This is a genomic window from Streptomyces venezuelae ATCC 10712 (assembly GCF_008639165.1).
Classification (GTDB): domain Bacteria; phylum Actinomycetota; class Actinomycetes; order Streptomycetales; family Streptomycetaceae; genus Streptomyces; species Streptomyces venezuelae.
Genome location: NZ_CP029197.1, coordinates 574,262 through 631,932, shown reverse-complemented (window position 1 = coordinate 631,932; position 57,671 = coordinate 574,262). Strand labels below are relative to the sequence as shown.

37 protein-coding genes and 1 tRNA gene (2 of these 38 running past the window's edge) are annotated in these 57,671 nt (G+C 74.7%); 25 read left to right on the top strand and 13 right to left on the bottom strand.

From position 1 onward, the window contains the following. Both DEJ43_RS02665 and DEJ43_RS02660 read left to right on the top strand, forming a co-directional pair. Positions 1–198: the 3' end of an alanine--tRNA ligase-related protein gene (locus DEJ43_RS02665; RefSeq protein WP_071891108.1), read on the top strand. The gene continues 969 nt to the left of window position 1, outside the view; only the last 198 of its 1,167 coding nucleotides appear in the window; the start codon falls outside the window, past its left edge; it ends in the stop codon at positions 196–198. Between the two features lie 242 nt (positions 199–440). Beyond that, the gene (locus DEJ43_RS02660; protein WP_145953687.1) at positions 441–989 is read left to right on the top strand and encodes a hypothetical protein; all 549 of its coding nucleotides are present in this window, start codon (positions 441–443) and stop codon (positions 987–989) included. Between the two features lie 65 nt (positions 990–1,054). On the opposite strand, the gene DEJ43_RS02655 is transcribed toward DEJ43_RS02660, so the two are convergent. Further along, a complete protein-coding gene (locus tag DEJ43_RS02655; protein WP_015031755.1) occupies positions 1,055–1,534 on the bottom strand; it encodes a VOC family protein in 480 nt (159 codons plus the stop codon). A 313-nt stretch (positions 1,535–1,847) separates the two neighbouring features. Between DEJ43_RS02655 and DEJ43_RS02650 the strand changes: the two genes are divergently transcribed. The 6 genes from DEJ43_RS02650 to DEJ43_RS02625 all read left to right on the top strand — a co-directional run bounded on the left by DEJ43_RS02650 (position 1,848) and on the right by DEJ43_RS02625 (position 13,887). Further along, complete coding sequence (locus tag DEJ43_RS02650) at positions 1,848–4,046, top strand: SpoIIE family protein phosphatase (protein ID WP_015031754.1); 2,199 nt, start codon at positions 1,848–1,850, stop codon at positions 4,044–4,046. Between the two features lie 49 nt (positions 4,047–4,095). Next, on the top strand, positions 4,096–4,794 hold the full coding sequence (locus DEJ43_RS02645) for a transcriptional regulator (RefSeq protein ID WP_233447913.1): 699 nt from the start codon (positions 4,096–4,098) through the stop codon (positions 4,792–4,794). 131 nt (positions 4,795–4,925) lie between these two features. Further along, the gene (locus DEJ43_RS02640) at positions 4,926–8,264 is read left to right on the top strand and encodes a type 2 lanthipeptide synthetase LanM family protein (RefSeq protein WP_015031752.1); all 3,339 of its coding nucleotides are present in this window, start codon (positions 4,926–4,928) and stop codon (positions 8,262–8,264) included. Between the two features lie 164 nt (positions 8,265–8,428). Continuing rightward, on the top strand, positions 8,429–8,629 hold the full coding sequence (locus DEJ43_RS02635; protein WP_015031751.1) for a hypothetical protein: 201 nt from the start codon (positions 8,429–8,431) through the stop codon (positions 8,627–8,629). A 118-nt stretch (positions 8,630–8,747) separates the two neighbouring features. Beyond that, positions 8,748–11,795: a helix-turn-helix transcriptional regulator gene (locus tag DEJ43_RS02630; protein ID WP_015031750.1), complete on the top strand. Its 3,048-nt coding sequence runs from the start codon at positions 8,748–8,750 to the stop codon at positions 11,793–11,795. Positions 11,796–12,003: 208 nt separating this feature from the next. Then, positions 12,004–13,887 carry an AfsR/SARP family transcriptional regulator gene (locus DEJ43_RS02625; RefSeq protein ID WP_015031749.1) on the top strand — a complete coding sequence of 628 codons (1,884 nt, stop codon included), beginning with the start codon at positions 12,004–12,006 and terminating at the stop codon, positions 13,885–13,887. A 60-nt stretch (positions 13,888–13,947) separates the two neighbouring features. On the opposite strand, the gene DEJ43_RS02620 is transcribed toward DEJ43_RS02625, so the two are convergent. The 6 genes from DEJ43_RS02620 to DEJ43_RS02595 all read right to left on the bottom strand — a co-directional run bounded on the left by DEJ43_RS02620 (position 13,948) and on the right by DEJ43_RS02595 (position 21,970). Next, positions 13,948–16,092, bottom strand: coding sequence for a prolyl oligopeptidase family serine peptidase (locus DEJ43_RS02620; RefSeq protein ID WP_015031748.1), 2,145 nt, complete (start codon positions 16,090–16,092; stop codon positions 13,948–13,950). 63 nt (positions 16,093–16,155) lie between these two features. After that, entirely contained in the window at positions 16,156–17,613 is a 1,458-nt protein-coding gene (locus tag DEJ43_RS02615; RefSeq protein ID WP_015031747.1) for an MFS transporter, read from the bottom strand. Then, positions 17,610–18,572 carry a DUF6895 family protein gene (locus DEJ43_RS02610; protein WP_015031746.1) on the bottom strand — a complete coding sequence of 321 codons (963 nt, stop codon included), beginning with the start codon at positions 18,570–18,572 and terminating at the stop codon, positions 17,610–17,612. Before DEJ43_RS02610 ends, DEJ43_RS02615 begins: the two co-directional genes overlap by 4 nt. 2 nt (positions 18,573–18,574) lie before the next feature. Further along, positions 18,575–19,834, bottom strand: coding sequence for a radical SAM protein (locus DEJ43_RS02605; RefSeq protein ID WP_015031745.1), 1,260 nt, complete (start codon positions 19,832–19,834; stop codon positions 18,575–18,577). Then, a complete protein-coding gene (locus tag DEJ43_RS02600) occupies positions 19,831–20,802 on the bottom strand; it encodes a DUF6895 family protein (protein WP_015031744.1) in 972 nt (323 codons plus the stop codon). Before DEJ43_RS02600 ends, DEJ43_RS02605 begins: the two co-directional genes overlap by 4 nt. Next, positions 20,774–21,970 (bottom strand): glycosyltransferase, encoded by a 1,197-nt coding sequence (locus DEJ43_RS02595; RefSeq protein ID WP_015031743.1) that lies wholly within the window; start codon positions 21,968–21,970, stop codon positions 20,774–20,776. Before DEJ43_RS02595 ends, DEJ43_RS02600 begins: the two co-directional genes overlap by 29 nt. A gap of 599 nt (positions 21,971–22,569) precedes the next feature. On the opposite strand from DEJ43_RS02595, the gene DEJ43_RS02590 reads away from it, so the two are divergent. The 6 genes from DEJ43_RS02590 (at position 22,570) to DEJ43_RS02565 (ending at position 29,462) form a co-directional block, all read left to right on the top strand. Then, positions 22,570–23,751 carry a radical SAM family protein gene (locus DEJ43_RS02590; protein WP_015031741.1) on the top strand — a complete coding sequence of 394 codons (1,182 nt, stop codon included), beginning with the start codon at positions 22,570–22,572 and terminating at the stop codon, positions 23,749–23,751. Then, positions 23,748–24,410: a heme oxygenase-like domain-containing protein gene (locus DEJ43_RS02585; protein WP_015031740.1), complete on the top strand. Its 663-nt coding sequence runs from the start codon at positions 23,748–23,750 to the stop codon at positions 24,408–24,410. The genes DEJ43_RS02590 and DEJ43_RS02585 overlap by 4 nt, the downstream gene beginning before the upstream one ends. Next, a complete protein-coding gene (locus DEJ43_RS37960; RefSeq protein WP_015031739.1) occupies positions 24,407–24,685 on the top strand; it encodes an aroma-sacti cluster domain-containing protein in 279 nt (92 codons plus the stop codon). Before DEJ43_RS02585 ends, DEJ43_RS37960 begins: the two co-directional genes overlap by 4 nt. Before the next feature lie 154 nt (positions 24,686–24,839). Next, positions 24,840–28,013 carry an adenylate/guanylate cyclase domain-containing protein gene (locus DEJ43_RS02575; RefSeq protein ID WP_071891104.1) on the top strand — a complete coding sequence of 1,058 codons (3,174 nt, stop codon included), beginning with the start codon at positions 24,840–24,842 and terminating at the stop codon, positions 28,011–28,013. Next, positions 28,010–28,849 carry a S8 family peptidase gene (locus DEJ43_RS02570; RefSeq protein ID WP_015031737.1) on the top strand — a complete coding sequence of 280 codons (840 nt, stop codon included), beginning with the start codon at positions 28,010–28,012 and terminating at the stop codon, positions 28,847–28,849. Before DEJ43_RS02575 ends, DEJ43_RS02570 begins: the two co-directional genes overlap by 4 nt. Before the next feature lie 25 nt (positions 28,850–28,874). Then, on the top strand, positions 28,875–29,462 hold the full coding sequence (locus DEJ43_RS02565) for a GAF domain-containing protein (RefSeq protein ID WP_015031736.1): 588 nt from the start codon (positions 28,875–28,877) through the stop codon (positions 29,460–29,462). A 45-nt stretch (positions 29,463–29,507) separates the two neighbouring features. Here DEJ43_RS02565 and katG read toward each other — a convergent pair whose 3' ends face one another. From katG to DEJ43_RS02550, 3 genes are all read right to left on the bottom strand, one after another. After that, the gene (katG, locus tag DEJ43_RS02560) at positions 29,508–31,697 is read right to left on the bottom strand and encodes a catalase/peroxidase HPI (RefSeq protein WP_015031735.1); all 2,190 of its coding nucleotides are present in this window, start codon (positions 31,695–31,697) and stop codon (positions 29,508–29,510) included. 296 nt (positions 31,698–31,993) lie between these two features. Further along, positions 31,994–33,616 (bottom strand): mucoidy inhibitor MuiA family protein, encoded by a 1,623-nt coding sequence (locus DEJ43_RS02555; RefSeq protein ID WP_015031734.1) that lies wholly within the window; start codon positions 33,614–33,616, stop codon positions 31,994–31,996. An 8-nt stretch (positions 33,617–33,624) separates the two neighbouring features. Then, entirely contained in the window at positions 33,625–36,033 is a 2,409-nt protein-coding gene (locus DEJ43_RS02550) for a DUF4139 domain-containing protein (protein WP_233447912.1), read from the bottom strand. Between the two features lie 156 nt (positions 36,034–36,189). Here DEJ43_RS02550 and DEJ43_RS02545 point away from each other — a divergent pair, with 156 nt between their 5' ends. Then, positions 36,190–37,671, top strand: coding sequence for a glutamate-cysteine ligase family protein (locus tag DEJ43_RS02545; protein WP_015031732.1), 1,482 nt, complete (start codon positions 36,190–36,192; stop codon positions 37,669–37,671). Between the two features lie 72 nt (positions 37,672–37,743). Further along, entirely contained in the window at positions 37,744–39,027 is a 1,284-nt protein-coding gene (locus DEJ43_RS02540) for an MFS transporter (protein ID WP_015031731.1), read from the top strand. Positions 39,028–39,115: 88 nt separating this feature from the next. On the opposite strand, the gene DEJ43_RS02535 is transcribed toward DEJ43_RS02540, so the two are convergent. Continuing rightward, positions 39,116–40,309 carry an EstA family serine hydrolase gene (locus DEJ43_RS02535; protein ID WP_015031730.1) on the bottom strand — a complete coding sequence of 398 codons (1,194 nt, stop codon included), beginning with the start codon at positions 40,307–40,309 and terminating at the stop codon, positions 39,116–39,118. Positions 40,310–40,501: 192 nt separating this feature from the next. Between DEJ43_RS02535 and DEJ43_RS02530 the strand changes: the two genes are divergently transcribed. The 5 genes from DEJ43_RS02530 to DEJ43_RS02510 all read left to right on the top strand — a co-directional run bounded on the left by DEJ43_RS02530 (position 40,502) and on the right by DEJ43_RS02510 (position 47,734). After that, on the top strand, positions 40,502–42,355 hold the full coding sequence (locus tag DEJ43_RS02530) for a glycoside hydrolase family 15 protein (RefSeq protein WP_015031729.1): 1,854 nt from the start codon (positions 40,502–40,504) through the stop codon (positions 42,353–42,355). 14 nt (positions 42,356–42,369) lie between these two features. After that, positions 42,370–43,452 (top strand): cell division protein ZapE, encoded by a 1,083-nt coding sequence (gene zapE, locus DEJ43_RS02525; RefSeq protein ID WP_233447911.1) that lies wholly within the window; start codon positions 42,370–42,372, stop codon positions 43,450–43,452. 85 nt (positions 43,453–43,537) lie between these two features. Continuing rightward, positions 43,538–44,191 (top strand): PadR family transcriptional regulator, encoded by a 654-nt coding sequence (locus DEJ43_RS02520; RefSeq protein ID WP_041661988.1) that lies wholly within the window; start codon positions 43,538–43,540, stop codon positions 44,189–44,191. A 77-nt stretch (positions 44,192–44,268) separates the two neighbouring features. Then, complete coding sequence (locus tag DEJ43_RS02515; protein ID WP_015031726.1) at positions 44,269–45,993, top strand: acyl-CoA dehydrogenase family protein; 1,725 nt, start codon at positions 44,269–44,271, stop codon at positions 45,991–45,993. A gap of 223 nt (positions 45,994–46,216) precedes the next feature. Next, the gene (locus DEJ43_RS02510; protein WP_015031725.1) at positions 46,217–47,734 is read left to right on the top strand and encodes a SulP family inorganic anion transporter; all 1,518 of its coding nucleotides are present in this window, start codon (positions 46,217–46,219) and stop codon (positions 47,732–47,734) included. A 15-nt stretch (positions 47,735–47,749) separates the two neighbouring features. On the opposite strand, the gene DEJ43_RS02505 is transcribed toward DEJ43_RS02510, so the two are convergent. Then, a complete protein-coding gene (locus tag DEJ43_RS02505; RefSeq protein ID WP_015031724.1) occupies positions 47,750–47,905 on the bottom strand; it encodes a hypothetical protein in 156 nt (51 codons plus the stop codon). Between the two features lie 208 nt (positions 47,906–48,113). Between DEJ43_RS02505 and DEJ43_RS02500 the strand changes: the two genes are divergently transcribed. The 3 genes from DEJ43_RS02500 (at position 48,114) to DEJ43_RS37285 (ending at position 55,152) form a co-directional block, all read left to right on the top strand. Continuing rightward, positions 48,114–48,198 (top strand) — tRNA-Leu (locus DEJ43_RS02500). A gap of 262 nt (positions 48,199–48,460) precedes the next feature. Further along, on the top strand, positions 48,461–53,941 hold the full coding sequence (locus DEJ43_RS02495) for a non-ribosomal peptide synthetase (protein WP_015031723.1): 5,481 nt from the start codon (positions 48,461–48,463) through the stop codon (positions 53,939–53,941). Then, complete coding sequence (locus DEJ43_RS37285) at positions 53,938–55,152, top strand: saccharopine dehydrogenase NADP-binding domain-containing protein (RefSeq protein WP_071891101.1); 1,215 nt, start codon at positions 53,938–53,940, stop codon at positions 55,150–55,152. Before DEJ43_RS02495 ends, DEJ43_RS37285 begins: the two co-directional genes overlap by 4 nt. 85 nt (positions 55,153–55,237) lie before the next feature. On the opposite strand, the gene DEJ43_RS02485 is transcribed toward DEJ43_RS37285, so the two are convergent. Next, positions 55,238–56,842 carry a B12-binding domain-containing radical SAM protein gene (locus DEJ43_RS02485; RefSeq protein ID WP_145953686.1) on the bottom strand — a complete coding sequence of 535 codons (1,605 nt, stop codon included), beginning with the start codon at positions 56,840–56,842 and terminating at the stop codon, positions 55,238–55,240. 315 nt (positions 56,843–57,157) lie between these two features. Here DEJ43_RS02485 and DEJ43_RS02480 point away from each other — a divergent pair, with 315 nt between their 5' ends. Beyond that, a protein-coding gene (locus tag DEJ43_RS02480) for an ABC transporter ATP-binding protein (RefSeq protein WP_015031720.1) crosses the window boundary here: on the top strand, positions 57,158–57,671 show its 5' portion. 1,328 nt of this gene lie beyond the right edge of the window; 514 of the gene's 1,842 nt are visible here — the first part of the coding sequence; the start codon lies at positions 57,158–57,160; the stop codon falls past the right edge of the window.

The window sequence follows — 57,671 nt, the reverse complement described above, 5'->3', positions numbered from 1 at the left end:
CGGCAGGACACCGGCCAGGACGAGGTGCGCCGCGTCCTGCTCGACGAGGAACGGCGCTTCAGGCGCCTCCTGGAGCGCGGCCGACAGGTCCTCGCCCGCCCGCGCTTCCAGCGCCCGCTGGGGGAGGAGGACCTCCACTACCTCCACGACACCCACGGCCTGCCGCGCGACCTGGTGCTGAGCCTGCGGGAGGAATGAGGAAGCGCGGGCGGGGCCGGGGTGCGCGGGCCCAGGGGAGGGCCGGCTCCCGGGTGCGCGGGCCCAGGGGAGGGCCGGCTCCCGGGCTCCCGGGTGCGTGGTCTCAGGGGACGGCTGGCCCCGGGTGCGTGGGCTCGGGGACGGCCCGCCCCCGGCACCCTGTCGTGACCAGGTTCACCCGTGACGGTGGACCCGGTCCGAGCCGTCCCCCCGCCCGGGCCGGATCGGGCAGCGTGATCGCCATGCACCCCCGCCGTACGACGTTCCTCCTGCTGTCCGTACTCCTCACGGCCGGCTGCGTGGCCGTTCCGCACCCGACCGCGCCCCGGCCGCAGCCCGGGCCCCGGGAGCTCGCGCCCGCCGCCGAACGGCCGCCGACGCCCCTCCCCGCACCGCCCGCGCCCACCCCGCCGGTCCCGTACGAGGAACTCGCCGTCACGGACCCCGGTTCGCAGGGGCGGCCCACGCCGGGTCTGAAGCGCGCGGGAGACGACCGACGGACCGGCGGGACCGCCGCCCCGCGTCCGGCGGGGCCCGCGTCACGGCACCGCGGCCCGCAACCCGGGAAGGCGGCGAAGGCGGCGAAGCCGGCCGTACGTGCCGTCCCCCGGCCGCCGGCCGAGCCCCCGAGGCGAGCGGCGCGTCCCCGGACGCGGCCCGTCCCGCAGCCCCCGACGCCTCATCCCACGACCGCGCGGCCCCCGGCCATGCGCCAGCTGTGCCGCCAGGCCCAGGACATCGACGCCCCGATGGGCGCGGCGGAGCTGTGCCGGGGCGTGTACGGCCGCTGACGACCGAGGCGCTCCAGGCCCGGGCACGGACGGACGGAGCCGGCCGCCCACCCGGCCCCAGCGCTTCAGGACTCCTTGGAGGGCGGTTGGTTCAGTGCCTCCTCGGCCCGCTTCGCCATCTCCTCCTCCGGTACGTCCTCGATGTGCGACGCGACGCTCCAGCGGTGGCCGAACGGGTCCTCGAACTGGCCGGTGCGGTCGCCGTAGAACTCGTCCTTGACCGGGGACAGTTGCTTCGCGCCCCGCGCCAGGGCCTCGGCGAAGACGGCGTCGACGTCCGCCACGTACACATGGAGGGTGATCGGCGTCCCGCCGACCGACCTGGGGGAGCGGAAGCCGATGTCGGGGAACTCGTCGGCCAGCATGACGACCGAGTTCCCGAGGGCGAGCTCGGCATGGCCGATCTTGCCGCCGGGGGCGTCCATCCGCACGCGCTCCTCGGCGCCGAGCACGGACGTGTAGAAGTCGATCGCGGCCGCTGCTCCGTCGGTGCAGAGATACGGCGTGACGCGCGGATACCCCTCGGGGATGGGCTGGACGGGCACGGTCTTCCGCCTTCCGGGCAACGACGGCCGCCGTCGACCGCCTCCTCGTCCCACTGTGCCCCCGAAGCCCGCGCCCCGCTCCACGGCCGCGCACCCCCGGGGCAGGACGCGACCAAGCCCCCACCAGGCCCGCACCGGGTCCCCGCCACGTTCCTTGCCGCGCGGGCGCCGGACCGTCGACGTAGGGTCCGAATATGTGTGACGTGTGCCGTCCCCGCCCCCTGGGCGACCGGCCGCCGGGCCCCGGCAGACCGGTCCCCGGGCTCCGCCGCGCCCGCCCCGCCACGGGTGCCGCGGCAGGCGGGTGAGCCGGATGGACGAGCCCGCCGGCCCGGGGCCGGAGGACGTCTTCGCTGACGGCCGGATGGCGGCGGTCCTCAGCGGGCTCATGCGCGACACCACGGCCTCGGTGGGCCTCGTCTACCTCCTGATCCCCGGCGACCGGATGCTGCGCCTGGTGCTGATCTCGGGCGCGTCCCGGGAGATCGCCGCCCCGTGGGTCCGGATCCCGGTCGACGCGCCCGTCCCGGTGGCCGACGCCATCAAGGAACGCCGGCTCGTGTGGCTGGGCGGCCGGGAGGAGGTCGCCCACCGCTACCCCCGGATCGGGATGGTGTTGCCGTACGACTTCATGCTCGCGGCCACCCCGATCGCCGACGCCACGACGGTCTGGGGCGGGGTCGTCATGCTCTGGCCGATGTCGCACCCGCCGCACCTCGACGCGCGCGAACACGAGACGCTCGACGCCCACTGCCGCCTCGCGGCCCGGCTGCTGCGGCGCGCCGCCGACCAGGACCCGCCACCGCCGCATCCCACGTCGCCGATCGTCGTGCACCCGGAGCGCCCCTCGCAGGCCGACCCCGCGCTGGCCGCGGCCGCCCTCGACCTGGCCGAGCGGCTGCCCGTGGGGTGCTGCTCGCTGGACCTCGACGGGAAGATCACGTTCATCAACACGGCCGGGGCCGAGCTGGTGGACGCCGGTGCGGCCGCGCTCCTCGGCAGACGACCTTGGGAGGCGCTGCTGTGGCTGCACGACCCCGCCTTCGAGGACCGCTACCGCGCCGCCGTCGTCACCCGCCGGGCGACCTCGTTCGTCGCCATGAGCCGGCCGTCGAGACCTCTGCTCTTCGAGCTCTACCCGGACGCCACCGGCGTCAGCGTCCTCATCATCCCGCGCAGCGCCGAGGCGACGGGACATCCGGCCCCGGCCGGTGACGGCGCGGCGACCGACGAGGGCCCCGCTCCCGCACCGGACGGCCCCGGCGCCCGCCCGAGCCCCGTGGAGGCCGTGGGCGCGGCCGCGCTGTACCAGCTGATGCACCTGGCGGCCTCCCTGGCGGAGGTCGCCGGCGTCCGCGACGTCGTCGAGCTCGTCGCCGACCAGATCGTGCCCTCCTTCGGCCCGGACGGGCTCGTCCTGATGAGCGTCGACGAGGGCCGGCTGCGGATCGTCGGCCACCGCGGCTACAGCCAGGAGTTCGTCGACCGCTACGACGGCCAGCCGCTCACCGCGCCGGTCGCCGACGCCCAGGTGCTCTCGACCGGCGTCCCCGCCTTCTTCCCCACGTACGAGGACCTCCGCCGCGCCCACCCCGACGCGCCGCGCTACGAGGGCCGCCACGCCTGGGCGTTCCTGCCGCTGGTCGCCTCGGGCCGCCCCGTGGGCTCGCTGATCCTCTCGTACCGGCGGCCCCGCCCCTTCCCGTCGGCCGAACGGGCCCTGCTCACCTCGCTGGCCGGGCTCATCGCCCAGGCCCTGGCGAGGGCCCGGCTGTACGACGCCGAGCACTCGCTGGCACGGAGCCTCCAGACCGCCCTGCTGCCACACGGCCTGACCCCGCTGCCGGGTCTCGACGTCGCCGCCCGCTATCTGCCGGCCGGTCACGGCATGGACATCGGCGGGGACTTCTACGACCTCGTGCCGGCCACGCCCACCTCCGTCGTCGCCGTCATCGGCGACGTCCAGGGGCACAACACGACCGCCGCCGCCCTCATGGGGCAGGTGCGGACCGCCGTCCACGCCCACGCGACGGCCGGTGCCTCACCCGGCGACATCCTCGCCCGGACGAACCGGCTGCTCGGCGATCTGGACGCGGACCGCTTCACCAGCTGCCTGGTCGCCGAGATCGACCTCGTCCGGCATCGCCTCCGGCTGGCCAGTGCCGGGCATCCGCCGCCCCTCCTGCGCCGTGCCGACGGCAGCGCCGAGATCGTGGAGACGGTCCCGCCCGGGCTCCTCCTGGGGATCGCGCCGGACGTCGAGTACCGCACCACCGAACTGCCCTGGGAGCCCGGCTCCGTCCTCGCCCTGTACACCGACGGCCTCGTCGAGGCCCCGGGACTCGACATCGGCACGTCCATGGCGGACCTGGCGGAACGGCTGGGCGTGTCGCGGGCCCGCGACCTGGAAGCGCTCGCGGACGAGCTGACCCTGCACGTCAAGCACGGCGCGCACCGGACGGACGACGTCGCCCTCCTCCTCGTGCGCCGGCCTCGGCAGGGCCCCGGGTGACCCGAGGCCGGCGGGCCGGCGGGCGGCGGCCCGGCCTATGCTCGGGCGGGTGGCGAACCCTACCGATCCCCAGGACACCCCGGCCGGCGCCGGGACCGGCCCGTCCTTCCCTCTCGTCTCCACCCCCGAGCTGCTCGCGCTGCACGCCGTACGGCTGAGGGGCCTGGCCGACGACGAAGCGGCCGCCGCGCGGTACGGGCTCGACCCCGAGGACGTACGGGAGACGCTCCTCGACCACCAGGCGCGGGGGTGGGTGACCCGGCGGGAGTTCGCCGGAACGCGCGGCTGGGCGCTCACCGACGCGGGGCGTGCCGAGGGCGAGCGGCTGCTCGCCGGAGAACTGGCCGGGGCGGGACTCGGCCCCTTCGTACGCGAGCGGTACGAGACCTTCCTCGCCGACAACGCCCGATGCCTCCGGGCCTGCACCGACTGGCAGTTGCGGCCGGACGGCGCGGGGCGGCTCGCCGTCAACGAGCACGGGGACGCGGCCTGGGACGGGCGGGTCCTCGACGAACTCGCCGACCTGGCGCGGGTCATCGCGACGGTGTCGGAGCAACTGGCGTCCCGCATCGGCCGGTTCGGCGGGTACGGCGCCCGGTTCGGCGACGCGCTGGCCCGGGTCCGCCGGGGCGAGCTCTCCTGGGTCGACCGCGTCAGGGCCGACTCCTGCCACACGGTGTGGATGGAACTCCACGAGGACCTGCTGGCCACCCTCGGCATCGCCCGGGGCGAGGAGCCCACCCCGTAACCCCCGGCCGTCCCCGCGCCCGCACAAACATGGGGGGATGTTCCCCATGCCGCGGAGGCGCCCCCCGTACCAGGATCGGACGTGGCCCGGAGCGGTGGGCCGGGTCGGGTACGGAGCGGTGCGAGGGGGCTATGGCGGTGGAGGCCGGACACGGGCGGGGTGGGGCCGCGCTGTCGGCGATCGAGCGGTGGTGGGACGCCGCGCTCGTCCGCGGCGGCGCCGGCGAAGGACGCCCCGACTGGGCCGTACTGGCCGAAGAGGCGGTGGCCGCGGCGCCCAGGGAGGCCGTGGTGCCCGAGGGGGAGTACCAGGGCCTCAGCGGATTCGAGTGGGTCCTGCGGCCGTTCACCCGCCGCGCGGGGGAGCGGCTGGAGCGCCGGGTGGCGGAACGGGACGGGGCCCTCGTGGACCTGGCCGCCGTACGGGCCGACATGGAGCGGCAGTTGAGCGGCAGGCTGGCCCGGGCGGCGGCCCGCACGCTGGTCCGCGAACTGCACGAGGCGCGGACCGCCGGGCGGCTCGAAGGGGACGACGAGCGGGCCCGGTTCAGGGACTTCCTCGGCCGGACCGCGTCCCGGCACGGCCTGACGGAGCTGCTGGCCGGCCGGCCGGTGCTCGCCCGGATCCTGGGCCGGGCGGCGCTCGACGCCGCCGACGCGATGGCGGAGATGATCGGGCGGCTGGCGTCCGACCGCGCCCGGCTGGCCGCCGGACTCCTCGCCGGGCCCGGGCCGCTCGTGGGGGTCGAGCCGGGCGCCGGTGACGGACACCGGGGCGGCCGCAGCGTGATGCTGCTGCGCTTCGCCGACGGCGCGCGACTCGTCTACAAGCCGCGGCCGCTCGCCGTGCACCGCCACTTCAACGACCTCGTCACCTGGTTCAACGGCCTGCCCGGCGCCGTGGAGCTGCGCACGCTGCGCCTCCTCGACCGGGGCGACTACGGCTGGGTGGAGCACGTGACCGCCCGGCCCTGCGCGTCGGCGGTCGAGGTCGAGACGTTCTACCGCCGCCAGGGCGCGCTCCTCGCGCTGCTGCACCTGCTCGACGGGACCGACCTCCACCACGAGAACCTGATCGCCGTCGGCGCCCACCCGGTGCTCGTCGACGTCGAGACGCTGTTCCACCCGCCGCTGCCGGGCTCGGGCACGGAGGACCCGGCGGCCCGGGCGCTGCACGACTCGGTCTACCGGGTCGGGCTGCTGCCGCAGCTCCTGGTGGGCGACGACTGCGCCCTGGACGTGTCCGGGGTCGGCGGCGGCCGCGCGGGCACCTCGCCGGTGGCCCGCGCCGACTGGGCCGACGCCGGGACCGACCGGATGCGCCTGGTGCGCAGGGCCGGACGGTTCGCCGAGTCCGCCAACCGGCCCCGCCTGGCGGACGGCGGGCCCGTCGAGCCGGGCGCCCACATCGAGGCGCTGTGCGCCGGGTTCCGCGCCGGGTACACGACGATCGGCGCGGCCAAGGAGGAACTCCTGCGGGGATCGGGCCTGTTGAAGGCCTTCGCCGAGGACGAGGTGCGGGTGGTGATGCGCCCCACCTGGGTGTACAGCATGCTGCTCGACGAGTCGACCCACCCCGATCTGCTGAAGGACGCCGACGAGCGGCAGGGCGTCCTGGAGGTGCTGCGGACCGACCGGTTCGGCGCGGTGCTCGAACCCGGCCTCGTCGACGAGGAGATCGCACAACTCTGGGCGGGCGACGTGCCGTTGTTCACCGCCCGGCCGGGCAGGAACCACCTCTGGGGCGGTCCCGAGCGGCTCGCCGCCGGCCGCACGGACCTGCCGGGGATCGTCCGCGTCGCCGCCAAGCTCGACGCCCTGGACACGGTCGACCGCCAGGACCAGGAATGGATCGTCCGGGCCGCGATGGCCACGACCTCCCGCGCGCCGGCCCACCGGCCCGCCGGAGGGCGGCGCACCCGCACGGCGGGCCGCGCGCCGGAGCCCGACCGGCTCCTCTCGGCGGCCCGCTCGGTCGGGGACCAGCTGGTCTCCCTCGCGTACCGCAAGGACCGCCGCAGCAACTGGATCGGCCTGGAACTCCTGGACGACCGCTACTGGCGGATCGGCCCGATGCCGGCCGACCTGGCCGGCGGCTACACCGGACCGGCTCTGTTCCTGGCCCAGTTGGCCGACCTCACGGGCGCCGGACACTACGCGGACGCGGCCCGTACGGCCCTGGCGCCGGTCCCCGGACTCCTTGACGCGCTGCGCGGGCGGCCCGAGGACCTCGGCGCCGTGGGCTCGGGCGCCTACTCGGGTCTCGGCGGCATCGCGTACGCGCTCGGCGAGACGGCACGGCTCCTCGACGACCCCGAAGTCGGGTCCTGGGCGAACCAGGCCCTGGGACTGGTCGCCGAGGCCACCAGGACCGAACGGGAGTACGGGATGGGCGCGGGCCTCGCGGGCGGGCTCGTCACGCTGCTCGCCGGCGAGGGGGCGGGTGCCGGGCCCGGGGCGCTGGTCCGCGCCGGTGGCGGGGGCGACGGGGCGCTGCGGGCCGCGCGGGAGTGCGCCGACCGGCTGGCCGCCGCCGACCTCACGGCCCTCGGACGGGGCTTCACGGAGGGGGCGGCCGGGATCGGCTGGTCCCTGCTGCGGTTCGCCGAGGTCGAGGCGGCGGTGGGGGCGGGCAGTTGGGCGGCCGAGCGTTATCGGGCGGCGGGACTGACCGCGCTACGGGCGGCCGTCGACGTCCGGTCGGACGACGGCCCGGGGAGGCGCGGCTCGCACGACCGGGTGGCCGGCTCTCCGGTGCCGGGTGGCCCCTCCGGGCCGTCCGGTTCGGCTGAGCCGGTGCGAGCGGCGGGGCCCGCGGGGACGCGGGGGACGGCGCGACCTGACGGATTCCCGGGGCCGGACGAATCCGGCCGAAGGCCGGGAGCGTACGGGTTTCGGACACCGGTCGCGGGCCCCGGAACGGGCCCGGACGCCGCCACGGGCCGCACGGCGGGCACCCTCGCGGGCCCCGGCCCGGCCCCGGGCGCGGGCGGGGGCCACGGGGGAGCCCCCGGCCGCGCCGGGGAGAGCGCGGCGGCGGGCGGCGCCCGGGAGGGCGAAGTTCCCGGCGGCGACCGGGGATCGGCCTGGTGCCGGGGGGAGGCCGGGATCGCGCTCGCCGTGCTCGACGCGCCGGGCGCCCTCGACGACCCGCACCTCGCGGCCTGGGCGCGAGGGACCGTCGAGGAGCTCGGCCGGGGCGGGCCCGCGCCCGACGACAGCCTGTGCCACGGCGAGGCCGGACTCTGCGAACTCCTGGGCCACGGCGCGCTCCCCGGGGCACGCCCGCACTGGCTCCGCCGGGCCGGGGCGCTCCTCGCCTCGGTCGAGGAGAACGAGGCCCGCAGCGGCGCCCCGGAGGGCGTCCCGCACCCCGGCCTCCTGACCGGACTCTCGGGAATCGGCCACGGTCTCCTCCGGGCCGGGTTCCCCGAGCGCGTACCGTCCCTGCTTCTTCTGCGCACCCTCTGAAGCCGCCCCGCCCCGTCGGCCCTCCGCCCCGCGGATCCCGCGCGGCACGGGCCACCTGACCAGCCACACCGCACCACCGCACCACCGCACCACTCTGCTCCACCCTTCTCCACCCAGCTCAGCCCGACCACCACTCCCGCGGACACGAAGGACGAGTGAGGACCATGCAGATCAGCGACTCGGTCAAGTACGTCAACGGCGGCGCCGGCGCGGAGACCGCGGCCCACGAGGACCCGGTCGGCGAGGTGACGTTCGGGACGGGCGGAAAGCTCGGCCTCCGCAGCCGGCTGCTCAGAGCGGCCGACCTCGACGCGGCCGCCTCGATCGACGTGCCCTACACCACCGGCACCATCACGGTCTGCTGACGGGCGGCGGACACGCCGCGCGTGACGTGTCCGGGATGAGACCTTGACGCGAGGTGCGTGGGCCGGGGGGCTCCCCGGCCCACTGCCGTGCGCGAATCGGTTCAAGTAGCCTGCGCTCATGCGTGCGACGTCGTCGGTCATCGTGGGGCGGGACGCCGAAATCGGGATACTCGACGAGGCGTTGGAGAGCGTCCGGAGGGGCGCCGGACGTGCGGTGTTCCTCGTCGGCGAGGCGGGCATCGGGAAGTCCCGGCTGGCCGGTGAGTGCGCCCTCCGCGCCTACGACCGGGACATGCCGGTGCTGCGCGGCCGGGCCACGTCCACCGGGCTCGTCGTGCCCTTCAGGCCGCTCGTCGAGGCGCTCTCCTCGCGGTTCCGGGCCGCCGGCGCGCCGGACGACCCAGAACTCGACCCCTACCGGCCCGCGTTGGCCGGGCTCGTACCGGAGTGGCGGGCCGCCGCGGCCGCGCCCGGGTACACGATCTCGCTCGTCGAACTGGCCGAGGCGCTGCTCCGACTGCTCGCCGTGCTCGGCCGCGAGCGGGGCTGTGTGATCCTCCTCGAAGACCTCCACGACTCCGACACCGAGACCATCGCGGTCGTCGAGTACGTCGTCGACAACGTGGCCGACCTGCCCGTGCTGCTGGTCGGCACCCTCCGCCCCGACCCCGGTCCCGCCTCGGACCTCGCCCTCGCCGCCGAACTCCGCAACACGGCCACGGTCGCCGAACTGGAGCCGCTGGACGAGGCGGCCGTACGGCGCATGGTGGACGCCTGCCTGGACGCGCGGCCCGGCGAGGTGCCGCCGGCCGCCCATCGGCACCTCTCCGAGCGCGCGGGCGGCAATCCCTACCTCGTGGAGGTGCTGCTCGCCGACCTGCTGGACCTGGGGCGGCTGAGCAGAGCCGACGGCGGGTGGCTCCTCGCCGACCACGGCGAGGCGACGGTGCCCACCGGCGCGGTCCGCAGCTGGGCGCGCCGGCTGGGCCGGCTCGACGAACCGGTGCGCGAACTGCTGCTCCTCGCCGCGACGCTCGGCGGACGGTTCTCCGTGGGCGCGCTGAGGGCGGTCACCGGGCTCGACGACCGGGCGCTCTTCGCCCACCTGCGGTCGGCCTCGGAGGCGGGGATCATCGCCCCCGACGGCGCCGCCCACGACCACTACACCTTCCGGCACGTCCTCACGGCGGACGCCCTCAGGGCCTCGCTGCCGCCCGCAGAGCAGGCCGCGCTCGCCCGGCGCGCGGCCACCGCCATCGAGCGGTCGGCGGCGGAACTCTCGGCCGAGGGGACCGGCGAACTGTCGGGGGAGCAGAGCCAGTTGGTCGCGACCCTGCGGCTCGCGGCGGGCGACAAGGTGGCGGCGTCCCGGCAGTTCGCCCAGGTCGGACGGCAGATGCTGGACGCCGGTGCGTCGGGCTCGGCCGCCGTGCTCCTGGAGCGCGCCCGAGGGCTCGCGGCCGACGGCGAGCGGGACGACGTGACCGTACAACTCGCCATCGCCCAGGCCGAGTCCGGTCGGCTGACCGCCGCGTCGGTGCTTCTCGACGACCTCCCGCCGGTGCTCGCCGGGTCGCGCGCGGCGGAGGAGCGGGCCCAGGCGCACACCCAGGTCGCGTGGGTCGCGACGATGGCGGAGCAGCAGGAGGAGGCGCGCCGCCGGATCAGGGCGGCGCGGGGGCTGCTCGGCTCCTCGCCGCGTCCGGAGCAGGAGGCGGCGCTGGTGGTGGTCGAGGGGCACCTCGCGCTGCTGCCGGAGCAGGAGGACCGGGGCGGTCCCGGACGGCTGGCCGGACGCGAGCGACTGAAGGAGGCGGAACGTTCCGCCAGGCATGCCGCGCTCACCGCGGAGCAGCGCGGCCGCCCCGTCGTGGCCTGTCAGGCCTGGCAGCTGCTCGCCCTGCTCTCCCGCCAGCGCGGCTTCGACGAGGCCGACGCCTGCCTCGTACGGATGCTGGAGGTCGCCGAGAAGCACCGGCTCGCCGTGTCCCGGGCCGAGGCGCTCGTCCGGCTCGGAACCAACGCGTTCATGCGGACCGGCGAGGCGACCCAGCTGGAGACCGCCCGCGCGGCGGCCCATGAACTCGGCTCGCTTGCCGTGCTCCAGACCGTCGACGGACTGCTCGCCATGCAGAGCGTGCTGGGCGGCCGCTGGGACCGGGCCCGGGAGATCGTCGAGCGGTCCGTGGAGGCCAGCGCCCGCCTCCAGAACCTGTCCGCCCACCGCTACCTGCTGCTCGTCGACGCCACCCTCGCCGCGCACCAGGGGCGCGCCCGCGAGCAGGAGCGCGCCCTCGGCCGGTTCCGCCGGGCGGGCGGCGAGGAATCCATGCTCGTCCCCCTCCAGCGCGGCCTGTGCCAGGCCATGGGCGCACTGATGGCCGAGGACCGGCAGCGGGCCACGGCCGAACTCGACGCCGCCCTCGCCTGGGAACGCGAACACCCCAGCTTCTTCTACCTCAGCGGCCGGTACGGGCTCCGCCCGCTTTTACGCATTCTCGAGGGCGGGGACGGCAAGGGGCAGGGCGACGCCGCCGGTCCGGGCGACGGCGGCCGGGCGGCGTACGAGGAGGCGCTCGCCTCACCGGGCGGCCAACTGGCCTGGAACCGCATGTTCCTCGGCATGGCGGACGCGGTGCTGCGCGGCCGCGACGGCGACGCGGAAGGCGCGCGCCGCGCCGTGGAAGAAGCCGGCCGGGCGGCGACGGTGTTCCCGCAGGCATGGCACCTCGCCCTGCGGCTGACCGCCGAGGCGGCGCTCGCCGACTCCTGGGGCGACCCCGTCGCCTGGCTGCGTACGGCGGAGGAGTACTTCCACGAGGCGGGCGTCCAGCCCGTGGCCGGAGCCTGCCGGGCCGTGCTCCGGCAGGCCGGGGTCAGCGTCCCGCAGCGCCGCGGCGGCCGGGAGCGCATCCCCGCCGAGCTGCGCACCGCGGGCGTCACACCGCGCGAGTACGAGGTGTTCGTCCTGCTCATGGAACGGCCCGGGAACCAGCAGATCGCCCAGCGCCTCTGCATCTCGCCCCGCACGGTCGAGAAGCACATGGCGAGCCTGATGACCAAGACGGGCTGCGTGGACCGGGCGGCGCTGTGCGCCCTGTCGGCAGAGCGCGCGGAGGAGGCGCGGGGCGCGCCGCCGGCCGCCGCCCGGGCCGCGGCCACCTGACGGGCCGGCCCGGAACCCTCCGGCGCGATGTCTGGGGGTCCGCCGGCCCCGGCATGGGGGCCGCTCCCGTTTCCCTGGGGGTCCCGACCCCCAGGACGCGGCCGGCGGCGGCGCGACTGTGCGGGTCCGGCACCGATGTGTGCCGGACCACCGCGGCGGATCATGGAACGGACCGACCGACTCCCGTCGCCATACGGAGGTTTGCTCGATGCCGCGTCCGTCCGCGCAGCCCGTAGCGTCACCCGGTGCGCTCCGGTTCTCCCTCCTCGGTCCGCTGGCGGTCCACCGGGACGAACGGGCCCTGCCCCTCGGCCCGTTGAAGCAGCGCGTGGTGCTCGCCACCCTGCTCGGCTCCGCCAACTCACCCGTCTCCGTGGACGCCCTGACCGAGGCGATCTGGCCCGAGGAGCCTCCGCGCACCGCCCGCAAGAACATCCAGGTGTACGTCAGCGCCCTGCGCGCGCTGCTCGCCGACGACGACCTGGAACGGCCCCGGCTGCGACACACCGGCGGCGGATACGTGCTGCGCGTCGCGGAGGACGAGCTCGACCTGCTGACGTTCCGCGCCCTGGTACGCGCCGCCGAAGGGCAGGACCCCCGCTCGGCCGCACCGCTGCTGCGGCAGGCCCTCGACCTCTGGCAGGGCGCGCCGCTCGGCGACGACCTGCGGCAGTCGCCCGCGCTCGCCGAGGAGGCCGAGCGGCTGCAACTGCGCCGCCTGGCCGCGTACGAGAGCTGGGCGGAGGCGGAACTCGAACTGGGCGGCGCGCCGGCCGTCGCCGAGGGGCTGCGCGACCTCGTCGAGCGGCACCCGCTGCGCGAGCGGCTCCGGTGCGCCTGGATGCGGGCGCTGAGCGGGGCCGGACGGCAGCCGGAGGCGCTCGCCGTGTACGACGACTACCGGCAGCTCCTCGCCAGGGAACTGGGCCTGGAACCGAGCGGCGCCATGGCCGCCAGGTACCGGGAGATCCTCGCGGGTGAGGCCGGGACGGCCCCGGCCCCCGCGGCGACCCGGACCGCCCGGGCCGCGTCCACGGCCGGGACCGGTGCGAGCCGTGGCCCGGCGGCCCCCGGGCCCGCCGCCCCGGCGGTGGCCACCGGACTCCCGCCGGACCTCGCCGACTTCACCGGACACGGGGACGAACTGGCCGACGTCCTGGACCTGTTGGAGGACGAGAGCGTGCCGGGGAGCGTCGTGCTGCTGTCCGGGCCGGCCGGAGCGGGGAAGACGGCCCTCGCGGTACGCGCCGCCCATCTGCTCGGCAACCGCTTCACCGAGGGCCGGCTGCGGGTCTCCCTGCGGGACTCCGACGGCGGCACCCGTCCGCCGTCCGCCGTCCTCGCCGAGATCGGCGCACGCACCGGGCAGACGGGACTTTCGGGCCCCGAGGCGTGGCGGGAGTGGCTGGCGGAGCACCGGGTGCTGGTGATCCTGGACGACGTGCCGGAGGAGCGCGCGGTACGGCCGCTGCTGCCCTGCGGCGGGCGGGGCAGGGTCCTGCTGACCGCACGCGGCCAGTTGGGCGGCCTCGCCCCCGTGCACCGGGTCTCCGTACCACCGCTCGGCACCGCGGAGGCCGTGCAGCTGCTCGCCGGACTCGTCGGCCAGCGTCGGGTGCGGGCCGACCGGGATGCCGCGCTGCGGATCGTCCGCGCCTGCGGGGGCTCGCCGCTGGCGGTCAGGGTGAGCGGGATGCGGCTCGCGGTGCTGCGCCACGTACCCCTGCGGGAGTTCGCGGACCGGCTGACCGACCCCGCCGGGGCCCTGGACGAACTGACCTCCGGCGACGTGTCCGTGCGCAGACGGCTGGCCCGGGGCTGGGAGGCGCTGCCGGAGGAATGCGGACGGAACGCGGGCCGGCTGGCCGCCGGTACGGGGGACGGCCCGTTCGGCCTGAGCGAGGCGGCGGAGGCCCTCGGATGCGACGAGCGGCAGGCGGTGCGGGTGGTGGAGGCGCTCATCGACGCCGGAATGGTGACCTCCCCCGGCGGCGAGGTCACCGCGCACGCGGCGCAGTACGAGATGCCCCACCTGATACGTCTGTACGCACGCGGCACGGGCCACGGAGCACCGCTCCTGACCGCCCACTGACCGCCCGGGAGGCGGCCGGGCCCGGCCTCCGGGCCCGCCCCGCCCCGCGCCCCTTCCGGTCTACGTCCCCGGCCGTTCCGGCGCGGGCAGGCCCACCCGCTGGGCCAGGAACGTCAGGCACTCGGCCTGCAGGGCCGCCGCGCGGGAGGCCGCCCGGTCGCTGTGGCCGACGCCGTGTTCGAGGCGCAGCAGGATCGGTCCCGGGCCGGTCGTGGCGTGCTGGAGCGCGGCGCACATCTTGCGGGCGTGCAGCGGATCGGTCCTGGTGTCGCCGTCCGCGGCGGTCAGGAGCACCGCCGGGTACGCGGTGCCCGGTGTGACGCGGTGGTACGGGGAGTAGCCCAGCAGCACCCGCAGCGCGGCCGGGTCCTGCGCACTGCCGTACTCGGGCGTCCAGCTGGGCCCGAGGCCGGACAGTTCGTACCGCACCATGTCCAGGAGCGGGGACATGCACACCACGGCGGCGTAGGCCGCGGGCCGCTGCGTGAGGGCCGCGCCGACGAGGAGGCCGCCGTTGGAGCCGCCCATGATCGCGATCCGGCCGGGCTCGGTCCAGCCCTCGTCGAGCAGCCGGTCGGCCGCGGCGGCGAAGTCGTCGAAGGTGTTCTGCTTGTGCCGCCCGCTGCCGGCCCGGTGCCAGGCCTCGCCCTCCTCGCCGCCGCCGCGCAGCCCCGCCCAGGCGAACACGCCGCCCGCCCTCACCCACGCGAGCACCAGCGCCCGGTAGCGCGGCGACATCGTGCGGCCGAAGCCGCCGTATCCGGTGAGCAGCGCGGGTCGCGGCACGTCCGGGCGTCCGGCGGGGGAGATCACGAACATGCGGACCGTCGTGCCGTCCCGCGAGGGGAAGGCGACCTGGCGGGTCACGGCACCGGCCACGGCGGGCGCCTGCCGGGCGTCGCGCTCCCAGCCCGTCACGCGGAGCGTCCGCGCGTCGAAGCGGAGCACGCGTACCGGCGTGACGAAGTCGGTGTACGCGAACCAGGCCTCGTGACCGCCGGGCGCGCCGGCCGAGAAGTCGCCGACCGCGCCGGTGCCGGGCAGCGGCACCGTGGCCACCTGCCGGCCCTCGACCAGGTCGTGCACGGTCAGCTCGGCCACCGTGTCCCGGGTCCAGGCGGCCAGGCCGAGCGGGTGCTTCAGCTCCGGGCCGGACAGCACGACGAGATGGGTCAGGACCGCGCCGGGCCGCTCCGGGATCACCTCGCGCCAGGCGGCGGGACCCAGGTGGAGCTCGGACGGCCGGCAGGCGACGACGCGGCCGCGCGCCGCGTCGCGGTCGGTCCGCAGCCACACCGGGTCCTGCGGTCCCGTGCCCGGCACCGCGTGCAGCCGGGTGGCGGCGTCCATGCCCTCCTGGACCGGCCGCAGGAGCGGACGGTCGAGCGGCGCGGCGGTCAGGTCCGCGAGGTGGAGGTCGGTGCCGCGCCCGGTGCCGAGCGTGGCCGTGACGCCGAGCCAGCGGCCGTCCGCGGTCACGGAGACGCTGTAGAACTGCGTCTTGTCCCGGCCCTCGCCGAAGACCACCGCGTCCGCGTCGGGCGCCGTGCCCACCCGGTGCAGGCACACCCTCCGGTGGTAGCGCTCCTCGCCGGGGTTCAGCCGGGGGTCAAGGTGCCGGACGTAGTAGAACGCCGCGCCGCCCGGCAGCCAGCCGACCGAGGACTTCCGCACCCGGTCGATCGGCCCGTCGACGGTCTCCCCGGTGGCCACGTCGATCACCCGGAGCAGCGAGTCCTCCGTGCCGTCCCGTGACACCTGGCAGGCCAGCAGACCGCCCTCCACGGACGGCTCCCAGGCGTCGAGCACGGTCCGCCCCGAGGGGTCGAGGACACTGGGGTCGAGCAGCACCCGCGGTGTGGAGTCCGGTGACCCGGCCTCCGCGACGACGAGCACCGGGTGCTCCTGCCCGGCGTCCTGCCGCAGCCAGAAGACCCGGTCGCCGCGGACCTTGGGCGACCAGACGCGGTCCACGGCGCCGAGCGCCGCCACCTCGCTCCGCCACCGCTCCAGGTCGTCCCACGAGGCGCGCTCCGACGCGTAGAGCTCCTGCTGTTCGGCGCTCCAGCGGAGCGTGGCGGCGTCCTCGGCGTCCTCGAGCCAGCGGTAGGGGTCGGGGACGCGCAGCCCGTGGAGTTCCTGGACGACGTCCTGCCGCTCCGCGTGCGGGTACGGGCGCCGGGTCGGTCGGGCGTCGGTGGTCACTCGGGGCTCCCTCGTTCGTGGTGGGGCGGACGGTGGGACGGCTGACGCGCCGGTGGGGGCCCGTCAGTCCGTCGCGGGCGGTTCGGCGCGGTCGCGGACCGGCGGAACGGGAGCCGCGGCCTTCGTCGCCGTCGTCCGGGCGGGCTCGTCGTCCGGCGCCTCGTCACCCGGTGCCTCGTCACCCGGTGCCTCGTCGCCCGGCGCCTCGTCGGGCCGGGTGCCCGGCAGGGCGAGCCAGGCGAAGACGCCGGCCAGCACGACGATCACCCCGGAGGCGGCGAAGATCGTGTCGATGGGTCCGAACCGGACGCCGGCGACCGAGCCCGCCACGTCCGTCAGCACGGAACCGGCCAGCCAGCCGGACAGGACGGCGGCGAGCATCGACGCCAGTTTCGTCACCGGGTAGAACACGGCCATCACCCGGCCCCGGAACTCGGACGGCGCCGCCGCGAGCAGCAGCGGCGCCATCGCGGTGTTGAGGACGGTCAGCGGGACGGTGAAGACGAAGAGCAGGGCGACACCGCCCAGGAAGCCGGTCTGACGTGAGTAGGCGACCAGCAGCACACCGCTCACCAGGAGGCTGATCCAGGTGCTGCGGCGCGCTCCGAGCCACTGCACGACCCGCCCGCCGCACAGCGCGCCGGTGATGCCGCCCACTCCCATGGCCATGCCGATGTAGCCGTAGAGATGGGCGTCGGCGTGGAGGTTGTCGGTGGTGAAGAAGACGTTGAGGGTGCTCAGCGCGCCGATGCCGAACTGCCCGATGACGGCGAGCAGGAGCAGCGCGACCAGGAACCTGCTGCGGGCGAAGAACCGCACACCGGCCACGAACTCGCGCCGCAGGCTCGCCTGTTGTTTGTCGGAACGTCCCGCGGCGGCGGCCTTCGGGGGCGCCGGACGCAGGTCGATCGACCGGATGGCGATGTACGACACCGCGTACGAGAGCGCGTTGAAGAGCAGCGCCCACTGCAGGCCCGCCGCGAAGAGCAGCGGCGCGGCGAGCGGCGGGCCGATGATCCAGGCCGTCTCACCGGTCGCCTGGCCGATGCCGGCCGCCCGGGCGCGGTCGGCCTCCCCCTTCACCAGGTCGGCGAGGATCGCGAAGCGCGCCGGGGAGAAGAACTGGCCCGCCGCGTGCAGGAGGAGCACCGTCACGTACACGACGCCCAGCCAGACCCCCTTCGGGAGGGCGTCGGTGGGCAGCAGGGAGACGACGGTGAGCAGTGCCACGAGCGCGCCGCGGACGACTTCGGTGCGGAGCAGCGTCGCGACCTTGTCCCAGCGGTCGACGAAGACCCCGGCAAGCGGGCCGATGACCAGGACGGCGGCGCTGGAGGCCATCAGGACGCCGCTGACGGCCATCGGCGCCCAGGACTCGTCCTTCGCGAGCACGGTCGCCACCCAGAGCACCAGGGTGGTGCTGAAGACGGCGTCGCCGACGGACGAGACGGCCTGGCCGAACCAGAGCCGGGTGTAGTCGCGGTTGATCAGCGTGAAACGCGATGCCCCTGTCCGTGTCATGACGGCCTCGGCGACGCGACGATCGAGGCCATGAGGGCGGTCACCAGGGTCGTGTGGTACGCCTTCCCGAAGAACTCACCGGCCGACGCGGACGGCGGGGCCTCGAGCTCGGCGCTCCGCCCCGGGATCGCCCCGTCGGACCGCTGGGCCCGCAGCAGGCAGTCCACGGCCGCCGCGCCCGAGGGGGTGCTCAGCGGGTCGGTCCCGAGGATGAACTGGGCGAGGACGAGCTCGGCGGCCAGGTCCCACCGGTCGTGCTCGACGCAGTGCAGCAGGGTCACGCGGACCAGCTCCCGGGCGCGCTCCAGGGTGTCCGCGTCGAGCCGGGGGTCGGTACGGCCGAAGTCGCCGAGGTAGAAGGCGGTGTGGGTGAGCGCGTACGCCCGCGGGGTGGCGAGCGGCGCCCCGTCGTCCGGGCCCGGTGCCCCGCCGCGCGAGCCCGCCTCGGTGTGCGCCGCTCCGGAGCCGGCCGCGCGGAAGGCGACGAGCGGGCTCTGCGGGACGAGTGCGGCGTACGGCTCGATGCCGTGGCGGACGCCCGCTTTCTCCGCGTAGTAGCGGATCTCGACGCGCTGGTACGGCGACTTTCCCTCGGGCGCGAGGAACTCGGGGGGCAGCAGGGCGAGTCGGTCCCGGCACAGCGTGTCGTCGATCCCGTCGGGGGCGAGCGCGGCGTAGATCAGCCCGTACGTGGAGGCGTACGCGGGCAGCTCGTCGAACAGCCCGGGGAAGTCCGGGTCCTGCCAGAGCTTCCTGACGAGTGCCGTCGCCCCGCCGAGCGGATCGGGGCCGGCGTCCGGGCGCGCCGCGCGATGGCAGAGCAGCGCCAGCTCCAGTGCGGCCTTCGCCTTCCCGTGGGGGGCCGACCGCCCGCTCGACGAGAACGGGTCGAAGAAGTCCAGGTGCGCGCCCAGCCAGTCGAGGGCGCGGGCGGAGAGCTGCTCCAGGGGTGAGGGCATGGCTACAGGCGCCCCGTCTCCTGGAGATGGTCCAGCAGGGCCGTGTCGACGGTGTCGCGGAACCGGGCGAGCGTCCGCGCGTCCTCGTCGTAGCTGTACAGGTCCTGGCAGGCGATCCAGCGGTCGCCGGTCCCCGCGCCCGGCCGGTAGCCGTCGGTGACCGTGCCGACCTCCCAGTCGGGTTTGCCGGCGGTCTCCCAGCAGCTCGCCAGCGTCCCGTCCGCGCTCACCACCGCGCCGTACCGGCCGTCGGCGTGGCCGCAGGTGACGCAGGTCTTCCTGCCGCCGGGGCGGCTGACGGTGAAGCCGAGGCCGAGGGCCCGGCGCTGCCACCGGGTGAAGGCGGCCGAGAGTTCGCCGGTGTGCAGCAGGCTGTTGGCGTATCCGACGCCCACGTCGCCGACCCGGGCGAAGTACAGCGAGCACCGGGCGGGGTCGAGGGCGGCCGCGAGCCGGTCGATCAGCGCGTCGACCCCGTGGAAGGTCTCCTGGGAGACGTTCACCCGGAGCGTCCAGCGGAGCGGCGTGACCTCGGAGGCCTTCACGATGTTCCGGACGATCTTGTCGAAGGTGCCGCTGCCGTCCGCCCGGCCGATCCTGATCCGGTCGTGGTCGTCACGGTCGCCGTCGAAGGTGACCTGGACGGACGTCAGCCCGCGCTCGTGCAGCCGTCGCGCGAGGGACGGGGTGAGCAGGGTGGCGTTGGAGATCATCCAGGCGGAGGTCGGCGCGATGTCCGCGGCCCGTTCGAGCAGTTCGAGGCAGCCGCGCGGGTTGAGCAGCGGCTCTCCGCCGAAGAGGAGGATGCGGAGCTTCTCCAGGCCGGCGGCGGCCATCTGCCGTTCGGTGAAACCGAGGATCGAGGTGATCGTGCCGGAGCTGAGGCGGGTCCGGGCGATCCGGGGCGGCCGGCTGCCGCCGGCCAGGTCCTGCGCGGTGTTCTGGAAGCAGTAGCCGCAGCCCAGGTTGCAGTGGGTGCTGGTGAGGACGGTCAGCGCGTAGGCGCGGACCGGAGCGGGGGTGAACATGCCGCTGTCGCGCAGCCGTTGCTCGGCCTCGGGGCGCAGCTCCCCGTCGGCCGTGACGTGCCGGGAGCCGAGCCGGGCCACCCCGCCCGGGCCGAGGAACCACCAGTTCCGCTCACCCTGGAGAAGCCGCGCGCCGGAGGCCGCGAGGTCGGGCCGGGGCGTGGCGTCGGGGCCGGTCTCCCGGTCGGGCCGGGCCGTGGGCGCTGTGACGGGCGCCGCCTGGTCGATGCTCACCGTGACTCCCGTACTGTCGTCGCTCCGGCGGCGGCGGTCGCGCCGCCGCCGGGCTGCCGGCCGTTCCCGATGATCAGCGTCGCGAGCGCCGTGACCAGGGTCGCCTGGTAGGACTTCCTGAAGTAGTCCACGGGCGTCGCGTCCGCCGGGGCGCGCCGCACGACGGACCGGCCCGGGATCGCGCCGTCGGGCGCCTGGACCTCCGCGAGCATCCGTATCCCGGCCGCGCCGGACGAGGTGCTCAGCGGATCGGCGCCCAGGCAGTACTGGGCCAGGACGAGCTTGCCGACGAGGTCCCACTCGCCGAGCCCCAGGCAGTGGTGCGTGAGCCGCTCCACGACCCGCAGCGCCTGCTCGCGCGCCTCCTCGCCGAGTCCGGGGTCCCGGAAGCCGAAGTCACTGAGGTAGAAGACGGTGTGCGTGACCACGCAGACGTCGAGATCGGCCACCGGCAGCGTCGCCGCCCGGGCCAGCAGGCTCGCGGCGTACAGCTCCTCGTACGAGGCGAACGTGTGCTCCGCGCCCGCGAGATCGGCGTAGAACCTGGCCTCCAGGTGGAGGTAAGGGGCCTTCCGGCGCGGTGCCAGATAGCCGTCCGCCGCCAGCCGGGCCAGGACCTGGCGCGGTGCGTCGGTCGTGCTGCCGGCGGGCGTCAGGCCCGCGTACATCAGCTCGAACTCCCGCGCGTACCGCCGGTCGAGGGTCAGCAGCCGGGGGAAGTCCGGCCGCCGCCAAGCCCGTTCGACGATCGCGGTCGCCTCGCCGAGGGCCGTCTCGCCGGGCACGGTCTTCTCCCAGTAGCGGCGGAGCAGCGCGAGCTGCAGGAGGGCCTTGACACGGGGGGTCACCGGCAGGTCCGTGTGACCCTCGGGCGAGTCGAGGTACCCCGCGCGCCGCGCTATCCAGTGCCGCGCACCCACGGACAGACTCGCCACGGCCTCATCGAGGCCGACTGATCGCGTACTCATGGTCCTCCTTCGGGATCGCGGATGCCACAGCCACCCGCTCGACAATGTCGGCCGCGCGGGCCGCGCCGCCCGCCGCGGCCAGCCTGTCGCCGAGCGCGCGGGCTCGGGTCCGCAGCCCTTCGTCGTGCCACGCCGACTCCAGCAGCGCCGACAGGTCCGCGGACGGGGTCTTCGGGTCGCGTACGGCCACGCCGGCCCGGACGCAGGCGCCGGTGAGCAGCGGCTGCTCGGACCCGTTCGGCGAGAGCGCAAGGGGGCGGCCGCGCAGCAGGGCGGCGAGCACGGGGGCCGAGGTGCCGTTGGCCACTACCAGTCCGGCCAGATCGACGAGCGGACCCATCCACGGTTTGCGTACGAGCAGGATGTCGGCGTCCGGTCCGGGCTGCGGCTCGGTGGACCTGCCCTGCTCGACCACGGCCTGGAACGGCCCGCCGGTGAAGGCCTCGTTGAGCCGTGGCCACAGGCTCCTGCCGCCGAAGAAGCGGCCGAGGTGGACGTAGACGACGGGCTTGCCGGTCCGCGCCAGATGGTCGGCGACGGCTTCCGACTCGCCCCGTCCGGGGGCCGGTTCCCAGTCCATGGGGCCCACGAACCGTACGCGCTCGGGGAGTTCGCCGCCGGGGTACTCCAGCGCCGGGTCACCCCTGAGCAGCAGGGCGTCGCCGAGGAGCGGGTCGTCCCACCGGGAGGCGCGCCCGGCCAGGCCGACCTCCTCCCGGGTGGCGGCGAGGATGCCCCGGCAGTCCAAGGTCCGGCTCTCCCGGGTCCTGCCCAGGTGCGGCTCGCCGTCGCCGCCGGCGCGGTAGTCCCACAGATGGACGGAGAGGCCGACCACGACCACCGGAAGGTCCAACGCCTCGGCCGCGAGCAGCGCGCCGTTGCACAGCACCGAGGTGACGAGCAGCTCGGCCCGCGTCTCCCGGGCCGCGCGTACGACCGCCCGGTACTGGGCCGCGCCCGTCGTCCCCCACCAGGTGGCGGAGAACGCCCGGCGGCCGCCGAAGTCCTCGGCCGGCAGGCACGGCAGGCCGGACTCCGCCACGACGGGCGCGGCGGACGACCTGGCGAGCACGCTGACGTGGTGGCCGCGGCGCCGCAGTTCCCGGCCGGCCGCGATCGCCGGGTAGAGATAGCCGCCGTCGCTGAGCGGGCAGAGCAGGATGTTCACGGCGTGCTCGCTCCCTCGGGATCGGGCGGGCGGGGAAGAGAAGTGGGGAAGGGCTTCGGAAGGGGTACGGAAGGGGTTCGGCGAGCGTTTCGCCGAGGGTGCCGAGTGGCCGCGGGCCCCCCGGTCCCTGGCACGATCTGCCGAGAACCGGGTGGCCCGCGAGGTACTCAGGACGTGACGCGAAGCGTCAGGAGATGTCGCTGGAGTTGTTGACGATGCAGCCGGCCTCGGCCTCCTCGTCCTCCCCGTGCGCCACGACCTCGATGTCCTCGTCCTCGATCGGCTTCGGGTTCGTGTTCTCGGGCATGTTCGTCCTCCTCGTTGGACGGCGTCGCTGCGCCGGCTGGGAAAAACGTACGAACCCGCGGTATGGGAACGCCTGGTCGCCGGTTCGGCGCCGGTAAACGGCGACGACGGGGGCGCGGGACGGACCCGGAACCGTGCGGGCGAGCCCCCGCCCGCCCTGCCCCGCATGTCCTCGCACCCCACCTGACCCGGTGATTTACCGATCGCCAGGCGTTCGTGAACCGAAAGCCTGCCGCCCGGCGACACGATCCGGGGGAAGCGGGGGACCCTCCGCGCGCGTCAGGAGGACAGACATGGAACTGGCGGAGCTCATCGGCCTGCGCCCGGTGCCCTGCGGCGGTCTCCTGGTGGCGCTCACCCGCCGCTGCCCCATGAGCTGCGCGCACTGCTCCACCGGCTCCTCCCCGACGGCCGCCGGGGCGCCCGATCCGGCGCGACTCCTCGGCTTCATCGGCTCGTTCGGCCCCCAGGACCGCCCCGAGGTGGTCATGCTCACCGGCGGCGAACCGCTGCTGCTGCCGGAGCTCGCCGCCCGCGCGGCCCGCCTCGCCCGCGCCAGGGGATCCAGGGTGGCCCTGCTCAGCGGCATGTTCTTCGCCCGCGGCGGCCGCGTCCCCGACCGGATCATGCGAACGGTCACGGCCCTCGACCACTTCTCGGCCAGCCTGGACGTCCACCACGAGCGCGAGGTCCCGCGCGCGGACGTCCTGCGCGCCCTGCGGGCCGTGCTCGACGCCGGAGTCCCCGCCAGCATCCACCTCACCGGGTCGGGACCGGACGACCCGTACCTCGCGGAGGCCGTCGCCGACGTCCACCGCGCCTTCGGCCCCGGCATGCCGATGCTGGTGAACGAGGTCCGGCCGGTCGGCCGCGGCACCGGGCTCGCCCGGGCCACGCCGGCCGGCCCCGACGGCACCTCGGTGACGCCCTGCGCGCTCGCCGCCTGGCCCGTCGTCACCTTCGACGGGACCGTGGCCGCCTGCTGCAACCAGTGGACGGTGGACCGCCGTCCCGTCCCCCCGCACCTGCGGCTCGGGCACATCGCCGAGGACGACTGGCAGACCGTACGCGCACGCTCCCTCGGCTCCCCGGTGCTGCGGATGCTGCGCGCCGTCGGCCCGCAGCGGATGCACGCCCGGTACGGCACCGGGCCCGCCCCGGCCGGATACTGCCGGAGCTGTCACGCGCTCGCCGACCGGCCCGAGGTACTCGCGGGCGCCGCCCGGGACGCCGGAGGCCGGGTCGGCGCCGTCCTCGACCGGCTCAGCACGGACCAGCAGCTCGCCGCCGGACCCGCCGCCCTCGTACGCCGCATGGGCTGCGCCCGGTACGCGCACCTGGTCGAGTCCACCGGAGAACGGAAGCCGGCCGCCGCCGACCCGCCCGCCGGGGCCCACCCCGCCGCCGACGCGCGCGAAGCGGCCCCGCCCGCCGCCGTCGCGTCGCTCACCGCAGAGGAGAGGAGCCGCCGATGAACGCCACCGCGTCCCTCGCGCTCAGGACCAAACTCACGCCCACCACGCCCGTGCTGAGGGCCGCCACCGCCGCCCTCTGGCGCCCCGACGGCCTCCGCGAACGCTACGTGCGCTACCTGGCCGCCATGCACCCGCTCGTCCGCGCCTCGGTGCCGCTCCTGGAACGCGCCGCCGAGCGGTGCGCCGAGCTCGACGACCCGGCCTCGCGGCACCTCGCGGAGTACTACGTCCGCCACGCCGAGGAGGAGCGCGACCACGACGCCTGGCTGCTCGACGACCTGGCCGCCGCCGGAGCCGGCCCCGCCGCCGTGCCGCACCCCGTCGTCGTCGAACTCGCCGGGGCGCAGTACTACCGGATCGAGCACGAGCACCCGGCGACCCTGCTCGGCTACATCGCCGTCCTGGAGGGCAACGCCCCCGGGCCCCGGCTCGCGGACCGTCTCACCGAGGTCACCGGACTGCCCGGCCGCGCCTTCCGCACTCTCAGGGAACACGCCGAGCTCGACGGCGGCCACCTCGACGACCTGCACCGGGTGCTCGACGCCCTCGCGCCGACCCCCGCCCAGCAGACGGCGGTCTCCGTCAGCGCGCTGCACACCGCCAACCTCCTCACCCGGCTCTTCCTCGACCTCGCCGCCACCCCCGGAGGACACCCGTGACCGACGACAGCACCCCGTACGAGACGACCGCCCCGCGCGGCACGCCCGCCCCGTACGGCACCGCCCCGGCCGGCGGGACACCGCCGGCCCCCACCCTGGAGGCGCTCGCCGCCGCCGGGTTCGACGTCGACGCCCTCAGCGAGGAGCAGCAGGAGGTCGTCCGCGCGCTGACCCCGGAGGAGCTCGCCCTGCTCGTCGACATCAGGGGACGGCTCGACGCCGCCGCGCCCGAGGTGCAGGCGCACGCGGACGTCGCCGGCGGCGCTCTCTTCTGACCCCGGTCGCCCCCGCCGTCCCCGCCCACCGGAGGAACCCATGCCCTGCGCCTCGTGCCGGAGCGCCCTGCCGCCCGACGCACGGTTCTGCCCGTCCTGCGGCAGCCCGTGCGCGCCCGGGCCGGTCGCCGCAAGGCCCACCGGTCGGAAGGTCGTGACCGTCCTGTTCTGCGACCTCGTGGGCTCCACCGCGCTTTCCGGCGCGCTGGACGCGGAGACCCTGCGCTCGGTGACGCTCCGCTGGTTCGACCTGATGCGGCTGCGGATCGAGGAACAGGGCGGCACCGTGGAGAAGTTCATCGGGGACGCCGTGATGGCCGTCTTCGGTGTGCCGACGGTACGGGAGGACGACGCCCGGCGCGCCGCCTCGGCCGCACTCGCCATGCGGGAGGCGCTCACCGGGTTCAACGCCCGCCTCGAGGAGGCCGTCGGGGTCCGTCTGGAGATGCGCATCGGCATCAACACCGGTCAGGCGGTGACGGGTTCGGCCACCCTCCGGCAGGCGATGGTCTCCGGCGAAGTGGTCAACGTCGCCGCCCGCCTGGAACAGAACGCCGCCGCGGGGGAGATCCTCATCGGGCCCGACACCCTCGCCGCCGCCGGACCCGGCGTCCGCACGACCGAGCTCGGGCCCCTGCTGCTCAAGGGCAAGACCGACCGGGTCGTCGCCCACCGGCTGACCGGCCTCGACGAGGAGGACGGCCCCGAGGCACTGCGCCGCTTCGACCTCGGCTTCGTCGGCCGCCGCCATGAACTCGACCTGATCGACGCCGCGTTGGAGCGGGTCACACGGACCCGCCGGGTCGAGCGGCTGGTGGTGGGCGGGGAGGCCGGCCAGGGCAAGACCCGGCTCGTACGGGAGTGGATCCGCAGGGCGTCCGCCCCGGCCACCGCCACCGCACCGCGCCACGGCGTCGGGCGCTGCCGGGCCCTCGGCGAACAACCCAGCCTCGGCCCGCTCGCCGACGCCGTGGCCGACCTGCTGAACGCCGAGACCACCCTCGTACCGTCGCCCGAACTGGAACTGCTTCAACAGGGGCTGCTCCTGGACGGCACCCCCAACCCCTCGCCCGCCGACACCTGCGCGGCGCTCGCCAAGGTCCTCGCCGAACTGTCCGCGACCCGGCCCGTCGTGCTGGTGATCGACGACTGCCACTGGGGAGCCCAGCCCCTCTTCGACGCCCTCGACCGGCTGCTGCGCGCCCTCGGGGACACCGCGGCCGTCCTGATCCTCCTGCTCACCCGCCCCCCGCTGTTCGACGTCCGGCCCGAGCTCGCCGCGGGCTCCGTGCCGCTCTGCGGCCTCACCGACGCCGAGGCGCAGCTCCTCGCGGCCGAACTGACGGGACGGCCGGCCGACGGCGCACCGCTCGGCGCCGAGGTCCTCGCCCGGGTCGGCGGAAACCCGCTGCACCTGGAGCAGCTGCTCGTCGCCGGGGAACCCGTCGACACCGACAGCGTCCCGCTGCCGCTCCAGGCGCTCATCGGCGCCCGGATCGACGCCCTCGACGCGCCCGAACAGCGGGCCCTGGGGCTCGCGTCGGTCCTGGGCGGCGACTTCACCGCCGGAGAACTCGCGGCGCTCGCCGGTCCCCCCGCCGAGACGTGGACCGCGGCCGAACTCACGGCCACCCTCCACCGGCTCGTCCGGCACCGCCTGATCAGGCCGGACGGAGCGGCTTTCCGCTTCGCCGGAGGCCTGATCCAGGAGGTCGTGCACGCGAGCCAGTCCAAGCAGGACCGGGCCGACCGGCACGAGCGCGCGGCCCGGCTCGACTCGGTCCGCGCCCGGGGCAGCGCGGCGGTCGGCGCCCACCTCGAAGAGGCGTACCGCTACCGGGTGGAACTGGGCGCCCAGGACGCGCACACCGACGGGCTGCGCCGCCGCGCCGCCGACGCCCTCGCCGAGGCCGGACGCCTCGCCCTGGCCCACGCCGACCCGGTGTGGGCCGCCGACCTGCTGAACCGGGCGGCGGCCCGGTACACGACGGGCGAACCGGGCAGGACGGCGACCCGCCGCCGGCTCGGCCAGACACTGCTCGACCTGGGGCGCGGCGCGGACGGCAGGTCCCTCCTCGAAGAGGTGCTGGCCCAGACCCCGCCGGACGGCGAGGACGCCGTGGAGGCCGCCCACGCCCGCCTGGGCCTCGCCTCGGTCGGCCGGACGGCGGGGACGCCGCGTGCCACGGGGCCGGGCCGGTCCGGGGGTGGTCGGAGGGACGAGTCGCCCGCCGAGGCCGCCGCCGCCACGCTGCCGGTCTTCGCGGCGGCCGGCGACGAGCTCGGCCAGGCCCGGGCCGCCCTGCGGCTCGCCCAGCGCGCCCAGGAGCAGGGCCGGCACCGCGCGGCGGAGCGCCTGCTGGCCCGGGCGCTCGACCACGCCGTACGCGCCGACGCCGAGCCGGAGCGGGCCGCGGCCCTCGGCGCCACGGGGGTCTCGCTCTGGCGCGGGCCCCAGCCGGTCGCCGACGCCGTCGACCGCTGCCGGGCCCTCCTCGCCGACCAGGGCCCCGGCCGCCGGGCCGTACGGCTGACGCTCAACTGCCCGCTGGCCGTGCTCCTCGCCCTGCACGACGACCGCGAGGGAGCCCTGGCCTGCCTCGCGGAGGCGGAGCAGCTCGCCAAGCGGCTCGGATACGCCGAGGCCGACGCCTTCCTGCCGATCTTCACCGCGACCGTGGCCGAGCCCGCGGGCCGCCGGGACGAGGCGCTCGCGCACCTGGAGCGGGCGGCCGCCGCCGCCCGGGAGCTGGGCGCCACGGCGCTCCTGCGCAGCGCCCTGCTCGATGCCACCCGCGTCCATCTCGACCTCGGCGACTGGCGGACCGCCCGTACGACCCTCGCCGAACTGGAGCAGGCCGGTGGACCGTTCGGCGCACCGGACGCCGAGCGTGCGGAGCCGGCCAGGCCGCGCGCCGAGTCCGCCGACCTCGACGGACTGCGGGCCCGGGTGGCCGCCGCGCGGGGCGACGCCGTGACGGCCACCCGGCTGGCCGCCCGGGCGCTCGCCACCGCCGCCCGCACCGACTCGCCCATCGTCCAGGGCCTCGCCGCCCTCGACCTGGCCCGCACCGCCCTCGCCCTGGGCCACCCGGACGAGGCGGCGGGGTCGGCGGCCCGGGCCCGGCGGCACTTCTGGGCCAAGGGCCACCTCCCGGCCGTCCGCCAGGCGGACGCCCTGGTCGCCCGCTGCGCCGCCCGCCGCGCGGACCCCGGGCCCGCGCCCGCCGCCGTACCCACCACCACCACCACCGCCACCGGAGCCGGCGCCCGTACCGGCCCCGGACCCGGCAGCCGTACCGGCGCCGGAGAGGAGACAGCGCGATGACCACCGGTCAGCGACCGGCGCCGACGCCCGGACTCACCTGGGGGCTGCGGGGCCGCGGCCCCGCCGACGTACCCGTGGACGCCGACCGGCCGCCCGAGCCGCCCGAGGGCGGACTCCTCGGCGGCACCGGAAGCGGCGTCCGCGTCTGCGTGGTCGACTCCGGGGTCGAACGCGACCACCCCATGGTCGGCCCCGTCGACCGGTCCTGGCGGGTCGTCAAGGACGAGGACGGCATCCGCGTCGAGGAGACGGACGAGGGCGACTTCTGCGGTCACGGCACCGCCTGCGCCGGGATCATCCGGCGGACCGCCCCGGACTGCGAACTCTCCAGCATCCGGGTGCTCGGCGAGCGGTTCTCCGGCAGCGGCGACGTCCTCCTCGAAGGCATCCGCTGGGCCGTGCGGCAACGGTTCGACGTGGTGAACCTGAGCCTGTCCACCAGCCGCGACCGCTTCGTGGAGGAGCTGCGCCGGCTCGCCGACGAGGCCTACTTCCAGCAGACGGTCATCGTGGCCTCCGCGCACAACACCCATGTGGAGAGCTTCCCCTGGCGCTTCTCCTCGGTGATCTCCGTCGGCAGCCACCAGGAGGACGACCCGGACCTCCACCTCTACAACCCCGAGCCCCCGGTGGAGTTCTTCGCCCCGGGCCAGCGCGTCCAGGTCGCCTGGCTCGGGGGGACCTCGATCCGCAGCTCCGGCAACAGCTTCGCCACCCCGTTCGTCGCGGGGCTCTGCGCCCGCCTCCTGTCGAGCCGCCCGCGGCTGACGCCGTTCCAGCTGAAGAACGCCCTGTACCTGTCCGCAGCCAACGTCCGTGTCCACGGACGCCGGTAACGACCGGCGCCGGAAGGGAAGCCCCATGGCTCAGACGATCGCCCCCGCCGTGTCCCCCGTACCCCTGCCCGATCCGGCGATGGCGGAGCTCCTGCAGTCGGTGGTGGACACCGCGCGGGCCATCTTCGGCGCCGAGGCGAGTTCCATCCTGCTCCTGGAGACCACGGCGGACGAGCTGGTCTTCGAGGCAGTCTCCGGCCAGGGACAGGAGTTCCTGGTGGGCCGCCGGTTCCCGGCGGGCCGGGGGATCGCCGGCTGGGTCGCCGCCTCGGGCGAGCCGATGGTGGTCGACGACCTCCACCAGAGCACGTCCTTCGACCGGGACGTCGCCGAGTCCACCGGCTACGTCCCCAACGCCCTGATGGCCGCCCCGCTGCTGCACGGCGACCGGGTGCTCGGTGTCCTGGAGGTCCTCGACCCGTCCCCGCAGGCCCGCTCCAGCCTGACCGAGCTCGACCTGCTGAGCCTCTTCGCCCGCCAGGCCGCCGTCGCCCTGCACGTGCTCACCACCCACGCGCCGCGCCGGCCGCCGGCCCCGGACGGCGCCGACGACCCCTCCCGCAGCGAACTGCTGCGCCTGCTGTCGCAGGCCCGCCGACTCCTGGAGGAGTGAGCGGCCCCGGCCGGCCGGTGTTCGCACCGGCCGGCCGAGGGACGGTCAGGACAGGTCGAACCGGTCGAGCTCCATGACCTTGGTCCACGCCGCCACGAAGTCGCGCACGAACTTCTCGCCCGCGTCCTGGCAGGCGTACACCTCGGAGAGGGCGCGGAGCTGGGAGTTCGAGCCGAAGACGAGGTCCGCGGCGGTGGCCGTCCAGGTGACGTCACCGGTGACGCGGTCCCGGCCCTCGTACACGTTCTCGGTGGACGTCGAGGGCTTCCACTCCGTGCCCATGTCCAGCAGGTTCACGAAGAAGTCGGTGGTCAGCGCCCCCGGCCGGTCCGTGAACACGCCGTGCCGCGACTGCCGGAAGCCGGTGTCGAGGACCCGCATGCCGCCGATCAGGACCGTCATCTCGGGGGCGGTCAGCGTCAGCAGGTTGGCGCGGTCCAGGAGCAGGGTCTCCGGAGACAGCTTCTCGCCCGCCCGCAGGTAGTTGCGGAAGCCGTCGGCCCGGGGTTCGAGCACGGCGAACGAGTCGACGTCGGTCTGCTCCTGCGAGGCGTCCGTGCGCCCCGGCGAGAACGGGACCGTGACGGTGTGCCCGGCGCTCCGCGCCGCCTGCTCGACGGCCGCGCAGCCGCCGAGGACGATCAGGTCGGCGAGCGAGATCCGCACCCCGTCGCCCCTGGAGTCGGCGAACTCCTGCCGGATCCGGTCGAGCGCCGCCACCGTGTCGCGCACCTCGGGCAGGTTGTTGACCTCCCAGTCCTTCTGCGGCGCGAGGCGGATGCGGGCCCCGTTCGCCCCGCCGCGCTTGTCCGTGCCGCGGAAGCTCGCCGCCGACGCCCACGCGGTGGAGACCAGCTGGGGAACGGTCAGGCCCGAGGCGAGGATCCGGCTCTTGAGGTCGGCGACGTCCGCGTCCCCGACCAGCTCGTGGTCGACCGCGGGCACCGGGTCCTGCCACAGCTGGGGCTCCGGGATCCACGGCCCGAGGTAGCGGGAGACCGGCCCCATGTCACGGTGGAGCAGCTTGTACCAGGCCCGGGCGAAGGCGTCCGCGAGCTGGTCGGGGTTCTCGTGGAAGCGCTTCGCGATCGGCGCGTAGACCGGGTCGAGCTTCAGGGAGAGGTCCGTCGTCAGCATCATGGGGGCGTGCCGCTTCGACGGGTCGTGGGCGTCGGGCACCGTGTCCTGCGCCGAGGGGTCGGTGGGCTTCCACTGCTGCGCGCCCGCCGGGCTCGTCGTCAGCTCCCAGTCGTACCGGAACAGGTTGTCCAGGTAGCCGTTGTCCCACGTGGTCGGCGCGGTGGTCCAGGCGCCCTCCAGACCACTGGTGATCGCGTCGGCGCCCTTGCCGCTGCCGCAGGTGCTCCGCCAGCCGATCGCCTGCTGCTCGATCGGCGCGGCCTCCGGCTCCGGGCCGACGCACGAGGGATCGACCGCGCCGTGGCACTTGCCGAAGGTGTGGCCGCCGATGATGAGCGCGGCCGTCTCCTCGTCGTTCATCGCCATGCGGGCGAACGTCTCGCGGATGTCCCGGGCCGCGGCGAGCGGGTCCGGATTTCCGTTGGGACCCTCGGGATTGACGTAGATCAGACCCATCTGCACGGCGCCGAAAGGCCCGCTGAGTTCCCGGTCACCGGAATAGCGCTCATCTCCGAGCCAGGTGTCCTCGGGCCCCCAGAAGACCTCCTCCGGCTCCCAGATGTCCTCCCGGCCGAATCCGAATCCGAAGGTCTTGAAGCCCATGGATTCCATGGCGCAGTTTCCGGCGAAAACCAGAAGGTCGGCCCAGGAGATCTTCCGCCCGTACTTCTGCTTGACCGGCCAGAGAAGGCGGCGCGCCTTGTCCAGGCTCGCGTTGTCGGGCCAGCTGTTGAGCGGGGCGAAACGCTGGGCGCCGGAGCCGCCGCCGCCCCGGCCGTCCTCGATGCGGTACGTCCCCGCCGCGTGCCAGCTCATCCGGATGAACAGCGGCCCGTAGTGGCCGTAGTCGGCGGGCCACCAGTCCTGGGACGCCGTCATCACCTCGATGACGTCCCGCTTCAGGGCGTCGACGTCCAGGGTGGCGAACTCCGCCGCGTAGTCGAAGTCCTCGTCCATCGGACTGGCCTGGGGCGAGTGCTGGTGGAGGACCTGGAGGTCCAGTTGGTTCGGCCACCAGTCCCGGTTCGTCCTGGGGCGGGTCTCCTTGGGGGTCGGGGAGGGGATTGCCGGGTTCTCGCTCTCGCTGGCGGACACGTCCGTCCTTCTTCCTGTCGCGGTGTTTCCGTCTGCCGGCCGCTTCGCTCCTGACGTCGTCTGCCTTTCAGGTGTCGGCACGGCGACTCGGCGTCCGTATGGTCGCGCACCGTGGACCCCGCTGCTAAGAGAACACGCAGGGCACCGCGACGTAAGAAGCGGTCGGCACGTGACGGGCGGTCGAATACGAACACCCTCGGAATTCATGCGAGAAAGGTGAAATCCTATGAGCGGTCCAACGGTCCAACGGTCCAACGGTCCAACGGTCCAGCGGTCCAGCGGTCCAGCGGGCCGGCTCAGAGCCCGGCGACCTTGGAGCTCGCCGACAGCTCGTAGACCAGCGTGACCGTACGGCGACCGCCCGGCGCCAGGGTGACGTCCCAGCGCGCGATGCCCTCGGCGTCCACCTCGGGCGCCGGCGAGCAGGCCTCCTTGCGGAGCCGTACCTCCACCGCCGCGACCTCGGAGACCGGGATCCGCTCCCTGAGGACGACCACCCGGTCGCCGAGCTCCCCGGGCGCGGAGAACCGCGACAGGTGCAGCCGGACCGTGCGGGTGATCACCGTCCGCTGGGTGATCCCGACCGAGTCGCGGGACTCCTCGGTCTCCCGGACCACCCGGAGGTCGTCACGGCTGCCGAAGGAGAGCTCCACCGGGGCGCCCGGGGTCGTGAAGTCCAGCGTGCCCCGGCCGATGAAACCTCCGCCGCGGACCAGGTCGACCGGCCCGGCGAGCAGCACGTGCCCCGAGCGGTTCTCGCCCCGCACCACCTGCGTGACCAGCGGCGACACCTCGGGGGAGCAGCCGTACTCGCTGCGCGCGACGGTCGTGAAGGCGGAGAGCGGCACCCGCTGGGCGCGCCCGTCGGAGGGCACGGACACCGGCACGGGCGCGGCCAGCACCCGCGCCTCGCCGCCGTCGTCCACCCCCGGCAGCCCGAGCACCGGGGCGGGGCCCAGGTCCCCGATCTCCTCCTCGCGCAGCTCGACGTCGACCGTACGGCGCTCCGCCGCCGTGCGGTCCCCCAGCGTGAGCCGGTCCTCGCCCAGCGACGGCGGCTCGGTGGCCAGCGCCGAACGGGCCGTCGACAGCGTGAGCCGTACGTCCGACCAGTCCTCGCCGGTACGCTGCCAGACCACCGCCTCGGTCTCCAGCGTCAGGGCGTCCCCGTCGAGCACGGCCCGGTAGGCGGGCCGCCACAGTGCGCACGGGGTCAGGTGGCTCAGCCGCAGCCCGACGGGTCCGGCCTCGGCGGCCGCCACGGTCACGTCGATGTGCGCGAAGAGCTCGCTCGGCTCCACCTCGGCCAGGTCCATGGCCCGCTGCACGTCCGCGAGTTCCGCGGCGACGGCGCCCAACCGGGCCTCGACGGTACGCAGTCGCTCCCCGTACGTGTCGCGCTCGGCGTCCACCCGGTCCAGCTCGCCCGCCCAGCGCGGACGCTCGGCCTCGCCGAAGCCGGTGCCCTCGCCGATCTCCCGCAGGAGGTCGGTGACGAGCCGGCCGAGCAGGCCGAGGCGGGCGTCAAGGCGGTCCCGCTGCTGCTCCAGGTCCCGCCGTTCCTGTTCGAGGGTGTGGATCCGGTGCCGCAGGGCGGAGTCGTCCTCGGCCGGCGGCCGGGGGCCGCGCGGCTCCCAGGCGCGGACCAGCCGCACGTCGAGCACGGTGGCCGCGGGCCCCGAGGTCGGCTCGGCGTGCAGGGTGCGGTCGACGGCCAGCGCGCTGACCGGACCGAGGCGCACCCGCTGGACGCCGGCCGCCAGGTCGAGCACGACGGACCGCTCGACGTGGGCGCGGTCCTCCAGACAGGTGACGGCGGTGACGGGTGCGCGGACGACGGCGCCGTGACGGGCGTCGGGGCCGCCGGGCGCGTGGGGGCCGCCGGGGACGGCGGAGCTCGGGTGCGAGGTGGGGGACATGAGGCGTCTCAGCTCCTGCGGTTTCCGCCGACCAGGGCTTTGCCGGCCGGGATGCGGATCTCGTAGCCGCCGTCGAGGGCGGTCGTGCCACCGGCGGGCAGGTCCACCCGCCGCAGGCGGGTGCCCGGGGTGTGCCGCTCGGGCTCCGTGCCCGTCTCCGGCGCCGTCCAGCCGGGCCGCTCCTCGATGCGGACGTCCGGCTCGGACGTGACCGGGACGCGTTCGCGGACCTCGACGGTGACCGGCCGGGCGAGCCCGTTGGAGAGCTCCACGTGGACGCGGTGGTCGAGCACGGTGATGTTGTTGCGGAGCCCCGCCGTCGACTCGGTGAGGTGGGTGCGCCGGGTCACCCGGATGCCCTCCGCCGGTCCGAGCCCCACCCTCCGCACCGCCCCGGGGGCGAGCGTGGGCAGCGCGGCGGTCAGCAGGAACTCGTCGTCGACGGTGACCTCCACGGGCCCCGCGAGCAGCGCCTGGTCGGTGGCGTTGGACAGCACCAGCGTGGCGTACACCGTCGGCTCCACCGACGGCACGCAGAGGTACTCGGTCCGTAGACCGACCGGGACCTCCCCGACGGTGACGGTGTGCCAGCTGCCGTCCGAGGGGACGTCGGCCCGGGCGGCGGCGTCGAAGCGGTGGTCGAAGGAGCCCGCGGACTCACGCGGGCGCACGGCGTGCCCGGGCAGCGGCAGCGCGGCCACCGCCTCGGCACGCCGGCGGTACTCGGTCGCCACCGCGTCGGTACGCGCCCCGGGGAACAGCCGGCCCCGGCGGTCCTCCGGCTCGTCCGGACCGCACAGGACGAGGGCGCCGTAGTCGAGCTCGGCACCGCTCGGCTGCGGCGGCCCGGCCACCGGCTGCGCCGGCGGTGGTGGCGGCACGGCCGCGCCGGGGGCCATGGGAGGCGCGCCCGCGGCCACCGGAGCGGCGGGCATGAACGGCGCGGCGGGGGCCATGGCCGCCGGGGCCGGGGGCCCCGCGGGCGCTCCGCCGAACCGTGGCCTGCCACCCGGCTGCGCGGGCGCGCGCCGCGCGCGGTCGGGCGTCGCCTCCAGGTAGGCCTCCGCCGTCTCGGCGTGACCGCCCCCGGCCGCCCCGGGGGCCGCGCCGTAGCCGCCGCCCGGCATCGGAGGCGCGACGGGCGCCGCGCCGTAGCCCCCCGCCGCCTGCGGGGGCGGCGGCGGGGGACCGCCGAAGGACGGCCGCGACGGCGCAGGGACCGCGCCGGATCCCCAGCCCGCCCCGACGGCCACCGCCGCCGGCCGCGGTGCGGGACGGGGACCGGCCGACGCGTACCCGGCGAAGAGGTCGGCGAGCCCGGCAGGCGGCTCGCGCCAGCCGGACGGCGCGGGGGTGTCCTGGCGGCGGCCGATCCGGATCGAGCGGAGCTTCGGCAGATCGGTGCGGCGCCGCAGGTCGGCGGTGGCCAGGGCGATGCGCACACCGGTCCAGTCCTCGCCGGTGCGCTGGGCGACCGAGGCGCGCAGCACCAGGCGGCCGGTGCCGTCGCCCTGACGGTGGGTGAGACGGTAGGCCGGCACCCATACGGCGCCGGGCACCCCGTACTCCAGCTCGACCTCCAGGTCCGGCCCGTCCTGGCCGGCGGCTTCCCCGTCGACCTGCGCGGCATCCGCGCCCGCGAGGGTGAGGACCGCCGTGTACGTGGTCGCGACGTGCGCCGACGGGACGGCGGTCGACGCACGGTCCAGCCGGTCCGCGGCGACCGAGAGCTCGTGCTCGGTCTGGCGCAGCTCCTCCTCCAGCTCGACCAGGCGGGCGTGGAGTCCGGTCAGCCGCTCGTCGACGAAATCGGCGAGTTCCAGCCAGGCGTCGACCGGGGTGCGGCGGTGCGGGTCCTCCCGCTTGCGCGCCGGTGCGATCGGGCGCAGCCCGGAGACCTCCGCGATCAGTCCCAACTGCCGGTCCCGGCGGGCCGCCGCGGCCGCGTACGCGTCGCGCAGCCGCTCGACCTCCTGCCGCAGCCCGCCGGCGGCGCGGGGCTCGCCCGCGCCGCCTCCGGGCGCGCTCCGGCCGGCCGCGCCGGGGCCGGCCGAGCCCTCGCCGGCCGCCGCGCTGACAGCCGTACCCCCGCCGCTGACTGCCGTATCGCCGTCGCTGACCGCCGTACCGTCGTCGCCGCCGAGCGGTTCCGCCTCGATCTCCACCCGGGCCTCGGTGACGCGGACCCCGGACGGGCCGAGGACCCGGGCCCGCAGGGAGCCGGGGTCGAGGGCGCGGGGCAGCCCGGTGACCCGGATCAGGCCGCCCGGGGGCACGCTGCCGCGGGCCAGGCGGCGGCAGAGCGCGCCCTGCGCGTACACCACGACCGAATCGAGGGTCGATCCCCACCTCGACGCCGCCGCGGCCGTGCCCGCCGTCCCGGTCGCCCCAGCCATGCCGTCCGCCCCAGCGTTCATGCCCGCCCCCGTCCCGTCCCGCCCCGCTCGGCCCGCCGTGTCCATGCCCGGCGAAGCCTACGCCCGGGCGCTCCGGGTCCGCTTCGGTGGTTGGGCGGCTCGGGGAGTGGGACGCTGGAGGGTGGGTGTCCGTTCCGACGAGACTCCGGAGGACCCATGGGACGTGATGTCCCGGCGCAGGAGTTCACCCGTGACGACCGCCGCCGGTTCCGGAACAAGATGCACGCGTGCCTCGACGTGTTCGCCCGGATGCTGCGGGAGTCACGCTTCGACTTCGAGCGGCCCCAGGTCGGCCTGGAGATCGAGCTGAACCTGGTGGACGACGGCGCCGAACCGGCCATGCGCAGCAAGGACGTCCTGGCGGCGATCGCGGACCCCTCCTGGTCGACCGAGCTGGGACGCTTCAACCTGGAGATCAACGTCGAGCCGCGGCGGCTCAGCGCGGGCGGCGGCCCCGACTCCTGGGAACAGGAGATCCGCGACGCGCTCAACCACGCGGAGGACAAGGCCGCGGCGATCGGCGCCCATCTCGTCATGATCGGCATCCTGCCGACCCTGGAGCTCGCGGACGCGGGCCCGGACTCGCTCTCCGAGAACGCCCGTTACCGCCTGCTGAACGAGCAGATCTTCGCCGCGCGCGGTGAGGACCTGCTGATCTCGGTGGACGGGGTGGAGCGGCTGCGGACCCGGGCCGAGACGATCACGCCGGAGGCGGCGTGCACCAGCACCCAGTTCCACCTCCAGGTCTCGCCGGACGAGTTCGCCGACTACTGGAACGCCGCGCAGGCCGTGGCGGGGGTGCAGGTGGCGCTGGCGGCGAACTCGCCGTTCCTGTTCTCCAAGGAGCTGTGGCGGGAGACCCGCATCCCGCTGTTCGAGCAGGCCACCGACACCCGGCCGGACGAGCTCAAGGTGCAGGGCGTACGGCCGCGGGTGTGGTTCGGCGAGCGGTGGATCACCTCCGTCTTCGACCTCTTCGAGGAGAACGCGCGGTACTTCCCCGCGCTGCTGCCGATGCGCGACGACGAGGACCCGGAGGAGACGCTCGCCCGCGGCGGGACCCCCGAACTCTCCGAGCTCACCCTGCACAACGGCACGGTCTACCGCTGGAACCGGCCCGTCTACGCCGTGGTCGACGGCGTCCCCCACCTGCGGGTGGAGAACCGGGTGCTGCCCGCCGGGCCGACGGTCGCCGACGTACTGGCGAACGGCGCCCTCTACTACGGTCTCGTCCGCGCCCTGGTCGACGAGGACCGGCCCGTCTGGTCCCGGATGTCGTTCTCGGCGGCGGAGGACAACCTGCACGCCGCGGCGCGGCACGGGATCGACGCCCATGTGTACTGGCCGGGGATGGGCGAGGTGCCGGTGACCGAGCTGGTGCTGCGCCGGCTGCTGCCCCTGGCCGACCGGGGCCTGGAGCGGATGGGTCTTGACGCGGGCCGGCGGGAGCCGCTGCTCGGGATCATCGAGCAGCGGTGCGTCAGCGGCCGCAACGGCGCCACCTGGCAGTCCGAGATGTACCACCACATCCACGACATCGACCACGTGGACCGGCACGAGGCGCTGCGGCGGATGACGCAGCAGTACGTCGAGTACATGCACATGAACGCCCCGGCGCACACCTGGCCGGTCGACTGACCCGTGCGGGGCGGCGATCTCCGCGTCCGTCGCGGAGGCGTACGGCGGGCACGGCCGGGGCAGGTCGTGATCATGACACAGACGCTGCTTCCCGCTCCGCCCACCCCGCGCCCGTTACGGCAGTTGCTCGCGGCCTCCGTCGGCAACGCGGTCGAATGGTACGACTGGTACGCGTACACCTTCCTGGCCGCCTACATCGCCGACCAGGTCTTCCCCAAGGGCTCGGGGAACTCCCTCGTCCCCCTCCTGTCCACGTTCGCCGTCTTCGCCGTCGGCTTCTTCATGCGCCCGGTCGGTGGGCTCCTCCTGGGCGCGCTCGCGGACCGGGCCGGCCGCCGGACCGCCCTCACCGCCACGATCCTGCTCATGGGCGGCAGCAGCCTGCTGGTCGGACTGACCCCGACGTACGCCGCCGCCGGCGTCCTCGCCCCGATCGTGCTCGTCGTCGCCCGGCTGCTGCAAGGCCTGTCGGTGGGAGGGGAGTTCGCCGCCTCGACGACCTTCCTCGTCGAATCGGCGGGACCCGGCCGGCGCGGCCTCTTCTCGTCCTTCCAGTACGTCTCCACCTCCGCCGGACAGCTCGCCGCGTCCGGCATCGCCGCCCTGCTCGTCGGGGTGCTCGCCGAGGACCGGATGGACAGCTGGGGCTGGCGCGTCCCCTTCCTCCTCGGCGCAGCTCTGAGCCTCGCCGGCTTCTGGATCCGCCGGGGCGCCGAGGAGACCCGGAGCGCCGCCCAGCGGGAAGCCCCCCGGCCGGGGCTCTTCGACGCGCTGCGCCTCCACCCGCGCGCCTCGCTCCGCATCGCCGGCATCACCGCCGGCGGCACCCTCGCGTACTACACCTGGACCTCCTACCTGCCGACGTACGCGGAACTCAACACCGGTATCGACAAGGCGGACGCGCTGCTCGCGGGCACCCTCTCGCTGGCGTTCTTCGCCCTGCTGCAACCGGTCGGCGGGCTGCTCTCCGACCGGTTCGGACGCAAGCCCGCGCTGCTCTTCTTCGGCATCGGCTTCGCGCTCCTGGCCGTGCCGCTGCTGCGCGCCCTGGACGGCTCGTTCCGCATGCTCCTCCTGGTGCAGTGCGCGGGCATGGTGCTGCTGACCGGCTTCACGTCGATCTCGGCCGCCGTGAACGCCGAGCTGTTCCCCGCGCGGGTACGCGCGGCGGGCATCGGCTTCCCGTACTCGCTGACCGTCGCGCTCTTCGGCGGCACGGCGCCGTACCTCGGCACGCTCTTCAAGGAGCTTGACCGCCCCGGCCTCTTCCCCTGGTACGTGGCCGCGCTGTGCCTCGTCTCCTCGGCCGTGTACCTCAGGCTGCCCGAGAGCGCCCACAAGGAACTGGAACGCTGACCGGCGGCGTACTCCGCCCGCCGGTGGGCCGGGGGAGTGCGGGGGACCCCAAGGCGCTCACGCCGTACGCGCCCCGCGCCGGGCGCCGTCAGAGGGACGCGTACACCGCCTCGACCAACGCCGTCTTGCGGGGGTCGTCGGCGATGCGCGGTCCCATGCGGTTCATCACATAGCCCAGGGACACCCCCGCCTCGGGGTCCGCGAGCCCGCAGGAGCCGCCGAAGCCGTCATGGCCGAAGGCGCGCGGATTCGGGCCGTACGAGGCGTTGGGCCCGCTGAGCCAGAGGCCGAGGCCGCACTCCGTGTCATGGGCGAAGCCCGCGCCCAGGACCAGGTCCCGGCCCGCCCCCTGCCCCTCGCGGGCCCGCTCCACGGCCGCTTCGGAGAGGATCCGGCGCCCGCCGGACAGACCGCGCCCGGCGTAGATCCCGTACAGCTGGGCGACCGCGCGGGCCGTCCCGTGGCCGTTGGCCGCGGGCAGCTCGGCGGCCCGCCACTCGGGGCTGTTCGCCTCCGCCACGCCCACCAGCGGGTTCGCCAGCGCGGCCTGCGCCGCGGGCTCCAACTGGGCGAAGACGGCGGCCCGTTCGCCGGGCGCCGAGGTGCGCGGGTGGACGAGCTCGGCCGCCCGGCCCGCCTCCTTCTCCGGCAGCCCGATGGAGAAGTCGATGCCGAGGGGGCCGGTGATCTCCTCCCGGAGGAAGGCCCCGGGGAGCCGTCCGGCGACCCGCCGGACGACCTCGCCGACGAGGAACCCGTACGTCAGGGCGTGGTAGCCGGACCGGGTGCCGGGCTCCCACCAGGGCTCGGTCGCCGCGAGCCGGGCGGACGTGACCTCCCAGTCGTAGAACTCCGCCAGGGAGAGCGGCTCGCGGAGGCCGCAGAGGCCCGCGCGGTGGGAGAGGAGGTGGCGCACGGGGAGCGCCTCCTTGCCCGCGGCGGCGAACTCGGGCCAGTACGCGGCGACCGGCGCGTCCAGGTCGAGCAGTCCGCGATCCGCGAGCAGATGGGCGCAGAGCGCGGTGACGCCCTTGGTGGTGGACCAGACGTTGACCACGGTGTCGCGCTCCCAGGGGCGCGTGCGGGCGGCGTCCGCCCAGCCTCCCCACAGGTCGACCACGGTCTCCCCGTGGACCTGGACCGACACGGCGGCCCCCAGCTCGTCCCGGCCGCGGAAGTTGGCCTCGAAGGCCTCCCGTACGGCGGTGAAGCGGGGGGCGCACGTGCCGTGGACCGCCGTCGTGTCAGCGGGTGCGGTGCGGGACGGAGCAGGCTCGGGCATGACGTCCTCCAGGGCGCTCGACGGGTCGCGAGCAACATACCGACCGGTCGGACCGTGGGGAAGGGGTGCGACGGGCGGGGGCACGGTTCCCCCGGTCGGCCCCTTCGCCTTGCCGGGACGGGTGCCTCCGGCTTGCGTGGGGGCACGAGGAGTGGCCCCGGACGCCCGGAGCCGCGGAGAGCCGAGGTCCCGGTGCCCGAATACCCTCCGATCGCCCACCACGGACTGATCGGCGACCTGCAGACCACCGCCCTGGTCTCCGCCACGGGGGCGGTCGACTGGTTCTGCGCGCCGCGCGTCGACTCCCCGAGCATCTTCGCCTCGCTGCTCGACCAGGAGCGCGGCGGCCACTTCACCATCGCCCCGGCCCTCGACGACGTCACCGTCCGCCAGCTCTACCTGCCCGACACGGCCGTCCTCATCACCAGGTTCCTCACCCCGGACGGCGTGGGCGAGGTCGTCGACTTCATGCCGGTGAGCACCCACCCGGACGTCCCCACCGACCGGCACCGCCTGGTGCGCGCCCTGCGCGTGGTGCGGGGCACCCTCACCTTCGACGTCCGGTGCGCCCCCCGCTTCGACTACGGCCGCGCCCCGCACACCCTCACGCTCGACGGCCACGCCGCCACGTTCCACGGCCCGGGCCTCGACGTCCACCTGCGGAGCAGCGTCCCCCTGGAAGCCGACGGGCCGGAAGGACCCGACGGACGCGGCGGACGGGACGTGCGGGCCACCGTCACCCTCACCCAGGGCCAGACCGCCGGAATCGTCCTGGAGACCTCCGCACCGGGAGGCGCCGCCCCCGAGCCCGTCACCGAACAGGCGCTGGACGCCGAGCTGGAGGCGACCCGGGTCTTCTGGCACCGGTGGATCCGCCGCTGCCGCTACCGGGGGCGCTGGCAGAACATGGTCAACCGCTCGGCCATCACCCTCAAACTGCTCATCTACGCCCCGTCCGGCGCCCCGGTCGCCGCCGCCACCATGGGACTCCCCGAACAGATCGGCGGTGAGCGCAACTGGGACTACCGCTACACCTGGATCCGCGACGCCTCCTTCTCGGTGCGCGTCCTCCTCGACCTCGGATACGTCGAGGAGGCCGACGCCTTCCGCCGCTGGCTCGGCGACCGCTTCCGAGGCCCCCGCCCGCCCGGCGGCGAGCCGATGCAGATCATGTACCGGGTCGACGGCGACCCCCGGCTGCCGGAGGAGGTGCTCGGCCATCTCTCCGGCTACCGGGACTCCTTCCCCGTCCGCGCCGGGAACGGGGCGGCGGACCAGCTGCAGCTCGACATCTACGGCGAGTTCGCCTACGCGATGACCCACTCGCCGGATCTGGCCGAACTGGCGGGCTACGAGGGGTGGAAGGGCTTCGCGGCGCTCCTCGACTGGCTCGCCGGCCACTGGGACCGGCCTGACGAGGGCATCTGGGAGACCCGCGGCGGCCGCAAGGACTTCACGTACAGCAGGGTGATGTGCTGGGTGGCCCTGGACCGGGGCATCCGGCTCGCCACCCAGTACGCCCGCCCCGCCGACATCCCGCACTGGACCGCGCAGCGCGACGCGATCCTCGTCCAGGTGATGGAGCGCGGCTGGAACCCCGAACGCGGGGCGTTCGTCCAGCACTACGACAGCGCGGTGCTCGACGCCTCCCTGCTGCTCATGCCGCGCGTCGGATTCATCTCCCCGAGGGCGCCGTCGTGGCTGGCCACCCTGGACGCGATGGACCGCGAACTCGTCATCGACAGCCTCGTCCACCGCTACAACCCGGAGGCGTCCCCCGACGGACTGCGCGGCTCCGAGGGCACCTTCTCCCTCTGCAGCTTCCTCTACGTCGAGGCCCTCGCCCGCGCGGGCCGCCTCGAACAGGCCCGCTACGCCATGGACAAGATGCTCACCTACGCCAATCACGTCGGTCTCTTCGCCGAGGAGATCGGGCCCACCGGCGAGCAACTCGGCAACTTCCCGCAGGCGTTCACTCATCTTGCCCTGATCACGGCGGCGCTGGCCCTCGACGAGGAGCTCGACAAGGCGGCCGACCGCGACTGATACCGTCCCCGCGTGTGAACCACACGACGCACGAGCAGTACGAGGCGATGAGACGCCACTTCCGACAGGACGCCGAACAACGGGGTTTCACCCTCGCCCCGGAGCAGGATCGGGCCGTCGAACGGCTCTCCCGGCTCGCCGCCGAACTGGCGGCGCCGAGCGGCCTGTTCCGCCGGTCCCGCCCCGCGCCCCGCAACCTCTACGTGTGGGGACCGGTCGGGCGCGGCAAGAGCTGGCTCGTGGACACCTTCTTCGCCGGGCTGCCGATCACCCGCAAGCGACGCCTCCACTTCCATGACTTCTTCCGCGCCCTGCACGACGGCGTGGCCCGGGAGAGCCGCTCGCACGAAGCGGGGCACAGTGCCGTCGACCGCGCCGTCGACGAGCTGCTCGGGGACTGCCGGCTGCTGGTCTTCGACGAGTTCCACGCGCATGACGCGGGTGACGCGATGCTCGTCGCCCGGCTCTTCGGGACGCTCCTCGACCGGCGCGTCACGCTCGTCACCACCTCCAACTACCCGCCCGCCGGGCTGATGCCGAATCCGGTGTACCACCACCTCTTCGAGCCCACGATCCGGCGGATCGAGGAGGGGATGGACGTCCTCGACGTCTCCGGCCCGACGGACTTCCGGCGCCTCGCGGCACCCGGGGACGGCTCGCGGCGCTTCGCGCAGGGGGCCAGGCTCGCCGACGGGGCCGGAGTCCTGCCGGAGCTGAGCCGGCCCGCGCCCGCCGAGGCCGTGCTCGTGCCCGGTCACCACCAGGAGCTGTCCGCCAGGGCCGTCCGGGGCGACCTGGTGTGGTTCGGCTTCGACGCGCTGTGCGAGAGCGCCACGACGGTGCCCGACTACCTCGCCCTCGCCGAGCGCTTCGGCACCCTCGTCCTGGACGGCGTGCCCCCGCTCGCCGCGTGCACGCCGGACGGCCGCCAGCGGTTCGCCAACCTCGTGGACGTGTGCTGCGACCGCGACATACGGCTCTTCCTCATCGGCGCCGACCCGCTGGCCGGGCTGCCGGAGGACGCCGGGCTCCTGCGCGACCAGGACCGGACGGCGAGCCGCCTCGCGATGCTCCGCCGGGCGGACGTCGCGGGGTAGCCGAAGGGGCCGCCCGCGGTGAGCCGTGTCTCACCCGGGCCCCCGGACTTGCCTATGCAACGAGTTGCATAGAAGGATTCCGAGTGTGGCGATCGAACACGCGATTCTCGTGTCCCTGCTGGAGAAGCCCGGGTCAGGCTATGAGCTGGCCCGGCGCTTCGAGCGGTCCATCGGCTACTTCTGGACCGCCAGCCATCAGCAGATCTATCGCGTGCTCAAACGTATGGAGAGCGACGGCTGGGTCGACGCCCGGGACGTGCCGCAGCAGGGCCGCCCGGACAAGAAGGAGTACACCGTCGCGGATCTCGGCCAGGCCGTCCTGTCGAGCTGGATCCACCAGCCCATCGAGCCCGAGAGCATCCGGCACGACCTCGCCGTGAAGATCCGGGGCGCGGCCTTCGACGACCCCGCCGCCCTGATCCACGAGGTGGAACGGCACCGGCAGGCGCACACCGAGCGCCTCGCGCACTACCTCGCGGGCGAGGAGCGCGACTTCACGGGACCGGACGCACCGGGTGGCGCGCGGGACGCCGGGACCGGCTCGCCCGGCGGCCCGCTCGACGACGGCCCCGACGACGGCCCCGACGACGGCCCCCACGACCGGCCCGGCGGCCCGCTCGACGCGGGCCGGGAGCTCCAGCACGTCGTGCTGCGCGGCGGCATCGCGTACGAACGCATGACGCTCGCCTGGCTCGACGACGTCCTCGCCACCCTCCACCGGCTCGCCGCCGGGCGCTGACCACCGCCCCGGCACCACCACCGCACCCCCCGGCATCCGACCACCGCACCCACCGGACCGAAAGACGGAGCAGGCACATGGCCGACTCGCTGCTGTTCAACCCGCACACCTACGACCCGGCGCACTTCGACCCCGAGACCCGCCGGCTGCTGCGCGCGACCGTCGACTGGTTCGAGGCGCGCGGCAAGCGCCGGCTGATCGAGGACTACCGCACCCGGGCCTGGCTGGGCGACTTCCTCGCCTTCTCCGCCAAGGAAGGACTCTTCGAGACCTTCCTGACCCCCTCCGCCGACGCCCCCGAGGGCCAGGCCGACAAGCGCTGGGACACCGCCCGGATCGCCGCCCTCAACGAGATCCTCGGCTTCTACGGCCTCGACTACTGGTACGCCTGGCAGGTCACGATCCTCGGCCTCGGCCCGGTCTGGCAGAGCGACAACGCCGCCGCCCGCGCCCGCGCCGCCGAACTCCTCGCCCAGGGCGAGGTGTTCGCCTTCGGCCTCTCCGAGAAGACCCACGGCGCCGACATCTACTCCACGGACATGCTCCTGGAGCCCGCGGCCGACGGCGGCTTCCGCGCCACCGGCTCCAAGTACTACATCGGCAACGGCAACGCCGCCGGACTCGTCTCCGTCTTCGGCCGCCGCACCGACGTCGAGGGCCCCGACGGGTACGTCTTCTTCGCCGCCGACAGCCGCCACCCGGCGTACCACCTCGTCAAGAACGTCGTCGACTCGTCGAAGTTCGTCAGCGAGTTCCGCCTGGAGGACTACCCGGTCGCCGCCGAGGACGTCCTGCACACCGGCCGGGCCGCCTTCGACGCCGCGCTCAACACCGTGAACGTCGGCAAGTTCAACCTGTGCACCGCCTCCATCGGCATCTGCGAGCACGCGATGTACGAGGCCGTCACCCACGCCCACAACCGCGTCCTCTACGGCCGTCCCGTCACCGCCTTCCCGCACGTGCGGCGCGAGCTGGCCGACGCGTACGTCCGTCTCGTCGGCATGAAGCTGTTCAGCGACCGCGCCGTCGACTACTTCCGCTCCGCGGGACCCGACGACCGCCGCTACCTCCTCTTCAACCCGATGACGAAGATGAAGGTGACCACGGAGGGCGAGAAGGTCATCGACCTCATGTGGGACGTCATCGCGGCCAAGGGCTTCGAGAAGGACAACTACTTCGCCCAGGCCGCCGTCGAGATCCGGGGCCTGCCGAAGCTGGAGGGCACCGTCCACGTCAACCTGGCGCTGATCCTCAAGTTCATGCGGAACCACCTCCTCGACCCGGCCGCGTACGAGCCCGTACCGACCCGGCTCGACGCCGCCGACGACACCTTCCTCTTCGGCCAGGGCCCGGCCCGCGGTCTCGGCTCGGTGCGCTTCCACGACTGGCGCCCGGCCTACGACGCGTACGCCGGCGTCGCCAACGTCGCCCGCTTCCGCGAACAGGCCGACGCGCTCTGCGAGTTCGTCCGCACCGCCGCGCCCGACGAGGCCCAGAGCCGCGACCTCGACCTGCTCCTCGCCGTCGGCCAGCTCTTCGCGCTCGTCGTCCACGGCCAGCTGGTCCTGGAGCAGGCCGCGCTGACCGGACTCGACGAGGACGTCCTCGACGAACTGTTCGCCGTCCTCGTACGGGACTTCTCCGCGCACGCCGTCGAGCTGCACGGCAAGGACTCGGCCACCGAGCAGCAGCAGGCCTGGGCCCTCGGCGCGGTCCGGCGCCCGGTCGTCGACGAGGAGCGCTCGGCCAGGGTCTGGCAGCGCGTCGAGGCGCTCTCGGACACCTACGAGATGGCCCCGTAGACGTCCGCCCGGCGGGACCGGGGCCGGGGGCCGGGGGGCGGCCCCCGGCCCCCGGCCAGGACGTCGTTCCGGGGGCGCCGGGTAGAATTCCCGGTGGCGAGGGTGCCAGGCCGCGACCCCGCCGTCGTCATGCCGGGGCCGACGGTGCCCCCGGCGCAGCTCCGATCCACGCCCCGGCCCGTCCACCGCGGGGCGTGCCCGCGCGTGACAGGTTCCCCTTCCTTTGTCCTCTTCGCCCCCTCGTGCCCCCCTCGCCCACCCGCCCACGAGGTGGGCGCGCCTGCGACCCGACTGGCTGACCGACCCCAAGGTCTGGCGCACCGAGGTGCTCGCCGGTCTCGTCGTCGCCCTCGCGCTGATCCCCGAGGCGATCTCGTTCTCGATCATCGCCGGGGTCGACCCGGCGATCGGCCTCTTCGCCTCGTTCACCATGGCCGTGACCATCGCGGTCTTCGGCGGCCGCCGGGCGATGATCTCCGCCGCCACCGGCGCGGTCGCGCTCGTCATCGCGCCGCTCAACCGCGAGCACGGGTTCGGGTACCTGGTCGCCGCGGTCATCCTCGCCGGCGTCTTCCAGGTGGCCCTCGGCCTGCTCGGGGTGGCGAAGCTGATGCGGTTCATCCCCCGCTCGGTGATGGTCGGCTTCGTCAACGCCCTGGCGATCCTGGTCTTCCTGAGCCAGCTCCGGGAGCTCTGGAACGTCCCCTGGGCCGTCTATCCGCTCTTCGCCGCGGGCGTGCTCCTGCTGGTCTTCTTCCCCAAGGTCACCCGGGTGGTCCCGGCGCCCCTCGTCTCCGTCGTCGTCCTCACGGCCGTCACGGTGGCCGCGGGGATCGCGGTGCCGACCGTGGGCGACAAGGGGGCCCTGCCGTCGTCGCTGCCGGTGCCCGGACTGCCGGACGTGCCGTTCACGCTCGACACCCTGACGACGATCGCGCCGTACGCCCTGGCGATGGCGCTGGTCGGCCTGATGGAGTCCCTCATGACGGCCAGGCTCGTCGACGACATCACCGAGACCCGCTCGGACAAGCGGCGCGAGTCGATCGGCCAGGGCATCGCCAACGTCGTCACCGGCTTCTTCGGCGGCATGGGCGGCTGCGCCATGATCGGCCAGACGATGATCAACGTGAAGGTGTCCGGGGCCCGTACCCGCCTCTCCACCTTCCTCGCGGGCGTCTTCCTGATGGTGCTGTGCCTCGTCTTCGGACCGTTGGTCTCCGAGATCCCCATGGCGGCCCTCGTCGCCGTCATGATCATGGTGTGCGTCGCGACCTTCGACTGGCACTCCGTCGCGCCGGCCACCCTCCGGCGGATGCCGGCCGGGGAGATCGGGGTCATGGTGATCACCGTGGTGTGCGTGGTCGCCACCCACAACCTCGCCGTCGGCGTGGTCGCCGGATCGGTCACCGCGATGGTGATCTTCGCCAAGCGGGTCGCCCACCACGCAGAGGTCACCCCGGTGACCGATCCCGACGGGAAGACCGTCGTCTACCGGGTCACCGGGGCGCTGTTCTTCGCTTCGGCCAACGAACTCGTCGGCCGGTTCGGATACGCCACCGACCCCGACCGGGTCGTCATCGACTTCTCCGCCGCCCACATCTGGGACGCCTCGTCCGTCGCCGTGCTCGACACGATCGCGACGAGGTACGCCCAGCGCGGGAAGACCGTGGAGATCACGGGGCTGAACGGGCCGAGCGCGGCCCTCCACGGCAGGCTCAGCGGGGAGCTCACCCGGGCCTGAGGCCCGGGACCCGGTTCACCACCGGTACCAGCGGCCGTTCCCGGCGCGCATGAAGAAGCCGAGCACCCAGAGCACCAGCACGGCGAGGGCGATGTACCAGAGCACCTCGACGGCGAACCCGGCGCCGAAGAGGACGAGGATCAGCAGCAGGACGAGCAGGAGCGGGACCATGACGACACCTCCGGGTCATCAGGGGGCGGGGCCTCGATCCGGGGCACGCCCTTGACACTCCCGCGTTTGCCCCCGAAGCGGTGTCTCATGCGCACCCCCCGGCCAGAGGAAGTCCGGAGATCGGAAACGGAGGTGAATCGCAGGTCAGAGCCCTGATATATTCATCTTGTCGCTGCGGGTGATCACCGCTCACCGCGACGCACACCTTGTCCGGGTGGCGGAATGGCAGACGCGCTAGCTTGAGGTGCTAGTGCCCTTTATCGGGCGTGGGGGTTCAAGTCCCCCCTCGGACACGACAGTTCGTCGACGTGGTGGTCGGGAGTCATCCCGGCCACCACGTCGTCGTTTCCGGACCGCCCGGTCGGGGACGTCGCCGGCGGCCCGGCGACCGCCGGCACCGGGGCGCCGCCCGGCGCCTGACCTCCTCCCCGTCACCCCTCCCTCGGCCCGTCCGGCCGGACATCCAGAACATCGCCAGGGCCCCTGCACGAGGCTGTCACTCCTCGCGTGCCTGTCCCAGGGTGTGCGCACGATGCCGAGGAAGGGCAACGGATCATGAATGTCGGGGAGTTCGTGGCCGAGCTGAACGCGGCCGGAGTGGTGTTGTACGAGGAGGAGGGCAAGCTCCGCTATCGCGCGCCCCGCGGGGTGATGACACCGGAGCGGCTCGACGCGCTCCGCACCCACCGCGACGCCGTCCTCGCCCTGCTGCACGCGGAGGAGTACGGTCCCGCCACCGAGGCCGACCCGGCGGCGGCCCACGAGCCCTTCCCGCTCACCGACGTGCAGGCGGCCTATCTGCTCGGCCGGAGCGAGGCCTTCGACTACGGCGGCGTGGCCTGCCACGGCTACCTCGAGATCGCCCTCCCGCACTGGGGCGTCACGCGGGTCGAGGACGCCTGGAACGAACTGGTCCGGCGCCACTCCATGCTCCGCGCCGTCGTCTCCGCCGAGGGCCACCAGCGGGTCCTCCCCGAGGTCCCGCACTACCACGTCCGCCACGAGGACCTCCGCGGCGCCGTCGACGAGGCCGCCGCCCTGGAGGCCACCCGGGGCGAGATGTCCCACCAGGTGCGGCCCACCGAGCAGTGGCCGCTGTTCGAGGTCCGCGTCAGCGAGACCGACCGGGCCCTGCTCCTGCACGTCGCCGTCGACCTCCTCATCTGCGACTACAGCAGCATCCGGCTGCTCCTCGCCGAGCTGTCGGACCTGTGTACCGGCGCCCGGCCGCCGGAGCCGCCGGGCGCCACCTTCCGCGACTACGTCCTCGCCGCCGGCCGGGCCCGCGAGGGCGCCCGCCACCGCCGCGACCGCGCCTACTGGTGGTCCCGGATCGACGAGCTCCCGCCCGCCCCCGACCTGCCGCTGCGGCCCGACGCCCTGGCCGCCCCGCCGCGCTTCACCCGGCACGGGCTGCGGCTGGACCCCGACCGGTGGCAGACCCTGGCCCGGCGCGCCACCGAGGCCGGAGTCACCCCCTCCGGCGTCCTGCTGCAGGCCTTCGCCGAGACCGTCGGCCGCTGGAGCCGCCACCCCCGCTTCACCCTCAGCCTCACCGTGCAGAACCGCCTCCCGCTGCAGCCCGGCGCCGACCGCGTCATCGGCGACTTCAGCTCCACCAGCCTGCTCGCCGTGGACCTCACCGAAGGGACGACGCTCACCGACCGGATGCGGACCCTCCAGGCCCGCCTCTGGGAGGACATGGACCACCGGCTCTGCTCGGGCGTCGAGGTGCTGCGGGAACTGGCCCGCCGCCGGGGGCGCGCCGAGGCGCTGCTGCCGGTCACCTTCACCAGTACCGTCGGCGGCTCCGCCGGGGACCCGGCCACGTCCTCCCTGATGCCCGGCGGCGAACTGGTCCACGGCATCACCCAGACCCCGCAGGTCTGGATCGACTGCCAGGTCATGGAGGACGGCGGCGGCCTCCTCGCCCACTGGGACGTCCGCGAGGGTGTCCTCCCCGACGGCATGGTCGAGGACATGTTCGCCGCCTTCGCCGACCTCGTGACCCGGCTCGTCGACGGCGCCGCCTGGACCGACGCCGAGCCGCAGCCCCTGCCCGCCCGGCAGGCGCGGATCGTCGCCGAGGTCAACGACACGACCGCCGAGCGCCGCCACCAGCTCCTGCACACCGCCGTCGTCGACCAGGCCCGGCGCACCCCCGACCGGACCGCCGTGGTGACCACCGCGAGGAGCCTCGGCTACGGCGAACTCCTCGGCCGGGCCCGCGCCGTGGCCGCCGCCCTCCGCGACGCCGGGCTGCGGCCCGGCGAGCGCGTGGGCATCGTGACCGACAAGGGCTGGGAACAGATCGTCGCGGTCCTCGGCGTCCTCCTCGCCGACGGCGCCTACCTCCCCGTCGACACCACCCAGCCCGCGCTGCGCCGCGACGCCGTCCTCGCCGACGCCGAGGCGCGCCTGGTGCTCAGCCGCTCGGGGCTGCTGCCCACCCTGGACCTCGCCGCCGGCACCCGGGCGATCGCCGTCGACACGCTGTACCCCGTCGACCCCTTCGACGCCGTGGACCCGGAACCTCGGGCCACCCCCGACGACCTCGCGTACGTCATCTACACCTCGGGGTCCACCGGCACCCCCAAGGGCGTGATGATCAGCCACGCCGCCGCGCTCAACACGGTCGACGACATCAACGCCCGCTTCTCCGTCACCGCCGACGACCGGGTGCTCGGCCTCGCCCAGCTCGGCTTCGACCTGTCGGTCTACGACGTCTTCGGCCCCCTCACGACCGGCGGCGCGCTCGTCCTGCCCCACGCCGAGCGCCGCGGCGACCCCGGGCACTGGGCCGAACTCCTCGCCGGCCACGCCGTCACCCTGTGGAACTCCGTCCCCGCGCAGATGCAGATGCTGGAGGAGTACCTCCGCACCGCCCCCGGCGTGGACGTCTCCCGGCTGCGGCTCGCGCTGCTCTCCGGCGACTGGCTCCCCGTCACCCTCCCCGACGCCGTCCGGCGCCGCGTCCCCGGGCTCCAGGTGGTGAGCCTGGGCGGCGCCACCGAGGCGGCCATCTGGTCGATCTTCCACCCCGTCACCACCGTCGAGCCCGGCGCCCGCAGCATTCCGTACGGCACTCCGCTGGCCAACCAGCGCTTCCACGTCCTCGACGCCTTCGGGCGGGAGTGCCCGACGCACGTCACCGGCGAGCTGTACATCGGCGGAGCCGGACTCGCCCTCGGCTACCTCGGCGACCCCGAGCGCACCGCCGAGCGGTTCGTGATCCACCCCGGCTCCGGCGAACGGCTCTACCGCACCGGCGACATGGGCCGCCGCCTCGACGACGGCGCCATCGAGTTCCTCGGCCGCGTCGACCGGCAGGTCAAGCTCAACGGCCACCGCGTCGAACTCGCCGAGGTCGAGGCGGCGCTCCAGTCCCACCCCGCCGTCGAGGCCGCCGCGGCCGCCGTCCAGGGCGAGGGCGGCGCCCGCCGGCTGGTCGCCTTCGCCGAACCCGGCAGGACCGGCGCCCCCGAACTCCCCGCCGCGCTGAAGGAGAAGGCCGCCGCCGGCGTCACCGCCGCGGTCCGTGCCGTGGCGGAGGCGGAAGTGGCGGAGATGGTCGAACTCCTCGACGTGTCCGCCCTCCAGTCGATGGCACTGCTCTTCCGGTCCTGCGGGCTCTTCCCGGACGCCGCGGCCGAGCACACCGCCGAGGAGGTCATCGAGGCCGTCGGCGCCGCCCCCGAGAACCACTACCTGGTACGGCGCTGGCTCAACGCCCTGGAGCAGGAGGGCCGGGTGGAGCAGGACGCCGACACCGGCCGCTACCGGCGGCTGCGCGAGGGAACGCGGGAGGAGCACGACGGCGTCCTCGACCGCATCGACGCGCTCGAACCCCGCATCCGCTGGGGCGCCGAACTCGTCCGCTACCACCGCGTCTCCGAACAGCACCTCGCCCGTCTCGTGCGCAACGAGATCGACCTGAAGACGCTGCTCTTCCCCGAGGGCCGCCTGGAGACCGCCGAGGCCGCCTACCGCGACAACCTGATCAGCCGGCACAACAACGCGGTCGTCGTGGCGGCCCTGCGCGAGATCGCCGGACGCCACACCGGCCCCGAACCGCTGCGGCTCCTGGAGATCGGCGCCGGGGTCGGCGGCACCAGCACCGTCCTCGTGCCCGAACTCGACGACCTGGACGTCGACTACCTGTTCACCGACCTCTCCCACTTCTTCCTCACCGCAGCCCAGGAGAAGTTCCAGGACCACCCCTGGGTCCGGTACGGCCTCTTCGACCTCAACCGCGACTACCGCGCCCAGGGCCTCGCCCCCAACTCCTTCGACGTGATCCTCCTCGCCAACGTGCTGCACAACTCCGTGCACGCCGAGCGGGTCCTCACACGGCTCCGCGAACTCCTCGCCCCCGGCGGCTGGCTCGTCTTCATCGAGGCCACCCGCGACGCGTACCACGTCATGACCTCCATGGAGTTCAACGCCGGCCTCCACGGCTTCGAGGACGAACGCCGCGAGACCGGCCAGACCTTCTTCGGCCGCGAACAGTGGCTCCGGATGCTCCGCGCCGCCGGCGCCGAGGTCGCCTTCTGCCTCCCCGAGGACAACAGCCCGCTCTCCCGGATCGGCCAGCACGTCTTCGCCTCCCGCTTCAAGGCCGACCGGACCCGGCTCCGGCCCGAGGCACTCACCGCCCACCTCGCCGACCGGCTCCCCGGATACATGATCCCGACCGAACTCCAGATCGTGGACCGCGTCCCGCTCACCGCCAACGGCAAGGTCGACCGCGCCCGCCTCGACGCCTGGACCGCCTCCACCGCCCGGGGGCGGGTCGACGACGGCGGCGACGCACCCCGCCCCGGCCTCGAACAGACCCTGGCCGCCCTGTGGACCGAGGTGCTCCCGGTCACCACCGTCAGCCGCGACGCCGGCTTCTTCGACCTCGGCGGCGACTCCCTCCTGGTGGCCCGGCTCGTCACCCGGATGCGTGAACGGCTCCCCGAGGCCGCCGACCTCGAATGGGACGACCTGCTGCGCCTCGTGATGAACCGGCCCACCGTGGCGGCCCTGGCCGGCCACCTCGGCGCCGCACGAGGCGGCCTGCCCGGCCTCGCCGGAACGGCCCCCGCCTCCCCGCTCGTCCGGATCGCCGACGGCGCCGCCGCCGCCCCGGGCACCGCCACCCGGGTCCTCGTGCACGACGGGACCGGCACCCTCATCCCGTACCGCTCGGTCATCCGCGAGCTCGCGGACCGGCTGCCGCTGGCAGGTCTCGTCGTCGACGACATCGACGCCTTCCTCAAGGCGGACCCGCGCACCCAGGTCGCCGAACTCGCCGAACGGCACGCCGAGGCACTGCTCGCCGAGGGGCTCGGACGGGTCCACCTCGTCGGCTACTGCATGGGCGGACTGCTCGTCCCCGAACTCGCCCGGCGCCTCACCGCCGCCGGCGCAGAGGTCACCGGCCTCACCGTCATCAGCAGCTACCGCGTGCCGTACCTCGTCGAGGACGACCTCCTCGCCGAGTACATCTTCGCCCGGCTCATGCGGGCCGACCTGGTCGGCCTCGGCTACCCCCGGGACGAGACGGCGACCCGCGAGCTCGTCCGCGCCACCACCGAGCACTTCGGGAACACGGTGCCGCCCGGCAGCCTCGTCGACCGGCCGGAACCGCTGCTGACCGCGAAGGGACAGGAGGCCCTGCGGGCCTTCCGGCTGCTCGCCGGGCGGCCCCAGGAGGAACGGCTGCGGGCCATCGGCGCGTCGATGCCGGTCGAGGACGCCGAACTCCGCTCCGAGGAACGGCTGTCCCGGCTCTACGCCATCGTCAAGCACAGCCTCGTCTCCGTCGCCTCGCACGAGGCGACGCCCAGCGACCTGCCCGCCACCTTCGTCCGGCAGACCGGCGAGGCGGAGATCTTCCCCGGCATGCACCGCGACATGACCGACTACTGGCAGCAGGTGTGCGGCGCGGGCCTACGGGTCGTCGACGTGCCCGGCGACCACTTCTCCTGCGTCCAGCCGCCGCACGCCGCGGCCGTGGCCCGCGCACTGCTCGCGGAGGACGGCCGGTGAACGGCGGGACGCCCCTGATCGGGATCCTCGGCGGGTACGGGGCCGTGGGCGCCGCCGCGGCCCGGGTCCTCGCGGCGGAGGGCGAGTTCCGGCTGCGGATCGGCGGCCGGGACCACGCGGCGGCGGCCCGGCAGGCCGCCGCCCTGGGCGGGAGCGCCGAGGCGCGCGAAGCCGACGCCCGGTCCGACGCGAGCCTGGAGCGCTTCGCCCGCGGCTGCGACGTCCTGCTCCACTGCGCGGGCCCCGCCTACGAACTGGCCGACCGCCCCCGCCGGGCGGCGGCCGCCGCCGGGGCCGACTACGTGGACGTGATGGACGGCTGCGGCCCCGCTCCTGCCCCGCCGGACGAGCGTACGGCGGTCCTGTCGGCCGGGCTCTCGCCCGGGCTCTCCGGGGTGCTGCCCCGGCTCCTGGTGGACGGGCGGGAACCGCCGGGGACCGCCCGCTTCACCGGGTACTACGTGTCGCTCGGCGCGTTCACCCTCACCGGCGCCACCGACTACCTGCTCAGCCTCGACCGGTCCTACGGCACGCCCCGCGCCCAGTGGCGCGACGGGCGCGTGGTGCACGGGGCCCTGCGGGGCGCGGAGGAGCGGCTGGTGGCGGGGGCGCCGCACCCGGTGACCACGTACCCCTACCTCACCCAGGAGCTGGTGGGCCAGGCCCGCACCCTCGGCCTCGCCGAGGCCCGCTGGTACAACGCCTTCGACGGGCGGCACCTGCTCGACGCCCTGAACCGGTACCGGGCGGGTGAGGAACGGCCGGGGAGCGCCGGGGCGGGGGGTGGCGGAGGCGCGGGCAGCACGGCCCCGGGGGCGGCCACGGACGGCGCGGACGGCGGTCTGCGCGAGCGGGCGGCCGGTGTCGTGCGGGCCAGCACCCTCGACGCGCTCGGCCGCTCCCCGTACCACCTGCTCGGCGGCGAGCTGGAGTTCCCCGGCCCGGACGGCGCCCCGGTGCGGCGGCGGGTGGTGATCCGGGGCGAGGACGGATCGGCGATGACCGGCGTGGTGGGCGCGGTCGCGGCCCGTGAGGTGGCCCGGGGGCGGGTCCCCCGGGGTGCGCACCGGGCGGCCCGGGTGCTGCCCGCCCGGGGTGTCCTGGACGCGCTGCGGCGGCACTTGCCGGGCACGCTCGTGACCCTCTCCGGCGACGGGCACGCAGGGGCGGCCGAGCCGGGGGACCTCGTCATGGAGGAGGGTGTGCTCTGAGCCGGCCGTGACGTCTTCCGGTCGGCGGCGCGACGGCGCGGCGGGCTTCCGGCCCGCCGCGCCGCCCTGCTCCTCCGCTCCCGGTTCAGACCGGGTCGCACACCAGCGTCTGGCCCGCCGGGGCGAGTTCGACGCCGTGGTCCTGGAGCCGGTGCAGGCTGTCCCGGATGACGGCCGCACCCGCGTCGAGGTCCGTGTGGTCGACCGGCGCCATGCTCATCCGCTCCAGGCACTTCTCCACGGCGATGTTGGTGGCGAAGTCATGACGGGGCATCAGCCAGTGCTGGTAGTCGTGCTGCCACAGACTCAGCACCGCCTTGTCGTTGGTGAGCCGCACCTTGTCGAGGGTCTCCTTGTACAGCTGGGCGGCCTGCGCGCTGTTCATGCCGATGTGGGACCACGGCGAGGCGGGATCGGTGGGGTCGTCCGCCACGATCTGCAACTCCTCCCGGTCCTGCCAGAGCGGCATGGTCTCGTCGGTGATGGAGAACCGGGACAGCGCGAAGTGCCCGGAGTACTCCCGCAGGAGGTAGTCCTGGGTGTCCTGGAACATCCCCGGGTCCTCGCCCGGATAGCCGACGATGAACAGGCCGTAGTACGACAGCTCGCTCTCGCTCAGCAGCTCGACCGCCCGGCGGTTCTGCTTGACCGAGACCCGCTTGCTCATCCGCTTCAGCGTGTCGTCGTTCATCGACTCGAAACCGATGTGCAGCTGGAAGCAGTGCGCCGCCTTGAGGCCCGCGACGAGTTCCGCCGAGTTGATCGTGTTGGCCCGGCTGAACCCCTCCCACCGAGGAACTCCGGAATCGGGCAGGATCTCCAGGAGCCGGCGCAGCCGGGTCGGCGGAATGGTGAAGGTCGAATCCATGGCCGAAATGACGTCCGCGCCGTTCCGGTCGGCATAGGAGATCCAGTCGTCGCGTATCTTCTCCGCGGACTTGTAGCGCCATTTCGGTGAAGCCGCGGGAAACGAACAGAATTTGCAGTCGAAGGGACAGCCGCGCATCGACTCGTACGGGACGATCGGCTGGTCGCCGAGGACGAGCGGGGACGGGAACTCCTCGATGTCGACGTACTCCGTCGGATTGATCCGGATGTTTTCCTCGTCGCGCCACACGAGGTTCGGCACGGCGCTCAGCTCACCCCGTCCGGCCAGCGCGTCCAGCGTCCTGGGCAGGGCGATCTCGCCGTCGCCGCGCACCACGGCGACGATCTCCGGATGGTCCCGCATGGCCGCCATGAACTTGAGGTTCGTGAACTGTCCGCCGGCCACGATCCGGGTCCCCGGCAGGTTCTCCCGGACCCACCGCACGGCCGAACCGAGGATCGGTCCGTTCCAGATGTACGTGGTCGAAAGGAGCACCACGTCCACGTCGCCGGCCGGAGCCTTCGCGCGGCCCTCCCAGACGTCCTCCAGGTCCAGCCGCTCGAACGAGTGGCCGCTGTTCTCCAGGATCGACAGCAGGGTGACGGTCGTGAGGTGCGGCGTCGTGTCCGCGCGCGGCCTGAGCAGCGCGTACCTCCGGCCGTGCTGGTCGAAGGCGAGCCGTCCCAGGGAGAGGTCGGCGCTTCCGGCCCTCCGGAGCATTTCCCTGGCCGCTTCGGAGGGGTGCGCCGTGAAAAGCGAACCCTCCAGATAGGGCGAATTGAGGTTCGCGGGCCCGAGCCCGCTCAGAAGTAGAAAGCGCACGCGTTCCAGCTCTCCTGTGGTGAGGTCGTGACCGCCCCAGGGAGGGGTGGACCGCGATCGTTCCAGGCCGGTCCTGGGTGTCGTCTGGACGGATTCTCCGCGCCTCAGATCTCCGGCCGGATCTCGCCGGGAGGACCCCCCCGGGTGACAGCGCGGTAGCCGGGTCGGCCGACCGGCTGCCCTTCTCCGCGGCGCTTGCGACCCGCGTTCTTATACGTGTAAAGTTATTGCCGTCTTCATGGATCTTGCCGTCCGGTCGGGGCAGTGCTGGCCGCTCCCGGGCCGGACGGTCGTGCCCGAAAGGTGGGGAATCCCATGGCCACGGCAGAGGGTCTGCACAGCCGTGCCGACGGCAGGGAGGCGGTCGACGACCACGGCCCGGAGAACGAACCGGGAGGTCCGGCAGCGACGTCCAGGCAGGTGCTCCTGCGTCTGCTCCGGCCCTACCGCACCAGCCTCGTCGCCGTCTTCGTCCTCCAGATCGTCAGCTCCCTCGCGGGACTCGCCCCCCTCGTCGCCGTCGTCGAGCTCGGCCGCGTGCTGCTCGTGCCGGGGCCCGTCGACCACGGCGCCGCCTGGACGGCCGTCTGGATCGGCGTCGCCGGCCTGCTCGTCCGCGTCGTGCTCGCCGCCGCCTCCGGCGGCATCGCGCACCTCGTCGACGGCCGCCTCCAGCTCACCCTGCGACGGATGCTCGCCCAGCGCCTCGGGAAGGTGCCGCTCGGCTGGTTCACCCGGCGCAGCTCCGGCGAGATCAACGGCGTCGTCCAGGGCGACGTCGACCAGCTCCACCACCTGATCGCCCACGCCCCCGTCGAGGCCACCTCCG

What these genes read in the sequence shown, in the direction of transcription:
- DEJ43_RS02555 (WP_015031734.1), bottom strand. Translation starts at nt 33,616, where the DNA reads ATGTCCCCCACCTCGCACCCGAGCTCCGCCGTCCCCGGCGGCCCCCAC.
- DEJ43_RS02570 (WP_015031737.1), top strand. Translation starts at nt 28,010, where the DNA reads ATGACCACCGGTCAGCGACCGGCGCCGACGCCCGGACTCACCTGGGGG.
- DEJ43_RS02660 (WP_145953687.1), top strand. Translation starts at nt 441, where the DNA reads ATGCACCCCCGCCGTACGACGTTCCTCCTGCTGTCCGTACTCCTCACG.
- DEJ43_RS02545 (WP_015031732.1), top strand. Translation starts at nt 36,190, where the DNA reads ATGGGACGTGATGTCCCGGCGCAGGAGTTCACCCGTGACGACCGCCGC.
- DEJ43_RS02650 (WP_015031754.1), top strand. Translation starts at nt 1,848, where the DNA reads ATGGACGAGCCCGCCGGCCCGGGGCCGGAGGACGTCTTCGCTGACGGC.
- DEJ43_RS02495 (WP_015031723.1), top strand. Translation starts at nt 48,461, where the DNA reads ATGAATGTCGGGGAGTTCGTGGCCGAGCTGAACGCGGCCGGAGTGGTG.
- DEJ43_RS02515 (WP_015031726.1), top strand. Translation starts at nt 44,269, where the DNA reads ATGGCCGACTCGCTGCTGTTCAACCCGCACACCTACGACCCGGCGCAC.
- DEJ43_RS02640 (WP_015031752.1), top strand. Translation starts at nt 4,926, where the DNA reads ATGGCGGTGGAGGCCGGACACGGGCGGGGTGGGGCCGCGCTGTCGGCG.
- DEJ43_RS02550 (WP_233447912.1), bottom strand. Translation starts at nt 36,033, where the DNA reads ATGAACGCTGGGGCGGACGGCATGGCTGGGGCGACCGGGACGGCGGGC.
- DEJ43_RS02535 (WP_015031730.1), bottom strand. Translation starts at nt 40,309, where the DNA reads ATGCCCGAGCCTGCTCCGTCCCGCACCGCACCCGCTGACACGACGGCG.
- DEJ43_RS02600 (WP_015031744.1), bottom strand. Translation starts at nt 20,802, where the DNA reads ATGAGTACGCGATCAGTCGGCCTCGATGAGGCCGTGGCGAGTCTGTCC.
- DEJ43_RS02610 (WP_015031746.1), bottom strand. Translation starts at nt 18,572, where the DNA reads ATGCCCTCACCCCTGGAGCAGCTCTCCGCCCGCGCCCTCGACTGGCTG.
- DEJ43_RS02540 (WP_015031731.1), top strand. Translation starts at nt 37,744, where the DNA reads ATGACACAGACGCTGCTTCCCGCTCCGCCCACCCCGCGCCCGTTACGG.
- DEJ43_RS02590 (WP_015031741.1), top strand. Translation starts at nt 22,570, where the DNA reads ATGGAACTGGCGGAGCTCATCGGCCTGCGCCCGGTGCCCTGCGGCGGT.
- DEJ43_RS02565 (WP_015031736.1), top strand. Translation starts at nt 28,875, where the DNA reads ATGGCTCAGACGATCGCCCCCGCCGTGTCCCCCGTACCCCTGCCCGAT.
- DEJ43_RS02625 (WP_015031749.1), top strand. Translation starts at nt 12,004, where the DNA reads ATGCCGCGTCCGTCCGCGCAGCCCGTAGCGTCACCCGGTGCGCTCCGG.
- DEJ43_RS02585 (WP_015031740.1), top strand. Translation starts at nt 23,748, where the DNA reads ATGAACGCCACCGCGTCCCTCGCGCTCAGGACCAAACTCACGCCCACC.
- DEJ43_RS02505 (WP_015031724.1), bottom strand. Translation starts at nt 47,905, where the DNA reads ATGGTCCCGCTCCTGCTCGTCCTGCTGCTGATCCTCGTCCTCTTCGGC.
- DEJ43_RS02630 (WP_015031750.1), top strand. Translation starts at nt 8,748, where the DNA reads ATGCGTGCGACGTCGTCGGTCATCGTGGGGCGGGACGCCGAAATCGGG.
- DEJ43_RS02615 (WP_015031747.1), bottom strand. Translation starts at nt 17,613, where the DNA reads ATGACACGGACAGGGGCATCGCGTTTCACGCTGATCAACCGCGACTAC.
- DEJ43_RS02635 (WP_015031751.1), top strand. Translation starts at nt 8,429, where the DNA reads ATGCAGATCAGCGACTCGGTCAAGTACGTCAACGGCGGCGCCGGCGCG.